We start from the raw sequence: 57,671 nt of genomic DNA, 5'->3' as shown, positions 1-57,671 counted from the left end.
CGTTCCCAGATACATGTGTAGGTACAGACTCACATACACCACATACGGATGCACTTGGTGTGATCTCAGTGGGTGTGGGTGGTTTAGAAGCTGAAAACGTGATGTTGGGTCGTGCATCTTGGATGCGTCTTCCAGACATTATCGGTGTTGAGCTAGTCGGTCAGCGTCAAGCAGGCATCACGGCTACGGATATCGTATTGGCACTCACTGAATTCTTACGTAAAGAACGCGTAGTTGGTGCATATCTTGAGTTCTTCGGTGAAGGCGCAGACACCATGTCGATTGGTGACCGTGCAACCATCTCGAACATGACCCCAGAATACGGTGCAACGGCTGCGATGTTCTACATCGACCAGAACACCATTGATTATTTACGCCTGACGGGTCGTGAAGATGCGCAAGTGGCATTGGTTGAGCAATATGCTAAAGAAATCGGTCTTTGGGCATCGGATATGACTGCGGCGCAATATCCACGTGTACTTCGTTTCGATCTTTCAACAGTGACTCGTAACATTGCAGGGCCATCGAACCCACATGCACGTGTTTCAACCAGCGACTTAAAAGCCAAAGGCATTGCAGGGAATTTAGATCTTGCGAAAGCACAAGAAGCAGAAGGTTTAATTCCTGATGGCGCAGTGATTATTGCTGCGATCACCTCATGTACCAATACTTCAAACCCACGTAACACTGTGGCCGCAGGTCTATTGGCACGTAAAGCCAATGAACTGGGCTTAGTACGTAAGCCTTGGGTGAAATCATCATTTGCACCAGGTTCTAAAGCGGCGGCATTGTATCTTGAAGAAGCTGGCGTACTCAAAGACCTAGAGAAACTTGGTTTTGGTATCGTAGCCTATGCATGTACTACGTGTAATGGTATGTCAGGCGCACTTGATCCAGTGATTCAACAAGAAATCATTGACCGTGATTTGTATGCGACAGCGGTACTTTCGGGTAACCGTAACTTCGATGGTCGTATCCATCCATATGCAAAACAAGCGTTCTTGGCATCGCCTCCACTGGTAGTGGCGTATGCGATTGCAGGAACGATCCGTTTTGACATCGAAAAAGATGCACTCGGTATAGACAAAGACGGTAATCCAATTTACCTCAAAGATATTTGGCCATCTGATGCTGAAATCGATGCACTGGTAAAAGAAGCTGTGAAGCCTGAACAATTCCGTAAAGTCTACATTCCTATGTTTGACCTCGGTGAAGTTGAGCAAGCGGAAAGCCCACTTTACGACTGGCGTCCAATGAGTACTTACATTCGTCGTCCGCCGTATTGGGAAGGGGCGTTGGCTGCACCACGTACTTTGACCAACATGCGTCCGCTTGCAATTTTGGGGGATAACATCACGACTGACCATTTGTCGCCTTCAAATGCGATCATGATGGATTCGGCTGCGGGTGAATACCTACACAAAATGGGCGTACCTGAAGAAGACTTCAACTCATATGCGACACACCGTGGTGACCATTTGACTGCACAACGTGCAACATTTGCCAACCCGAAATTGTTTAATGAAATGGTGGTTCGTTCTGACGGCACGATTAAACAAGGTTCAAAAGCGCGTGTAGAGCCTGAAGGCGAAGTGATGCGTATGTGGGAAGCGATTGAAACTTACATGAACCGTAAGCAACCGTTGATTATTGTTGCAGGTGCGGATTATGGTCAGGGTTCAAGCCGTGACTGGGCTGCCAAAGGTGTTCGTCTTGCAGGTGTGGAAGCGATTGTGGCGGAAGGTTTCGAGCGTATTCACCGTACTAACTTAGTCGGTATGGGTGTTTTACCGCTTGAGTTTAAAGCAGGCATTAACCGTAAAACTTTGGGTTTAGATGGTACTGAGCTGTATAGCGTAATTGGTAATATTGCACCGCGTTCGACTTTAACTTTGGTGATTGAACGTGCGACAGCAGATGGTAAAGAAGAGATTGTGGAAGTGCCTGTGACCTGTCGCCTAGATACGCTTGAGGAAGTTTCTGTGTATGAAGCGGGTGGTGTATTGCAGCGTTTCGCACAAGACTTTTTAGAAGGTCAAGTGGCTTAATACTTTAGCTAAAAGTGATTGATATTTTTGTAAAAAAACCCTATCTTGATGATGGGGTTTTTTATTAAATAAGAATATAGGGTTAGAATATGCCTGATAGATTAGAATTGACAAAAAATGTTCTATTTTTTAAATCTAATGTTTCGCCTAATGACATTGTAATTCATGAAATACTCAAATTAGCAACTGATAATAAAGAAGATAATACGCAATTTATAATAGATAAATTTAGAACTAAGAAGCAGACACAAACAAATATTGATTACACTTTATCAATTAAAGTCTTTTCAACAGTCAGACCAGTTCATTTCTTAGATGATGATAATTATGAAGACCGTATTTATGCCTATATAATTTTAATGGAGATAGATGATTATTTAGTTTTACTAAGTAAAAGCTGTTCGACATATTTACAGTTTGTAAAAGATAGTTTTCAATTAATTGATGTTAGTGAGTTGAGTAAATTAGTTGGAAAAAATGCTGATTTCCAAAAAATATCATTACGCAATATGACTGTTTCAGAAAAAGCTATTAGAAATAGATCATTTGAAGCAAGTGATCTGGAGGGATCTTTTTCAAGTCATTCAGCAGGACGTTCAGTCCCATCGTACTTTAAAGTAAGGGAGCAAGGGCAAACGAAGTCTATTTCAGCGAGTGGTAGATTTGTTGAATCATCGTCTAGACAGTCTGTTGAGAGCATAGTTGAATGGGCACATAGTCAAATTCAATTAATTAAAAATGCTAAAGAGAATGAGTTTCTTCAAATATTTGCAAAAAAAGTTTTATTAAATGATGTGCTTTCTTCTTGTAATCCAGCAGCTTTATTAATTGATGTTTCTGCAATTGAGGAAAGGATAGAGGATGGTATAATTTCATTAAAATATGAACGAAAAAGAAAAGAAAAAATAAATGGTAAAACTAAGCGTGTTAAAAAAGTTATAGATGTACCTAATGTAATATCTGATAAATTATTTCTTCGACTTGGGGCTGTGTATGAAATAGATTCTAATCTAGACATAGTTAGCTTAGAAGAATCCACAAAAATAAATAGAAATAAAAAAACATTGTCTATTTATTCGAAATTATTGAGAAATTTTAAAATCGAAGAAAATGGTAAGTTAGAAAGCCTTTTAAATTACATTAATAAAAATGGGCTATTCTGTTTAACTTTTGATAACCCTCGATATATGTACTGCATGGAGAGTTGCTTCGAGGATGTATCTGGGGTGTCTGAAATAGATTCGATTTTAGCTATGCTTTATCCTCAAAATAACATCAAACAAGTTACATCAGAAAAAGGAGAATTTAGTACTGTACAAGAAGCTTTTACACCAAATTCAATGTTTAATTTTGTAGAAATGATACATTCAAATAACGATTATATTTTTTGTGATGATTTAGGTGATGAATGGGCAGATCATTTAACTATTGATTTAAAAGACTTTAGTATTAATTTTATTCATTCAAAATATTCGAATGATGAAACTAACTCAGCAAGTAGATTACAGGATGTAGTGGGGCAAGGTATCAAAAATTTAGGAAATATGCATTTTTCAAGACAACAAATATTAAATAAATACTCCACGACTTTTGCAGATTCATATAAGAGTGGAAAGGGTGCTAATGGTAAAGGTAAGGGAGTACAAACTAAAATTTCTAGGATTCGCAAGGATGCTGGTAATTTTAAACAAGATATTGATTTAATTTTAAAAAACCCAAAATTACATAGGAAGTGTATCCTGAGTTGTAATTTTATTTCAAAATCCAACATAGAAAAAGAACTGAGAAAATTACAACAAGGACATAAAGTTGGAGGGCATATTATTCAATGGCTATGGATTTTATCTTCATTTTCTCATGCGGCTAAAGATGCAGGTGTTTTTCCAATGATATATTGTGCCCCTTGAGAGATAGTGGGGAGATAATGCTTGGGAGGAAAAAAAATCTAAGCTCTTTCTTAACCTTTCCGCCATCACCATTCGTCAGAAAGGTCAATAAATAATCAAGGTTATCACGCTATAGTATATGAACCATTTCTAAAATCTATGGAGAACAAAGATGGTTACTGCTGGCGAAAGACCTGGAACTGGCTTCTATTTTTGTGTTCAATGCGGACACCGCACCTATTTAGAAATTGGTACTGATCGTTTACCTCCGTGTACCAAATGCCTTGGCAATCAATTCAACAGTAAGAATGCCTAAGCCGCAAAACACCAAACAGTTACCCACTGTTTTGATGAAAGCCCTGTCACTCGATAGGGCTTTTTTGTTACTGTAAAATATGAAATAACAAGATAACGATATCTGACAAAAATAAGGAAAACCCAGATGGAAACAATTTTAGGACTTTGTATCGGCGTAGGATTAAGCGCAGCCAGTGGTTTTCGGGTTTTTATGCCTTTGCTGGTCATGAGTGTTGCGGCGCTCATGGGTTGGTTTGAACCCTTGAAAGGTTTTGAATGGTTGGCGATGCCTGCCGTTTGTCTGGCTTTGACCGTGGCAACAATCAGTGAAATTGCTGCGTATTATGTACCGTGGGTTGATAACTTACTCGATACCGTTGCAACGCCTGCCGCCATGATTGCAGGTACACTCACCACAATGGCTGTAAGCAGTGGCGAAATGTCGCAATTTGCCAGTTGGGCTTCGGCCATTATTGTCGGTGGTGGAACAGCAGGTGTGGTGCAAATGAGTACGGTCGCTGCACGAGGTGTTTCAACAGCAACCACTGGTGGACTGGGGAATTTTGTAGTGGCAACGGGGGAGTTGATTGGCTCAATTGTGTTGTCGATTTTGGCATTTGTGATGCCTGTTGTGATTACGGTATTTGTGATTATTCTCGTGATTGTGCTCGCATGTTGGATACAGAAAAAAAGACAAAATAATGCTGATCAGTCAGCTTACTAAATACAAGGATAGAATATGGACTTGATCAGTTTAAAAAACATCATAAGTCAAACATATTTTAGGACTCAATAACATGAATGGATATATTGACCATCGAAAAACTGTTTAAAACAGAGTAAATTACCATCACTTTTTGATTTTGCGTTTCAATCTATGGCAATCACCTGGATTCTATTCACTCTCATGGCCGCTTTTATGCAGGCGTGGCGTAATGCATTTCAAAAACAACTCAGTACCACCGTTGATGTCTATGGAACGACATTGGCTCGATTTTTATTTTCCCCCATCTTTGCCTTTAGCTATCTGGCATTTCTCTATCTGCACCAACCTGTTACAGCGCAGGTTCATTTCTCCCATAAATTCTGGGTCTATGTGGTGATTGCGGGCATTAGCCAGATTTATGCCACAGCATTAATGGTCAAATTATTCCAGCAGAAGAACTATGCCATTGGTGTCGGGCTGGCCAAAAGTGAAGCCATTTTGGCGGCTTTGGTCGGTGTTTTATTCCTACAGGAACATTTGACTGCATGGGGTTGGGTGGGTGTATTGATTGGTGCAGTGGCAGTCTTTCTACTGAGTAAAGGTCGTCAACACACTGAATTATCATTTAAAACCTTAATGATTGGTTTGGGAAGTGGATTATGCTTTGCCATCACTTCATTACTGGTCCGCGAAGCCAGTCTGGAACTGAGCATGTTGCCGTTCCTGCATCGTGCAGGATGGGTACTTTGCAGCCTGATCAGCTTTCAGTGTATTATACTTTTACTCTACCTAGGGATTTTTAGCCGAACAACACTTTATAAAATGTGGCAGCGTCTTGGCCTAACCCTGCGCGTGAGCATCTGTAGTTTTCTCGCCTCAGTCGGTTGGTTTAGTGCCATGAGTATGCAAACGGTGGCAATAGTCAAAACCCTGGGGCAGGTCGAAATATTATTTAGCCTACTGATCTCAGCATTTTTCTTTAAAGAGAAGCTCGCCAAAACCGATCATTTGGGTTTGTGGTTGGTGATTGTGGCCGCAATTATGGTGATTTGGGCTTAAATCTGTTTTTTAAGTAAAAAAATACACAGATAAAACAGGATATATCGGAAGATAATAGGTAAATCTATGCTTTATTTGGAAAATAATTCCAATTATAAAACTGGATATGCAAAATTATTTCATGGATGGCTAGAAATAGTAATTTTTAGGAAAACAATCCCACAGCAATCTGCCTAAACTATGTCTCAAGGGTTGAGGAACGATTAAAGTTCCGTAAGGGGATCGAAAAGAGTAGCATGCACCGAAGCTTATCAAGCAAGTGTGTACTTATCCAAAAGGTCTCGATTCGGCTTAGGACGCTATAGATCAAAAGTTTATAGGCAGAGGTTATAACTTACAAAGTTATAGGTGTTGAAGTAAACAACATGTTTTCCCTTGATACCCTGAAAAATTTAATGAAATAGAATATGACCAATCAGACTTAAATAATAAAAACCACATCAATAAAATCTAATATAAATGTGAAGTTCATCGATAAAGCTTTGCTATTTTGAATAGAAGTCGATATTTTTATATTAAAAAACAAAATGATATAATTGAAACAATAGGTAAAACCAAAGAATGATCACAGGAAATAGGTCAGAACAATCGTAATCATTCCCAAAAAAGATGTATTTGGACTGGTAACACGCAAAACCAAGGATATGGTTTCATTCAGGCAACTGGGTCTGGCACGGGCAAAAGACTACCTGATTGCTTTTCTTAATCGTGAAATTGCGACACTGGAAGAGATGTATAAAGAGAATTTAGCCAAGAGCAATAAAAATTCCTAATTGTTCTTAAACCATCGAGCTTAAGGACTCTTGCTAAACCCCTTGGCAGAACTATAATCGTTGCCAATTTGCGTTTATCCAGGTTGTCTGTTGCCTATGCCCTTAAATAACGACTTTATGTATATGCCACCACAGGAACCGCTTGAAATCATATATGAAGATGAAGATCTGATGGTGGTCAATAAGCCTGCTGGATTATTGTCAGTAATGGGGCGTTTACCTGAACATCAGGACAGTGCCTATTTGCGGATTTTGGAAAAATTTCCAACAGCTAAAGTCACTCATCGGCTAGATATGGCCACCTCTGGCTTATTGATGTTTGCTAAACACCGCGATGCTGAAGTTGCGGTCAGCAAGATGTTTCAGGCACGTACAATAAAAAAATACTATATTGCGTTGATACAAGGAAAAATTCAGGCTGAGGGAAGTGTTGAAGTTCCCTTGATCACTGACTGGGAAAATCGTCCACGTCAAATGGTGCATTTTGAACTCGGCAAACAGGCCAAGACTATATTTCAGTTGATGAAATATGATGCGGAAACAGATCAAAGTCGAGTCCGTTTGGAACCTGTTACAGGACGGTCACATCAACTCCGCGTCCATATGATGCATATTGGTCATCCGATTATGGGAGATAAACTCTATCATCCTGATTCAGCCAGGTTTCATTTAAAACGCATGGCTTTACATGCGGCATATTTGGCATTCCAGCATCCCTTGAAAATGCATGATATTGAACTATATTCAGATGTTGAATTCTAAGAATATGAATATAAAAGAAATATATTCGATCCCGCAAGTAAAATGGATGGCATTAGAAAAACCACAACAAGACTAGCTAAAGTTAATTTTACTGGAGGCAGATCCAAATTGGGAACAGGTCTCTACTTAACGTGAATTCGGGATAAGGAAGTTGTAAAAGGACAGGCATTTAAATCAAAATTTAATCATGACAAAAAAACAATGATCTCAAAATGCCTATCGACACACAGCTTACAACACTTTTCTGCCTAATTGATGGTTTCTGCACTGATATTTCAGAGCAGGTTGAGCAATACATGCTCACTTGTGGCAAGATTAAACGTGTGCGTCAAAGTCAAATTTGTGCATCTGATGTGATTACATTACTCTATGCCTGAGGTCATGAGAAGAATGAAATAGAATGTTTGGAGAATAGCAGAATGTACCAAGCTAGTTTAGAGCATTGTGACCTCTTGCTGTCGTCCAATGCGTTGCCAGGGCAAACCCTGGATCACTGCCTGTAACTGTTCTGGGCTGAGAGCTACGGTTTCACCCTGGTGAACTTTAGCCCAGTGAAATTTGCCCTGTTCCAGCCGTCGGGCACATAGCCACATGCCCAGTCCATCATGTACCAGCACTTTCATGCGATGGTCACGTTTATTACAGAATAGGTAGGCACAATGCGGTTTGATGTAGCCAAAGGCTCTCAGCACCTGAGCCATGGCCGTATCCATACGTTTAAATTCAGCACAGTATGTTCTTCGTTTTTCGCAAGAGATGCGATGGATGTCTGGTTATTTGTAGTCATAAATTTAAGTCCCCACTTGTTTTTAAGTGGGGACTAAATTAAGGCTTATAGGACGAATTCATAAGGTGTGTTCAGCGGACGCTTACTGAGCATGCGCAACCTTTTGAATGTTGATTATCTCAACATCGGTTGGTTTATCCGAATAGCCGTAAAACCTCGGGGTTTAGCCCGAGGATATAAGGCTGCAATCCGCTAGTCCCCCTTGTGGGGATTAGCTAGGATTGCTAAAAACATTTGAATCTAGTAATCCATGTGCTATGATAATTACGTTGTATATTTTTAGTCAGCAGACTGATACAACACGAAAAAAACAGTTTTCCCCATTGTAATCCGTGCACTCTTTGCAATCCGAAAGGTAGGACTACATTGGAATAAGAAGCAGAGAACTATAGTATCTGTTTCGTGGCAGGACATTGCCATCTAGCAGTAGGAATCCCCGTCCTTTAGGTCGGGGAGGATGTCAAAGCGATGTGTATCTACCAAGTGAGGGGTAACAGTGCGGCAGGCACGCCCATTGATTCCATATATTGAGCGGTTGCGGCATAACCTTAACCTGTTAACTTGCCCCAACCTGTAATGACAAAAATATAGGCCATAAGGATACGGGCAATCAGCGTCACAATATTCTCAACGCATGGCTGCGTGACGATATTTTTTACAACGACATTCGGATTAAACATGATCAGCTCCACACTGTAAAGTTACCAATAATTTTGCTTTTTATACTGACTTTCCCTAAAGGCACTGCTAGGATTTAGCTCAAATTTATTGTATTTACATTTTATGGAACTCATTGATTTTATTCTGCACGTTGACGAACATCTTTTAGAGTTCATTACCAATTATGGCATATGGATTTATGCCATTCTATTTTTAATCATCTTTGTTGAAACTGGTTTGGTGGTGATGCCATTTTTACCAGGCGACAGCCTGCTGTTCGCTGCGGGTGCGCTGGCTGCGTCAACGGGTGCCATGGACCCATGGGCACTCGGTATTTTGCTGTTTATCGCAGCGGTATTGGGTGATACCGTCAATTACCATATTGGCCGCCACATTGGCCCGCGCGTATTTGAAATCAACTCACGTTTTATCAATCAGCAGCACTTGATCAACACCCAGCTGTTTTTTCAGCGTCATGGGGGAAAAACCATTATCTTTGCTCGTTTTGTGCCGTTTGCACGTACCTTTGCGCCTTTTGTTGCGGGTGCAGGCAGCATGAATTATAAGTTTTTCCTGACCTATAATGTGGTTGGCGCTTTCTGTTGGGTTGCCTCTTTTATTACCCTCGGCTATTTATTCGGAAATATGCCAATTGTGAAAGACAACTTCACCCACCTCATTTTTGGCATCATCATTATCAGTATCCTGCCAGGTGTGATTGGTTTTATTCGCCAGAAACTGGATAACCGTAAAGCACAATAATTCAATGTCTGCCTAGAAGAAACGAAAGATCATTGGCAACATACACATCAGCAGCAGCATGGCCGATCCTTTATATAAATGGTCGGCCTTGATTCCAACCAAGCTACCTGCCAGTAAGGCACGGCCAAACACCATCCAGAAGATTGAAAGAGGGATCAGTACCACACTGAATACCGCAAACACCAGAACTGTATTCTCTACCGAGTCCCATGTTTCACTGGGAAAAATTCCTGCCGCCAGCAGCAAGGTTTTAGGGTTTCGCAAGGCCGAGACAAACAACTCTGGCGTTCGGATATGTGGGTGATGCTGGTCATGTTTTTGCAGGTGTGAACTTTTCCATAAATGAAAGGCCAGCCATAACACATAAGCCACGCTGGCAACATGCAGAATGTGGGTGAGTGCTGGCCAGATGGGATGGAACAGATGGATAAAGAGTGCCCACAACCCGATGCTATAGACATAGCCCAACCATTCCATAGGAATAAACGGCAGGGTTTTCAACACACCTTGTTGATGGGTTGAACTGGCGAGCAGAGCATTGGTCGGCCCAGGAATCAATAACACCGCGATCATCGCAAAAACAAAAAACCAACTCTCAATCATAGACATACCGAATAACCCTACACGCCCGCCACCTTAAACGAATTTGGGACAAGAACACAAATTTTAGGATGTTGTCTGAGAGGAAAAATACGCAGGATCAGTGGTTTAAAATTTACAATATATTGATTCTATTAATTATTTATTGAAACATTTTGCTAAAATTTAGTTATATGTCACCGTGGCAAACCACGGTGATAGAAGATCAACACTTATGATTTTGGACGTTGCTTCACAATAATTGGACAACCCTTGAACCGTGCCGCCTGCACAATGGCATCCTGCTGTCCAAGCACATTGGCAAGCTCGGTATTCTTGGTGTTCATGGACTGCCCCATATTAACCGAGATGGATGGACCAAAACCCCATCCGCCTTTGCCCCAGCCACCACCAAGTCCAACACCCACGCCCACACCTGTACGTTTTGGTGTCTGCACGCCATTATCAATATACTGCTGGATACGGTTGTACTCTGCCTGCAACTGCTGGCAATTGAGCGACTGGTACTGAGTGGGTGACACGTAGGCTGGTTTAACCGTCGATGCACAGGCACCCAACAACATACTCGCTGCCAACACAGGCATCCAATATAAGCGTTTCATAAGATTCTCTTATTTCTTTGACTCAATCTCATTGAACAGCGTGACATAAGCGACGGTCAATTTATGTTCAGATGCCAAATGAATCAAGGGTAAATTCTTCTGATGTGATTCTTTCATCAATACTGACGGCGGCAACATGCTTTCCAGCACAGGCAAACCTTCATCTTTTAATTGCTGAACCACTTCACGGGGAAGTTTTGCCTGAGACTGGAACTGATTGACCACAATCCCTTCAATCTCCAAGCGATTATTATGATCATCTTGGGTTTCGATCACATTTTCAATCAAAGTTTGTAACGCACGCTTTGAGAACACATCGCAGTCAAATGGAATCAGCACACGGTCTGCTGAAATTAATGCTGATAAGGTAAAAAAGTTAAATGCTGGCGGTGTATCAATAAAGATACGGTCATAGCGGGCGCTGAGAGCCTGAATTGAGTCACGTAATTTATAAATCTTGTGCTTGCTCTCCAGCGCATGCTCCAAAGCACCAAGACTTGGGCTTGCAGGAATCACATCTAAGTTTTCAAAAGAGGTTCGATGAACGTAACTTTCTAAACCCTTACCACGTGGTGCTTTCAAAATTGAACCAATTGCGTTACCAATCAAGCCCTTTTGCTGCGTGCTTCCCAAAATATCTTCAAAGAAATTTTCAATGTTTGGCTCTAATGCTGCTTTATCAGCAGAATAGGTGGCATCTTCACCCAAAAGGTACTGGCTTGAATTTGCTTGTGGATCAAGATCAATCACCAAAGTTCTTAAACCTTGCTTAGCACTAATTGCAGCTAAGTTGACTGTAATACTTGATTTCCCTACACCACCTTTTTGGTTAAATACCACACGAGTTAACATGATTTCCCTCTACAAGATTTTTGTAAACTGCACGCAGTTTAACCTAGTGAAAAAACAATTACTAAAACAATGTCAAAAAATTACGCAAAAATTGGTTTAATGATGACCAGCCCCAGAATCCCCACCAGCGCCACCGTACCGATCAATAAACCAGCACGCCGCTGCACCAACAAGATACTGTCATCTTTGTTGTAGGTTTTGATCAGGGAAGACCACAACACAAAAAATAGAATGATCTTGGCATAAAACCATGGCTGTACATCAAAGTTATTCATAAACAGTAGAACCGCACCCGTCACAATAATTAGGGTGAGGGATAGATGCTGTAATGCCACAAAGCCTTTACGTGCATGGTGGTTGGGCTGCTGTTCCCTGACACCCATATATAGGGTTGCCGCACGGGTAAAAAACACCAGAATCAATAGACTTACAGCCGACATATGAACAATTTTAGTGAGTAAATGTGCGTCCATGATTGATCCTTAGTTTTTTGGTGCATGCGCACATTCAGGGCTTGCAGGTGCCTGCCCCTGCCATTCCGTCGGAATATAGGCGTGAATTGCCAGTGCGTGAATCTGCCCAGGACTCATCAACCCTGCCGCAACGGCATAGATCTTTTGATGGCGCTGTACCAGACGCAGCGCCTGAAACTCTTCACTCACCACAATCACCTTAAAGTGGGATTCCTTGCCTGGGAAATATCCCCCATGCCCTGCCGACTCATTGATCACCTCAAGATGGATGGGTGCCAAGGTTTGTAAACGTTCAATCAACTGTTGTTCTAAATTCATCGGTCACTCTGTCAGGTCAGATTGAGATAGCTGCCAAGTATACATGACTGAAAGTGGTGGGTCTGTTGAGATTTCACAGCGACTTCGATGTCTGAATTACCCAATCCTGAGTAAAAGTGCATTTTTCTTGGTTTTTAGGCTGAAAATGCTTTTATTTTATGCAATTAAGCAATTTCTTTGCATAAAGTTATTGACCGTTGTTTTGCTTAATGTATTATAGCTGGCACGCGGGAATAGCTCAGTTGGTAGAGCATAACCTTGCCAAGGTTGGGGTCGCGAGTTCGAGTCTCGTTTCCCGCTCCAGATTGGTTTTTTAAGTGTAAGTTTTAGTAAAAACTGCTCAATATGCGGGAATAGCTCAGTTGGTAGAGCATAACCTTGCCAAGGTTGGGGTCGCGAGTTCGAGTCTCGTTTCCCGCTCCAAATTTAAAAGGCCCTAGTCGAAAGATTAGGGCTTTTTTTTGTTATTGATTTTACTATATTTTTTGAAAGCTCTTCTTCTTTCGCTATTCGATTCAATTAAAAATGGGGGTATTACCAATGGACTGGATCCGTATGTCTATTTAAGTAATGTGCTGAAAAGGTTGCCGAAGCATAAAGTGACCCAGATTGAAGAATTGCTACCACACCGCTGGAAATCCGACCAAAATTAAAAGTAGGCATGGGGTTCAGCGGGCGCTTACGATGCTCATTAACTTTTTAATCATAAAAAACAGGGAGCCAATTGCTCCCTATTTTTAATTGTACGGATTTTAGATTTACAGCATAAAGTGGATCTGCATTTCCCCAACAAGGAAACCCAGCACCGCGCCCACAATGATCAACGACCATTCATCTTCTTTAAATGCAGGGCGGAGCATCCCTTCGAATTCTTCAGGGCTTAAGCGCTGCATTCTTTCGACCAACGTATTGCGGACATTCATCGCATCTTCGGCATAAGACTCTACATAACGCATGGTTTCTGGCAGTTGCTGTAAAATACGTTCAGCCACTTCGCTCTTAAGGTTTTGATATTTTTCACCGCCAATCGCATACACCACCAGTGGACGAACAATACCTGCTTGTAGATCAATTTCTTGTTTCACATGGCGACTGACGAGTTCGATGACTTTATCTGAATTGGTTCCAGAAAAAAGCTCTTCCATCATATTACGGGATGTGAGTAATTGTTTAGAAATGAGCGCTGCATAGTCTGCCGCGACTTCATTTTGACGCTTGATGAACAAACCTTGCCATGTGTAGCCCAAAATCTTCTTTGGGTACAATGGTCTAAACATCATTTGTAAAGCCATCCAGTCACTGAAAAAGCCGACAAAGCCACCAAACATTGGCAGCATCCAAGGATATTTTCCTTGAGTGACCACCCAACACAACATTTGCACTACACCAATAGCGAAACCAAAAATAAAGCCCACATTACTAAAGAATTTAAATTCTTGTTTGCCGACTTTTTTGAAAATTTCGTTGAGAAGACGCTTATCTTTGAGGAGATTGCTAATCACCATGTGTTTGATGTCAAAGTATTTGATCACATCTTTTTGCACTTCGCCCATGATATGTTCAACAATCTCAGGGGCTTTGGCCTGAACCCGTTTAATCAATTTTTGACGGGCAAACTCTGGCATGCCTTCCCATAAACCAGGCTGATATTGCTGTGCAACTTCGCGAGTAATATCCTCAGCAGAGGCCATTAACGGCTTTTCAATTTCCTGGGCGATACGCTTGGGATCAAGTCTGGCGAAAATTTCCTGTGGTTGAATCAACTTTGAGGTCATCAACTCAACAGCAATGGTTGCCATCTTCTCAGCCTTGCGGGGAACAATCCCTTGCCATCCAATTGGAAGACCAAATAACCTTAATCCCTTAAATTCAAGTGGTGCAAACATCATTTGAATTGCAATCACTTTGGTCACATAGCCAATAAAGCCACTAATAAATGGGATCGAAATATATAACCAGAAATTCTGTTGAAAATCCGCAATCATTTCTTGAAACATTATTGTATTGGTCCTTCAAGTCCTAATTGTTGCTCATGATAGGGCAAGCCATAGATGATAGTGAAATATTTTAGAATATTGACTGAGCCAATATCTTTTAGGCTTTTAGTTACCTTTTTATTTTCCTCTTTCCAAGGATAGTGCAGTCGCACAAAAAGGAAACGATGATGCCGACTGCATACCTTTCCGTGGTAATGCATATTTTCGACTCATCATCTTAGCACCAATTTTTGCTTTTTGTTGATCGCAATCAGCAAGAATTGTTGATTTAATTCTCTTTTTCAACACGTGCTTGGGGAATTTTAGTTTAAATATCAGTCGTAATTGATCATACATGCTAAAAAATAAGATAGATGATGAATTGCGGTGCGCCAAAGTGTGAAAAATGTTAGAATATGGCGCTTAATTCATTTGCCTTTAATGTTTAGCCATGACGACCAATACTCAAATTACTGAAGATCGTATCCTTATTTTGGATTTCGGCTCTCAATATAGCCAGCTCATTGCACGTCGTGTACGTGAAGCGGGTGTCTATTCTGAAATGTATGCATTCGATATGTCTGAAGCAGACATTCGTGCGTTTAATCCGAAGGGGATTATTTTATCAGGTGGCCCTGAAAGCGTACATGAAGAAGGAAGCCCACGCGCACCACAAGTTGTATTTGAATTAGGCGTACCAGTGTTGGGTATCTGTTATGGTTTGCAAACCATGTCTGAACAACTTGGCGGTAAAGTAGAGCCAGGTACAGTACATGAGTTTGGTTATGCAGAAGTAGATATTCTAGTACGTGATCAATTGATTGGTAACTTGCAAGATCGTGAAAACCAACTTCATGTTTGGATGAGCCATGGCGATAAAGTCAGTGCCATTCCAGAAGGCTTCCAAGTGACTGCGAGTACACCAAGCTGCCCGTTCGCTGCGGTGAGTGATGAAGCACGTCGTTTCTATGGTGTTCAGTTCCATCCAGAAGTGACTCACACTGCAAAAGGTGCTGAATTACTGTCTAACTTTGTACATCAGATTTGTGGTTGCCGCGGTCTGTGGACGCCTGAACACATTATCGATTTACGTGTAGAACAGTTACGCGCACAAATTGGTGATGAAAAAGTTCTGTTAGGTCTTTCTGGTGGTGTGGATTCTTCGGTTGTTGCCGCATTGTTGCATAAGGCGATTGGTGACCAATTAACGTGTGTGTTTGTGGACAATGGCCTGCTTCGTTTAAACGAAGGTGAACAAGTAATGGACATGTTTGCGAAAAACATGGGTATCCGTGTGATTCGTGCAGATGCTGAACAGCGTTTCTTAACAGCGTTAGCGGGTGAAGTTGATCCTGAGAAAAAACGTAAAATTATTGGTCGTGAATTCATCGAAGTATTTGCTGAAGAAGCACGTAAACTTGATGGCGTGAACTTCCTTGCTCAAGGTACGATTTACCCAGACGTGATTGAATCTGCTGCCACTAAAAATGGTAAAGCACATGTGATTAAATCACATCATAACGTGGGTGGTTTACCTGATGATTTAGCTTTTGAATTGGTTGAACCAATTCGTGATTTGTTTAAAGATGAAGTCCGTCGTTTAGGTACAACTTTAGGTTTACCACATGAAATGCTTTATCGTCATCCATTCCCAGGTCCAGGTTTGGGCGTGCGTATTTTGGGTGAAGTGAAGAAAGAATACGCTGATATTCTTCGTCTTGCAGATGACATCTTTATGCAAGAACTTCGTGACAGCGGCTGGTACGATAAAACTGCTCAAGCATTTGCGGTCTTCCAACCGGTGAAATCAGTCGGTGTTGTCGGTGATGGTCGTCGTTATGCTTGGGTGATTGCACTTCGTGCGGTTGAAACTGTTGACTTTATGACAGCCCGTTTTGCGCACTTGCCATATGAACTGGTTGATAAAATCTCAACCCGTATCATGAACGAAATTAAAGATGTTTCACGTGTTGTGTACGACGTGTCATCTAAACCACCAGCAACGATTGAGTGGGAATAAGACCAAGGGCAGGATGAAAATCCTGCCTTTTTTATGCGATTAGCAAAGAGGTAAAGCATGTCCGAAACCTTGCAACTGGAACAGTTAACAGGATATTTACAGCAGCTTTTGGGTGAATCTCTCTTTGCCATTTATCTATATGGATCAGCTGTTGATGGCGGGCTAGGTCCAGAAAGTGATCTGGATATTTTGGTTGTGGTGAGTCAAGCACTGACACTTCCGCAACGACAGCAACTGGCAGAAACCTTATTACAAATTTCGCATCCGATTGGTGCTGCGCAACGTGCACTTGAAGTCACCATCGTACGCAAAGACCATATTCTTTCGGGAAGTTATCCACTCAGCTATGAACTACAGTTTGGGGAATGGTTGCGGGATGAGTTAAGCCAAGGCGATATGCTTAGCGAACATGCAGACCCAGATCTGAGTATTTTACTGAAGAAAGCACAACTACATCATCGTAGCTTGTTTGGACCAAGTTTGACGCAGTGGTCAGTTGAAATTCCGGATCAGCAACTCTGGCAGGCGATGGCAGATACCTATCCATCGATAGTGGCACATTGGGATGAAGATGCGGATGAGCGTAACCAGATTCTGGCCTTATGCCGTATTTATTTTAGTTTGGTGACGAATGAGATTGCGCCTAAAGATCAGGCTGCGCAATGGGTGATTGCTCAGTTACAACCGCAACATCAGCCTGTTTTGCAGCGAATGGTGCAAGAATATAAAGGTGAGATTGAAAAGCAAAACTGGCAACAACAGCATCATGCTTTACAGCCTGTTGTTGATTTCCTGTCTTCAAAAATTGATGAACGGTTTAAACAGAAAAAAGTTTGATCAAATAATAAGATTTGAAAAAATGAATCTTATTGGAAGTAAAGTCTATTGTTAAAGAGTGCTGATGCACTCTTTTTTATTACTTAATCTTTCTGAAGATCTATTTAAAAAAATAAATAAATTATTCAGTATCAAAAGCTTAAAAATTAAAGATATATCTTAACTTGCTATAAGACTATTTAAGATATATCTTAATATGCATAAATTGTGCAATATGAGAAAAATAAAGATGAGACATCAATCAAATCATCATGAAAGCGAACGTGATACACATCATCGAGAGCATCACCGTTCAGGTCGTCGCGGTCGCTTATTTGAATCAGGACGTATGAAGCTGTTAGTACTGCATTTAATTCAGCAAAGTCCCAAACATGGCTATGAAATTATTAAAGAAATTAGTGATTTAGTGGGTGATGGCTATATACCAAGTGCAGGAACAATTTACCCAACTCTCACCAGTTTAGAAGAAATGAACTGTATTTCTTTACTCGATGCCGAGCGTAAACAATACCAAGTCACTGAATATGGCGAAACGTACCTGAAAGATCAGCAAGAAATGTTGACAGCTTTATTGGAAAAACTACGGATTAGACGTGAAATCCACAACAACGATCAACTGATAGAGATCCATCGAGCAATGGAAAATCTAAAAACAGCATTACGATTAAAACTCAATATCGCCGATCTACAGCAAGAACAAATTTATCAAATTGCTGAAAAGATTGATCAAGCCGCCATTGCGATTGGACGTTTATAAACACCTTATCCAATATTAATTTAGAGAAAACTTATGAAACAACATCAATACCATGTCACCGTACAACATTTAAAAGATGCGAAAGGACAAGCGTCAACTTATACCGAACGTTTAGAGTTTTATACTGGAAATCATGATGATATTTTTCAGATCGTTGGGCGTTTGAAAAAAGCTGAGTTGTTCGATGATCAAACCACAAAATCTTTTGCGGTGGGGCTAAAACTTTTTAGTGAAGTGATGCTGGAAAATAAAGATCATCCACTATTCGAAGAATTCTTGCCGCAGTTCGGTCAATTTATGAAGAATCTAAAGCAACATGTAAAGAAACAGGCTGAATGAGTATGGGGACAAATGGCATGCAACAAACAAAGAAGACTTTCTTTACTAAATTACCCGCAAAATATGCTGCTTGGATTATGCCATTATTATGATCGGGGCTGATGAGCGCAACATTATCATTGATGAACTTACTAATGAATGTTGGGCTAATAGATGGATTCGCAACGAAGTGGCTGTCAACATGGCTGTTTTCATGGTTGATTGCCTATCCTGTGGTGCTTGTTTTCTTGCCATTGGTGCGACGCCTAACGAGTCTGATTGTGGAGATGCCACTTCACTGAGCGAAAGAATGCTGCTTATCAGTCCTGAGTCAGGATTGTCCCATGCATAACACTCTGCGTATTACCAAAAGACTATATTGAATACTGTTGATATTGTTAAGATCAATAAAACAACTCATTGCACTAGCATAGGTTAAAGAGAGTAATATCATGACTAATAATAACGATTACGATATTTCTGATTCAAAAGATTATAAAACTTATATCAATCAATTTATTCAAAAATTCACCATTCGCTCAGCTGAGATTGGTAAGGGTACAATCATTAAACGCGCGTTACCTACGGATGTATGCCAAGCATAAGGATATGGATTTGGGCGAGTTTAGCGTTGAGGTTGACTTCCATACCAATCGTGAACAACAGGAACGGATTGAACGTCGGGTAATATTTAAACAACCTATTTCACAATTACTTAAAAGAAAAACTTCTTAATGTGTGTAGTAAAACGCCCATCACTAAAACTTTGTTACGCAGTTTAGACATAGAGACCGTGATTATTTAAGACTAAAATGCTATTGTGCTTGGGCAAATCATAATTCTAAACGTAACTGTGAGAGGGATTCATACAGCAGTTGCGTAGACAAAGCAGGCACAAAAATGATTACCTTACATTACCTACAATGTTCACGTTCGTTCCGTATATTGTGGGCATTAGAAGAACTTGGTATGGATTATCAAGTTGAGTATTATCAAAGAACATCCAGCTATGCAGCCCCAGAAAATTTAAAGAACATCCATCCACTGGGAAAAGCACCTATTCTGGTCGATAATGAAGAGGTTATTGTAGAATCTGCTGTTATTTTGGATTATTTGCAACAGCAGTATGATGGGCAGCAAAAATTTAAACCAGAACAAGCAAAAGACCAGCGCCAGTATTCCTACTGGATGCATTATGCAGAGGGGTCACTGATGCCCTTGCTGGTTATGACACTGGTCATGAATAGTGTGAGTAAGCATGTGCCCTGGGTCATCCGTCCAATTGCACAGAAGATCACGGATGGAGTAAAGTCAGGCTTCGTGCGTCCGCGAGTGAAAGAGCATATTCTCTATCTGGAGCAGTATTTGGGAGAGCATGATTATTTTGCTGGAGCTTTTTCTTTTGCAGATATTCAAATGGCATTTCCATTGATTGCGATTCAAAATCGACTACACGGGAAATATCCCAACATTCAGGCTTTTGTACAACGCGTGCAACAACGTTCAGCATTTCAACGCGCTGAGCAAAAAAGTTTAAATTCTCAGTGTGCATAGCATGCAAGGAAATAAAAAAAGGGGAACCAATCGTTCCCTTTTTTTAGTCGATATGGTTTAGCGCTTGATGACGATTGAATCAATACCACTATGTTGTAGCGTTTGCTGAGCAGCAAGGGCAGCATCTTGACTATCATAAGGACCAGAAAACACGCGATACCATGTTTGGCCATTTTCCACTGTTTTCACGACATCAGCAGATAAACCATTCAAAATAATTTCTGCACGACGCGCATCAGCACTGTCAGGATCAGGATAGCTACGTACTTGTAAAATATAGCTTGCTTGAGCTGGCACTGCTGGCTCAGTCGAAGTAATCGCTGTTGCATCTTCTGTCGTAGTTTCAGGTTTTGGTGATTCAATAATCACGACATTACCTTGTTGTTTGGTTTCAGGTACAGCTTGTTCAGGGATTGGAGTAACTTGTTGTTGTGGCAACAAATCGTAGAAACGATAATCTTTGTTGGTATCTTCTTGATAATGATCGGATGTTACCTGATTTTTTGCTGGAACAGGTTGCCATGGTTGCCATAGCATGAGCATGACACCAACACATAGAATCGCAAGAATCGCCACAAGCATTCCCAACCACTTTGGAATAAGTGGTTTTTTTGGCTTGTTTGGTCGTTCAGATACACCACGTTGCGTTTTTCCAAACACCTGAAATTCCTCTTGATTCTATTGGATTATTTGTAACTTGAATCTGGCTAAAAACAAAGCATTATGTTTGAAAATAATGCTTTGCTTAAGATATCGCCGACCAATGATAGGCTAAGTTTAAAAGTAGATCCGTATAGTGTTGTTAACAACAATATTTCAGATTCAAACTTTTTATTGCAACTGTGTGTATTGATTACATCGCTTCAGGAGCAGATACACCAAGTAACTCTAAGCCATTACGTAAAACTTGCTGTACATTAATTGAAAGCAATAAACGCGCTTGTGATAAAGGAATATTTGTTTCATCAACAAATTTAACGCCATCTTGCGCATACCATCCATGAAATAGCGCAGCTAAGTCTTTTAGATAATTACCAATTTGATGTGGTTCGTAGACATTTGCAGCACGAATCAAAATTTCAGGATAAGCTGCTAATTTAGCGAGAATCTCTGTTTCAGTCTCTAAAACTAAGAGATTAGCAACTTGGCGAGCAGATGCGACATCAAATGTAATGCCTTTCTCTTTCGCACGATTCAAAATACTATTTACACGTGCATGAGCATACTGAATGTAGTACACCGCATTGTCTTTGCTTTGAGAAACGGCAAGGTCTAAATCAAAGTCGATATGTTGTTCAGATTTACGCATCACGTAGTAGAAGCGTGCCGCATCATTACCCACTTCTTTACGTAGATCACGTAAAGTCACGAATTGACCTGAACGAGATGACATTTGTACCATCTCGCCACCACGCCATAAACTCACGAATTGAACTAAAAGAACAGTCAGTTTCTTAGAGTCGTAACCCATTGCATCAATCGCAGCTTTTACACGTGAAATATAACCGTGGTGATCTGAACCCCAAATATCAATCAGGTCAGTATAACCACGTTGTAGTTTATTCAAATGGTAAGCAATGTCAGATGCAAAATAAGTGGTTTGACCATTACGACGTTTGACCACACGGTCTTTCTCATCGCCAAATTCAGTTGATTTAAACCAAATATTGCCATCTTTTTCATAGAGAAAGCCACGTTGATCAAGCGTCGCAAGTGCTTCATCAATTTTTTCGGTTAGCGAAGCTTCGCTAAACCATTCATCAAAAGTCACCCCAAAGTCAGCAAGGTCATCTTTGATATCATCCAAAATGGCATGTAAAGCCGCTTGGTGAAATACGCGATAACCCGCACCTAACTGTTGTTGTGAATTGGCGATTAAGCCATCAATATGTTTTTCTTTATCACCAGACAAAATAACTTTATTGCCTTCGGCATCGAGTTCTTCAGCATACTGCACATCTTCTGGTACATCTTTATAGACATCGGCCACTGGGCGAACGTGTGCATCGCCATCTTTATCAATAATGCTTTGTGCGATTTCTTTAACATAGTCGCCTTGATAGGCATTTTTAGGGAAAACAAGCGTTTGCCCAGTCAATTCTAAATAACGTAAATAAGTTGAGGTTGCCAAAATATCCATTTGGCGACCTGCATCATTGACATAGTACTCACGGTCAACTTGTGCACCTGTTGCTTCCAAAAGATTCGCAACAGTCATGCCGTAAGCTGCACCACGACCATGTCCCACATGCAGACTAGATGTTGGGTTTGCAGAAACAAATTCGACTTGGATTTTTTTAGCTGCATTGGCTTGGCTGCGGCCATATTGGTCTTTCTGTACCTGAATCTGGTCAAGCACAGCAAAGCGCTGGTCTGCGTTTAAAAAGAAGTTGATAAAACCAGGACCTGCGATTTCTGCTTTTGTAATGTCAGCGACTTCAGGCAGTGCTGATAAGATTTTTTCAGCTAGGTCACGTGGTTTCATACCAGCAGCTTTAGAGCCGATCATGGCAATATTGGAGGCGAAGTCACCGTGACTTCGGTCTTTGGTACGGGTTAAATGGCTCGTATTGGTCCAATCGGAAGGAAGTACCCCTTGTTGTTGAAGGGATTGTACCGCATGATCAAGCGCTGATTGTATTGCCGTATTCATAGTTACCGAAATAAGTGTCGCGGAAAAACGCTAAATATAGCAAATTTTGTCGCGTTAACCAAATTGGCAAGAGATTCATTCAAACTGCAATCGGTTAAATGTTATGAGGAACGTGAACTCAGTTTCTGTCCAATAAAAATAATGGCAAAACAAAGCGCCATACACAATACAATACTTAAACCTGTGGCAATGTTGAGCGCCGCACTTGACCACAGCCCAACTGTAACGCCAAATTGTGCCAGTATGAATGCCCAGATCACCATCTGTTTAGGAGAGTGTGCCAGCAAACGAGCACTAAGCGCAGGAATCACCAGTAGCGCACCCATCAGTAGTGAACCCACGGCACGTAATGCCAGTACAGTAAACAAGGCCAGCAACAGCATGAAAACCAGGCGTTGCCAGTTGGCATTGACTCCCTCGCTCATGGCAATGTCGGGATCAATGGCAATCTGGATTTGTGCCGACCATGAACGGTAAAGCACCACAAGGGCGCTGATGATCACGATTGCAAAGATAGGTAAATCGGCCCATTCAATACTGAGCAGGTCACCAAACAGATAACTTAACAGTTCTGGACGTAAGCTCGGTACTTGCTGGATTAATAACAGGCCTGAGCAAAGCAGGGTTGCTGAACACAAGGCGAGCAGGGCATCGTTCGGTAAACGTGAGTCGTGCAAAACCCATAGAATGGCAACCAGCAATGCCGCCAGACAGCCAACACCCAGCCAGAAAGGTAAATGCAGAATACCTGCAACCGCGACACCGAGCAGTGTGCCATGCGCCATGGTGTCTGCAAAAAAGGACATTCTACGCCATAGCATTAAACAACCCAGTGGCGCAGTTAAAAATACCAACAATGTGCCCATGATCCAAGCGGGTAACAGTAGTTGTAACCATTCCATCATGGCTTAGACCTTTGGTTCAGGGTGAATGTGTGGGCGTGGATCATGAGAACAGGGTTCCGCATGATCGCTATGTCCACAATGATTGTGATGGTGCTGATAGAACATCCGTTGCGTACCAAAAATCGCTTGGTATTCAGGATGCTGCTGAATGCTTTCAGGTAAACCACTACAACAAATATGTTTATTTAAACAGACCACACGGTGTGTACCCTGCATCACCCATTGTAAATCATGTGAAACCATCAATACCGCACAACCATAGCGCTCGGGCAAACTACGCACATAGTCATACAGCTCTGCCTCAGATTGAATATCCAGACCCTGCATCGGTTCGTCCAGCACCAGAATGTCTGGCTGGCGTAACAGGGCGCGTGCCAGTAATACCCGCTGCCGTTCACCGCCTGAAAGTTGTTGTACTTTTGAAGAATGTAATTTTTGAATGCCCGTATCCCGGACAATTTCTTCGCGTAAATCTGCGGCACAAATTTCTAAATCCAGTAAATCTTGAACCCGTAATGGAAGACTGGCGGATGGATTAAACTTTTGTGGGACGTAGGCCATTTTAAGCTTTTTGGAAAAATGAACCTTGCCTTTATTGGGTGGCATGATGCCAAGCAAGACCTTGATCAGGGTGGACTTGCCAGCACCATTTGGACCAATCAACGTCACAATCTCTTTTGCCTGTAAGGCAAAATCAACATTGCGTAAAATATCCCGTTCATCACGCCGAATCGAGATGTTCTCCAACTGGATCAGTGGAGGAGTTATTGGGGCAGAGTGCACTGGTGACATTTTCCAGAAATTTCAATAATGCTGTGTTGAGCAGAAAATTGGTCAGAGGTGGCAAGCTGATCCAGTTGCTGAATCAAGCCCTGTGCCGATGCCTCCTTAACCGAGTGGCATTCGGTACAAATCAGGAATGCGGCCTGATGCCCCTCACGTGGATGACAGCAGGGAATATAGGCATTAATTGAGGTTAGTCGATGGATTAAGCCTTTCTCCAGTAAGAAGTCTAAAGTTCGATAAACTGTAGGTGGGGCAGCAGGGCGGTCTGCCTGCCCCTTGATTTTTGCCAGGAGGTCATAGGCGCCCATTGGGGCAGAGGCATTTAAGATGAGTTCAAGCACTTCTTTACGCAAAGGTGTCAGGCGAGCGCCCGCGGCAGTGCATAAAATCTCTGCTTCGGCAAGTCGCGCCTTAATATCGTGATGACCGTGAACACCGTGTAAAGCATTGTCATGTTCGTGTGAACAAGAACTCATAAATTGACCTCATTGTTTTTGTAGGGCCTATTGATATTTCGACTATATATAACCTGTGTCGCAGGTGTACCAACAGACGCACTATCATATCATGCAATTCATCTATAACGATCTATATTAAATGGACTGGGTAATAGATAGTGTGATGAATCCTGAAAATAGACATAGGTATTTTTTAACTTTTGTTATATTATAACATGATTCGCTTTCTTGAGTAATCCTGTGATGTTGCGCCTTTCTCTTCTGGTCTTGTTGTCAATGTTGAGCACATGGGGCTGGACACAAAGTTTAGTGGTTTCAACACATCCCATTTACCTGATTGCAAAAGAAGTCACCGATGGTGTGGAAGAACCAGTACTGTTGCTGGGTGACCAGACAGGCCATGATGTACAGCTTACTCCAGCCCATCGCAAGGCAATACAGGATGCTTCATTGGTGTTATGGCTTGGTAAAGTGCATGAAGCACCTCTGGACAAGCTGCTCAGTCAGAACCGCAAGGCAATTGCACTGCTGGATTCGGGTATTCTGACCACATTGCCACAACGCAACTTGCGTGGGGCTGCACTGTCGAACACTGTGGACAGTCATGTATGGCTCGATCCCAACAATGCAGTGCGGATCGCTTTCTTTATTGCGACCTTGCGTTCACAGCAATATCCAGAAAACAAGGCGAAATATCTGGCCAATGCCAAGGACTTTGCCCAGCAGATGCTACAGGCATCCCAGCAATATGAAAGTTCGAGTAAATCCAAACCCTACTGGTCTTATCATGATGCCTATCAGTATCTGGAGCGGGCGCTGAACCTGAAGTTTGCAGGGGCATTAACCGATGATCCACATATTGCACCGACTGCTGCCCAGATTAAATATCTCATGGACAATCGGCCTAAAGCACAAATGTGCCTATTGGCTGAAACATCTGCCAGCAGCAGCCAGTATCGAAAATTGAACCCAGTGGTTTTCCAGCCCGTGGATGAAAGCATGCGTGGTGAGGACAATTTTGTAACAGCTTGGAAAAAATTGGCTTCAAAAACCGATAAATGCGTATTAAGTACACAAAATTGATGAAAAAAATAAAAACCAATTGACTCTATCGTCAAAAAATGGGCTAACGAAAAAAACAGACTTAAGTCGAGAAAAGATTGCATGTTCAGGGGTGTAACTCTATAATGCCTGCGATTCAAAACAATCATGATTAAAACTTGTCAAGCAGTTATGCTGTAAGTGGGTAAAAAATGAGCCGAACTAGTCGCTTGATTGACCGACGATTAGCAAAAGCTTTGGTCTTCTTACAGGCGTGCATGATTCCTGTGGCAGCGTTGCTGGCATGGTTGATAAAAGACACCACTGCGGCCCTGAGTGCTGCGCTTGGGGCACTGGTTTGTTGGTTGGCGCATTGTTATTTTGCCTGGCAGTCGTTTAGGACAGCTGGGGCACGGGCGTCAAGACAGGTCATGCTGAATATGTATCGGGGAATGCTCGGTAAGTTTGCAATTGTGATTGTGGGTTTTATTTTAATTTTGAGCAATGTCAAACCGTTGTCAGCGGTAGCATTGTTTTGTGGGTTTATCCTCGTTCAGGCTATGTCGTGGGTTGCACCATTCTGGGTGTCACGTCTTCAGCAACGAGAATGAAACACATTTTTGAGATTTTTGGAAGAGGGTACGAGATTTTTGCAGTTCGCAGGATTCGTTCCGCTTCTTTTTAATGATTGACATTGACCAGGTGTGATTTATGGCTGCTGAAGAACATGCCCTGACTTCGACCGAGTATATCAAGCATCACTTGACCAATATGACCTATGGCAAAATGCCTGATGGTACATGGAAATTGGCTGAGACTGCTGAAGAAGCTCAATCGATGGGGTTCACTGCAATTCACTTGGATTCAATGGGTTGGTCTATCGGACTTGGTGTTATTTTCTGTTTGTTGTTCTGGATAGTTGCGAAAGCTGCAAATGCTGGCGTTCCAACTAAATTCCAATCTGCAATCGAAATGATTATCGAGTTTGTGGACTCAAGTGTTCGTGATACTTTCCACGGCAAATCGCGTTTAATTGCTCCTTTATCATTGACCATCTTCGTGTGGATTTTCCTCATGAACGCAATGGACTTGATTCCTGTAGACTGGATTCCTTATCTAGCTCAACAGATTGGTGCAAGCGTGTTTGGTATGGACCCTCACCACGTGTATTTCAAGGTTGTTCCATCTACAGATCCTAACATTACCCTTGGTATGTCATTGTCTGTATTTGCACTAATCTTGTTCTATAGTATTCGTGAAAAAGGGATCGGCGGTTTCGTCGGTGAATTGGCACTTAACCCATTTAACCCAAGTAACCCAGTTGCAAAAGCGTTATTGATTCCAGTGAACTTGATTTTGGAATTAGTAACTTTTCTTGCTCGACCAGTTTCGTTGGCTCTACGACTGTTCGGTAACATGTATGCGGGTGAGTTAATCTTCATCTTAATCGCGTTATTACCGTTCTGGATTCAATGGGCGTTATCTGTGCCTTGGGCTATTTTCCACATTCTTGTAATCACGTTGCAAGCATTCATCTTTATGATGCTGACCATCGTTTACTTGAGCATGGCAAGCGAAAAGCATTAATGGTATTGCCTAATTATCAATCGATGGTTAGGCTTAAATTTTAGTTTAATTTGGTAATAACCTAACCTCTGAGGAATTTTTCATGGAACTCACTTTAGGTCTAGTTGCAATTGCATCTGCTATCTTGATCGCTTTCGGTGCTTTAGGTACTGCGATTGGTTTTGGTCTTTTAGGTGGCCGCTTCTTAGAAGCTGTTGCTCGTCAACCAGAATTGGCTCCACAACTTCAAACTCGTATGTTCTTAATTGCGGGTCTTCTTGATGCTGTGCCTATGATCGGTGTTGGTATTGGCTTGTTCTTCATCTTCGCTAATCCATTTGTAGGTTAATAGCTTAATTCCTAAATCCACATATTGAGGAATAGCGAAATGAATATCAACCTCACATTGATTGGTCAAGCGATTGCATTTGCGTTCTTTGTCGCATTCTGCATGAAGTTTGTTTGGCCACCACTAATCAATGCGATTAGTGAGCGTCAGCGTAAAATCGCTGATGGCTTAAATGCTGCTGAAAAAGCAAAAGCTGACCTTGCTGATGCGCAAGCACAAGTTAAGGCAGAATTAGACGCAGCAAAAGCACAAGCGGCTCAATTGATCGAACAAGCGAACCGTCGTGCAGCGCAATTGGTCGAAGAAGCGCGTACCCAAGCATCTGCTGAAGGTGAGCGTATTCGTCAACAGGCGAAAGAAACTGTTGATCAAGACATCAATGCTGCTCGCGAAGAATTACGTCAACAAGTTGCTGCCTTGGCAGTTGCTGGTGCAGAAAAAATTCTGAACCAACAAGTTGACGCAGAAGCTCATAATGCCATGCTGAATCAGCTGGCTGCTAAACTTTAAGCGAGGGAAATATGGCTGAACTCTTGACGTTGGCACGCCCATACGCTAAAGCAGCGTTTGCTTATGCATCTGAGCAGAATGCAACTGACACTTGGTCAAATGCATTACAATTGCTCAGTGCTGCGGTGCAAGATGAAGCATTTTCCGCTTATTTAAATCGTCCTGAATTGACTCCTGCGGAGCAAGTTGGTCTGTTTACAAAAGTTTTAGGTGAAGATCAATCAGCAGCGCTGTCTAATTTTCTGACACTGCTTGCTGAAAATGATCGTATTATCTTATTGCCTGAAATTGCAACAGAATACGAACAACTTAAATCGCAGAATAACAACTCATTGGAAGTAGAAATTGAATCTGCTTTTCCAATGGATGCGAGACAAGAGCATATTTTAGCTCATGCGCTTGAAAAACGTTTTAACAGAACTGTACATGTGACTGTTAACGTTAATCCAGCGTTAATCGCAGGGGTTGTGATTCGTGCAGGCGACCAAGTGATAGATGACTCTGCGCTTAACAAGCTTGAAAAAATGCGGACTCGTCTTCTTGCCTAACAGCAAAAAGACTGAACTTAAAAAAGATTGAGGAATAGCGCAATGCAACAACTGAATCCATCCGAGATCAGTGCGCTCATTAAACAGCGTATCGGCGATCTGGACACCAGCGCGACCGCGAAGAACGAAGGTACCATCGTCATGGTATCTGACGGTATCGTGCGTATTCACGGTCTTGCGGATGCAATGTACGGTGAAATGATCGAATTCGACGGCGGCTTATTTGGTATGGCACTGAACCTAGAACAGGATTCAGTGGGTGCCGTTGTTTTAGGTAACTACCTAAGCCTGCAAGAAGGTCAAAAAGCTCGCTGTACTGGTCGCGTATTAGAAGTTCCAGTTGGTCCTGAACTTCTTGGCCGTGTCGTAGATGCTTTAGGTAACCCAATTGATGGCAAAGGCCCAATTGATGCAAAATTAACTGATGCTGTTGAAAAAGTGGCACCAGGTGTAATTTGGCGTCAATCAGTGGACGAACCCGTTCAAACTGGTTATAAGTCAGTTGATACCATGATCCCTGTAGGTCGTGGTCAACGTGAGTTGATCATTGGTGACCGCCAAACTGGTAAAACAGCAATGGCGATCGATGCGATCATCGCTCAGAAAAACTCTGGCATTAAATGTGTATATGTTGCGATTGGTCAAAAACAATCAACAATTGCAAACGTGGTACGTAAGCTAGAAGAAACTGGTGCTATGGCGTATACAACTGTTGTCGCAGCTGCGGCAGCTGATCCTGCAGCTATGCAGTATTTAGCTCCGTACTCAGGTTGTACAATGGGTGAATACTTCCGTGACCGCGGTGAAGATGCGTTAATTATTTATGATGATTTGTCTAAGCAAGCTGTTGCTTACCGTCAAATTTCATTGTTATTACGTCGTCCACCAGGTCGTGAAGCGTATCCAGGTGACGTATTCTATCTTCACTCACGTCTTCTTGAGCGTGCTTCGCGCGTTTCAGCTGACTATGTTGAGAAGTTCACGAACGGTGCAGTAACTGGCCAAACTGGTTCTTTAACTGCGTTGCCGATCATTGAAACTCAAGCGGGTGACGTATCTGCATTCGTACCAACCAACGTAATTTCGATTACTGACGGTCAGATCTTCTTAGAAACATCATTATTCAACGCAGGTATTCGTCCTGCAGTGAACGCGGGTATCTCTGTATCGCGTGTTGGTGGTTCTGCTCAAACTAAGATCATCAAAAAATTGTCTGGTGGTATCCGTACTGCTTTAGCACAATACCGTGAATTGGCTGCGTTTGCTCAGTTTGCTTCTGATCTTGATGAAGCAACGCGTAAGCAACTTGAGCATGGTCAACGTGTAACTGAGTTAATGAAGCAAAAACAATATGCTCCATACTCAATTGCTGACCAAGCTGTTTCTGTATATGCATCTAACGAAGGCTACATGGCTGACGTAGAAGTGAAGAAAATCGTAGACTTTGATGCTGCGTTAATCTCTTACTTCCGTTCTGAACATGCTGCGTTAATGCAACAGATCGATGAAACTGGTGATTACAACAAAGACATCGAAGCAGCATTCAAAGCAGGTATTGAGAGCTTCAAAGCGACTCAAACTTACTAATTTTAGCAATAGCTAAAACTTTAGTTAAGTTTGGTTCACGGATCAACCTTCGGAAGCTCGAAAGGGCTTTCGAATACTAGGTTAAGCGTATGGCAAATTTAAAAGAAATTCGCGCCAAAGTAGCTAGTATCAAGAGCACGCAAAAGATTACTCGCGCGATGCAAATGGTAGCTGCTTCTAAAATGCGTCGTGCGCAAGAGCGCATGGCTCAAGGCCGTCCGTATGCCGATAATATGCGCCGTGTAATTGCTCACTTAGTTCAAGCAAACCCTGAATACAAACACCGTTATATGGTTGACCGCCCAGTTAAGCGTGTTGGCTATATCGTAGTGTCTTCAGATCGTGGCTTGGCGGGTGGCTTGAACATTAACTTGTTCAAGAAAGTTGTGCAGCATGTCAAAGCACAACAACAGCAGTCAATTGAAGTTGAATTTGCTTTGATTGGTCAAAAAGCGGTTTCGTTTTTTAAGAATTACGGCGGTAAAGTGCTTGGTGCAACGACCCAACTTGGCGACGCGCCGAGTTTGGAGCAGTTAACTGGCTCTGTACAAGTTATGCTTGATGCATTTGATAAAGGTGAATTAGATCGTATCTACCTCGTTTCAAATGGTTTCGTCAATGCAATGACTCAACAGCCTAAAGTAGAACAACTTGTTCCTTTAGCACCAGCGCAAGCAGGCGATGATCTCAACCGTACTTATGGTTGGGACTATATCTACGAACCAGAAGCAGAAGTATTGTTGAATGGTTTGTTGGTTCGCTATATCGAGTCTATGGTTTATCAAGGTGTGATTGAAAACGTTGCATGTGAGCAGTCAGCTCGTATGGTCGCGATGAAAGCGGCGACAGACAACGCAGGACAATTGATTAAAGACCTACAGCTCATTTACAACAAGCTGCGTCAAGCCGCGATTACTCAGGAAATTTCCGAGATCGTTGGCGGTGCCGCTGCCGTTTAACATTATTAGTTTGAATTGAGGAGACAGCAATGAGTAGCGGTCGTATCATTCAGATCATCGGCGCGGTTATCGACGTCGAGTTTGAGCGCAATAGCGTTCCTAAGATCTATGACGCTCTCCAAGTTGATGGTACTGAAACTACACTAGAAGTTCAGCAACAGCTTGGCGATGGTGTTGTTCGTACCATCGCAATGGGTTCTACAGAAGGTCTTAAACGTGGTCTTAATGTAACCAGTACAAATGCACCGATTTCTGTTCCAGTTGGACCAGCTACGCTTGGTCGTATCATGGACGTTTTAGGTCGCCCTATTGATGAAGCAGGTCCTGTAGCGACTGAAGCGCGTTTGCCAATTCACCGTCAAGCGCCTTCTTATGCTGAACAAGCAGCTTCTACTGATCTTTTAGAAACAGGTATTAAAGTCATCGACTTGCTTTGCCCGTTCGCAAAAGGTGGTAAAGTTGGTTTATTCGGTGGTGCGGGTGTTGGTAAAACCGTTAACATGATGGAGTTGATCAACAACATCGCGAAAGCACACTCAGGTTTATCTGTGTTTGCTGGTGTTGGTGAGCGTACTCGTGAAGGTAACGACTTCTATCACGAAATGAAAGATTCTAACGTTCTTGACAAAGTAGCAATGGTCTACGGTCAGATGAACGAGCCACCAGGTAACCGTTTACGCGTAGCGTTAACTGGTTTGACGATGGCTGAATACTTCCGTGATGAAAAAGACGAAAATGGTAAAGGTCGTGACGTATTATTATTCGTCGACAACATCTACCGTTATACACTTGCAGGTACTGAAGTATCAGCATTGTTAGGTCGTATGCCATCTGCGGTAGGTTACCAACCGACACTTGCAGAAGAAATGGGTGTTCTTCAAGAGCGTATTACGTCTACTAAGTCTGGTTCGATCACATCGATCCAAGCTGTATACGTACCTGCGGATGACTTGACTGACCCATCACCTGCAACAACGTTTGCTCACTTAGATGCAACAGTAGTATTGAGCCGTGATATCGCATCTTCTGGTATTTACCCAGCGATCGATCCACTTGACTCAACTTCACGTCAGTTAGACCCATTGGTTGTTGGTCAAGAGCATTATGAAATTGCACGTTCTGTACAGAACGTATTGCAACGTTATAAAGAGCTTAAAGACATCATCGCAATCTTGGGTATGGACGAGTTAGCAGAAGAAGATAAATTGGTTGTTTACCGTGCGCGTAAAATCCAACGTTTCTTCTCTCAACCATTCCACGTAGCTGAAGTGTTTACTGGTGCTCCTGGTAAATTAGTACCACTTAAAGAAACGATTCGTGGCTTTAAAGGTCTATTAGCTGGTGAATACGATCACATTCCAGAACAAGCGTTCTATATGGTTGGTGGTATTGACGAAGTGATTGCTAAAGCCGAGAAACTTTAATTAGCAACTCTAATTTAAGGAGATTCTCATGGCGATTATGCAATGCGATGTTGTAAGTGTTAAAGAGTCGATTTACTCTGGACAAGTTACGATGTTAATCGCAAAAGGTGCGGGTGGTGAGTTAGGTATTTTACCTGGACATGCACCACTTGTAACTTTACTCCAACCTGGACCGATTCGTGTTCAGTTGGAAAATGGTACGGAAGAAATTGTTTACGTATCTGGCGGTGTGTTAGAAGTTCAACCTCATGTTGTTACGGTACTTGCAGATAGTGCAATCCGTGCAGACAACTTGGATGAAGCTGCAATTATGGAAGCTCGTAAACAAGCTGAACAATTGCTAGCCAATCAAAAGAGTGATTTGGACTCGGCTGCTGCTCTTGCTGCGCTTGCAGAAACGGCGGCTCAGCTTGAAACCATCCGCAAAATCAAGAATCGCGCGCTCTAATCAGTGCTGATTTCAGATTGAGAAAGCCACCGAAAGGTGGCTTTTTTTATGCTGCATCGAAAATTAAAATAAATATAGTTTAAGCGTTTGAATCATCTTTATTGCCGAGTACTAAGGTTGCCAGTTTGACCATATCCATTTGAATGGTGTTGAACTGCTTTTCAATTTTTGCAAAATCTAGCTGGGCAATGTCCAGTTGACCATGTAGCAAGGGCATGCTCAGAAGCTGCTGGTTGGCTGTAAGTAGACTCTGGCGAATCTGGTCAACCTCATTACTTTTCAGGTTTAGTGAAAGTAAAATGTCATGTAGTCCGTGTAATTCCTGCTTAAGTTCACCTGTGATATTTTGCAGTTGCTGAACATTTTGATCCTGAATTGCCTGTTCAAGGCTGCTTTGTGACTGTTTTAACAAGGTCACATAATCATCGGTCTCAAGCTGCAACTTTGCAATATCGCGTGCGATGTTGAGCATATCGCCATGACTCAGGTTTTGGGTGTCCTGTGCCTTGATCATTTCGATGCTGTTATCCTGATTCGCTGTTGTAGCAGGCTGTTCAAATTCAGACTCTTGTTCCACCTGCTCATTGTCATGGGGAACTTGATCACAGCCTGTCAGTGTAAATGCAGCAACAAGTGTCATGGCTGAAAGGATGGCTTTGATCGACTGGTTTTCCATCATGGCTGAACTGCACCAAAATATGTGAATAACGTCACTATAATGAAAAAATATGAATAAAAAAGTGATTTTTGTAATTCATTAAGATTGCTTATGTAAAGAAGAGGGGCTACTAAGATTATAGCCCAAAATCTTTTGATGATTTAGGTAAATGATGTTGTTCAGATATTCATATCTCCAAGCCAAAGGAAGTAGCCACCATAGCTATTGAACTTGAATTCTCCTCCAATATTTTTGCCTTGCTCGGTTAATTGGTGTTTACCTTTATCATTAACTACTAAAAAACCTTTTTGGACAAATTGTTCAAGAAGCTCATTGGTTTTGAGCTTATGTTTTGCCGCAAGTTTAGAGGTGGTTAATTTGCTGAAATCCTCTTGTTCATTATTGTCTTGAACAGTCTCGAACTCTTTAACTTCATCAAGAGAAATACGAACTTCATCGCTGATCCGAATAATGCGTTGAGCTTCTTCGTAGGCGTCTTTAAATACGGTTGCATCTTGATCTTTTTCTATCAGGATACCCATTTCATTATTGTTGACTTGGCTAAATTCATAAAGATTTAGACTAGAGATAATGCAAGTTGATTCGTTTATATAACACTTGGCATGTAGATTTTTGCAGAAGCTGACTCGTACATAATCGAGTTTTTGCATCCATTTAATTTCATCAGGATGCAAATCACTTTTTCCATAAATGATACGAATATCTATTTTTAAACGATTTTTGTCTTCTAAAAGTTCTTTGATACGATCATTCAGTTTTAAGAAAGGACTAATTAAAATCAATCTTTCTTTAGCATTCTTGATCAGTTCCTCTAAATAAAAATTAGTTGCGCTGGTATTAAGAAACTTTGCCATAAAATTCCATCTTTATTTTATATATATAAATTAAAGTAAAATTATAATAGTTATTCAAAAGAAAAGAAGAGGTAAACTATTCTTTTCTTTAAATATATAAGAATTATTTGGCTAGCTCAGCTTCAATCGCACTGACAATACGTTCGTCATCGGCTGTGATGTCTGGTGCAAAACGTGCAACGATCTCGCCATTTTTATTGATGAGGAATTTTTCAAAGTTCCACAACACTTCAGGCGGATTGTTTGGGGTTAAACCATAGTCAACAAGGTCTTTCCACCAAGGACCCTCACCCGTACGTTCAGGAATCGCCTGAGTCAGTGTCTGGTAAAGTGGGTGCTTATCATCACCTGCAACAGAGATTTTGGCGAAAAGTGGGAAATGCACGTCATAGTTGAGAGAGCAGAATTGTTCAATCTCATCGTTTGTGCCTGGCTCTTGCTCTAAGAAGTTATTGGCAGGGAAACCTAAAATTTCCAGCCCCTGATCTTTTTTGGCCTGATAAAGTTTTTCCAAACCCTCATATTGTGGTGTCAAACCACATTTTGACGCAACGTTGACGATCAATAGGACTTTACCCTGATATTGATCAAGGTCAACATCCTGACCCTTAATGTCCTTAACTGGAATGTGGTAAACCGATTGGCTCATGTGATTATCCTAATCTGTTGTTGTGCAAGACCTGTTTGTTTTAACTGCTATTCAGCCAGAGTGCAATGCTGTTGAGATGAATCCATACAAATAATCCATGAAAACAGGGCGTTCTTTAAATGGAGGCGTTTTTAAGCTGGATGGGGTCTGGCCTGTATAGCGTTTAAAGAACTCTATAAAGCTGGAACTGTGGTGGTAGTCTATCTTTCCATCGTTGATCGCACCATTATTATGGATGTTGGCAGTACAGGCGATTGGCCCAAACCGTACCAGTATTTTTATCAACCTGATGCCTGTGTTTACCGCAATTATTGCCAGCCTCTGGTTGTCTGAACAATGGACGATCCACCATAGCATTGGTGGTGTGATGATTCTGGTGGGTATTGTGATGGCACAGAAGAAAACGGTGAAAGCACCAGCCACACGGGTGAAATCAGCCTAATTCAGGTTCGATAAAGGTGTGTTTGTTGAAAATAAAAACAAACACACCAAAAAATTTATCTAATGAGCATTCTTTCTATATGATTTACAAATATATTTTAAAGTGTGACTAAATTTGTCATCTAAAAAAAGCTGAATAAAAATAGAAATATAATTTTATTAAAATAATGAAAGTGACAAAAATGGTACGTTTTTCACATTTTTTGTTAGAGAAATAATATATTTGTATAAGTTGAACAATTGTTCTATAATACCGCCCGCAGCAGGCTGATTCGTTATGAGAATGAAGAAGTTGCTTACCAAATTTGTGAACCCTCTGGATGTGATTATCCACATCCTTTTTATGCTCAGTTATCCCTATATAACTGAGCTTTTTTTTGTCTGCTCTTCACCGAATTATATGATTAATGTACTAAGCACGAATCACTTCACCTGTAAGTGCATTTAAGATTCGGCTCGGTTGCTGGCTCAGTCCCAGATCACCCTTTAGGTAATGCAGCGATGAGGCAAAGTAATCCTGTGCCTGTTGCAGGCTATGTGCAGGTGTTAAACCCGCAGGATTGGCACTGGTTGAAACAATAAAGCCACCAAAGCTGTTGCACAGCCCAACACACAGGGGATGGGTGGTCACACGTACCGCGACAAGGGGATGCTGTCCCTTAATCCAGTCTGGAATGTGCTGATCGGCAGGGAGTAGCCAGGTGGTGGCACGCTCTGTCGGCAAACGGTCGGACCAGCTTGCAATGACTTGCTGGCGAATATCGGCTGTTAAGCTTTGTAGTAAGTGTTCAACCTGATCAAGGTGCCCAGCCAGTAAAATCACCCCTTTTTCCATTGGACGATGTTTCAGTTCCAAAATGTGCTGAAACGCCTGTTCATTGAATGGATCACAGCCCAACCCCCAGACGGCTTCAGTGGGATAGGCAAGCACTTCACCCTGTTTTAATAGTTGTGCCGCTTCAGAAATGGAGGATGTGATCATGCGAAAACTGAGAATCAAGGGATAGATGTTGCTAGTTTAATGCATTGGGCGGCAACGTAAATAGCGTCCACCTTGCTGGATACATAAACCGAGCAATTCCAGTTCCATTAACTGGGCGGTGAGGTCAGCAATCGATGCTGAATAGCGCTGGGCAAGTTGGTCGAGGTCTTGTCCAACCCAGTCCAGTATCTGGTAGAGTTCGATCAGGTGCGTAGGCAGGCTGGGTGGTGGAGGTACTGTTTCTTTGGGTTCTTCAACACGTTGTTGCTGGGCTTGCCATTGGGTTGGTAAAGCCAGATCTTCAATGATCTGTTCAGGATGGTCAACCAGGGTTGCACCCTCCCGAATCAGTTGATGGCAACCTTGATGATGCTCGCTGTAAATATGTCCAGGAATGGCGAAGACCATTTTGCCCTGATTTGCCGCTGCATTTGCCGTGGTGATGGAACCGCTTTTTAATGCCGCCTCCACCACCAACACGCCAAGGCTCAAGCCGCTGACAATACGGTTACGCCGTGGAAAAAACGCGGCTAAAGGCAGGGTGGCAGGCAAGAACTCAGTCACAATTGCGCCCGATTGACGAATTTCTTCGGCTAATTGTTTATGCTGGGCAGGATAAATGGTATCCAGTCCTGTGCCCATCACTGCAATGGTTCGCTGATGCGCCAGTCCACCACGATGTGCTGCCTCATCAATACCATGTGCCAGACCACTGCTGATATAAAAGCCTTTTTCACTTAAATAATAGCCAAAGTCATAGGCCATTTGCCGTCCATGAGGGCTGGGCTTGCGGCTGCCCACTACAGCGATTTGGGGTTGTAACAGTGCCGATGCCTGTCCCTGCCCAAATAAAATCGGTGGGTGGTCTGAATAGGGCAATAGCTGGGTTGGATAGCCGATATCGTCAGGCGTTAAGATGAAGTCACTGTGTTTTTGAATGAGTTGAACGGTCTGTGCAAATTGTTGCTGCCCCTGCGCAGTCTGGAATTCCTGCAAACGTTTTAAATGACTGGCATGTAGGCCAAGTTGCTGCCATTCTGCAAAGCGGTTGGGTTGAGTTGCCTGTTCACAACTGCCAAAGTGATGAAGAATTTTTGGAAAACTGGAGAGCGAATGTTGAACCAAATACCACACCAAAACAGTGGCGTAGTGCTGAGGTGATAATTGATCCAACATGGGTCTTTAGGACTTAGTCATCAAGACGAGGTGGCTTGATGTTTGAACCAATCTTTATTGGCAGTTCACTTTCCAGCACGTATGCATAGCTGATACGGTCAAAACTCTTAAAGATCATGACACTGCCCACATATTGTCCAGGAAGTTTAACGGCTTCCTTGGTTTTAGGGTCACGAACAGTTTCACCATCCTGATAGGTGCTGAAAACCTGTCCGATCTCAATACCGTCAGCCGTACCACGGTCTACGGTCACCACGCCGTTTTTCGCAGCAGTTCCAATTGAACCCATGACACGAATGATCTTGCCGCCATCTTTGACCTGACCTGCATCAGTTGGGTAGAACAGGGTAGGCAGCATGGCATCCTGTTCAGCCATGACGCGGTCGCCACGGCGGACTTCACCATTGTAGCTGTCGGTCAGTTCAACCGTAGTGATGTCATTTTCGTTGCGAATGGCAACACCCGAAGCGACTTGGGTTAACTCAATGCCAAGCACCTGTTTTTTGCCTTTCTCATCCAGCACCACATATGGTTCGCCCTCACGGAACACACCATAGCGTTGACCATTTTCAAGACCCTTACCACGGACATAAACGCTCTGGCCCTTGCCTGCAAGAACGCGGTTGTCTGCGGTGCCCAGAATATACGGTGTATTGGCAATCGCATCGGCTGGAAGTACCGAGGTGCGTTCCAGCCATTGTTGAATATGAGCTAATGGAATAACCGGGACGCTATTATTCAAAGCTTCAATGCGAACCTTTGGACGTAAAGTAGAAGTATTGCCAGAGTAACGACGAATGATACCGTCACAACCATCACCTTCATCTTTACCGATCAGTGGTTTACCGTTCAAACTACAAAGTAGTAGTTTGTCCCCTGGATAAATCCAGTGTGGGTTTTTAACATGTTTGTTGCTTGCCCAGATTTCAGGCCAGCGCCACGGCTTGCTTAAAAACTTGCCCGAAATGTCCCAGAGGGTATCGCCTTTTTTCACCACATAAACATGCGGTGCGCCTGCTTTCACTGACGGTGGGCTGACATTCGGACTGGCTGCATGGGTCAGGTTTACCGTCATGCCCAATCCAGCACAAATTGCAGCAGCAATTAGTTGTTTTTTTAACCCCAAGGCATGAAATGATTGTATGCCGTTTAAAACCTTTTTCATTATCATAATTCCTAAAAATTATCTGTGTAGTTGCGCTATAATAACGACTTTACACACAATTTTTTGATCAAGCATTCCCTTCAGTTGGTTTTTTGATCAATGGCATAAGTGAGGAACAGTATGGCCTTATTACCTATTTTAAGTTTTCCTGATCCCCGTCTTCGTACCATTGCCAAGCCAGTCGAAGAAGTCACTGATGATATTCGTCAGCTTGCAGCAGATATGTTAGAAACCATGTACGAGGCACCGGGTATAGGTTTAGCGGCAACTCAGGTTGATCATCATATTCAGCTTATTGTCATGGACCTTTCTGAAGAGAAAAATCAACCGATGGTGTTCATCAACCCCAAAGTCACTCCACTGACTCAAGAGACTCAGCCCTACGAAGAAGGCTGTCTCTCTGTGCCTCAAATATACGATAAAGTTGCGCGTCCGTCACGTGTAAAAATTGAAGCAATTAACCTTGATGGTCAAGCATTTGAATTAGAAGCTGACGAACTTCTCGCAGTTTGTATCCAACATGAAATGGATCACTTAAATGGAAAACTGTTTGTAGACTATTTATCGCCATTGAAACGTCAACGTGCACGTGAAAAAGTTGAAAAAGTTGTACGTCAACGCGATAAGGAAAAAGTTGCGGTTAAACGTTAACACATGTTTTTCGGTTATTAAAAGTGCCCTTATTGTTTCGTAGTGGTTTAATGCTTGCATTTACCGCAGTCTGTTTACAGATTGCGGTGTTTTTGCAGCCTCTACTGCCGAAGCAATATCAGATTGCACCCGTCTGTGAAACGATTACCCAAGCGTTATTGTTGCCTAAATTAAAAGCTGAACAGCAGTCTGTATCGCACAATATGCATCATCATTCACATCAGCTTGAACAACATCAAAGCTTGATGTCGAAACATGACCACCACGATCCAAACCATCAATGCCAGTACTGTACTGTCTATGCCAATCTGGTATTACCACCAGAATTCGGCGTGAAAGAAGTTTTAGTCCGAATCCAAATCCGTTTAGTCGCGTATCAACAGGCATTTAAGCATATTTATTTTGCACTGCAACGGCTATTCTTATTACCTCAAGGGCGAGCACCGCCACTCTTTGCATAAATTAAAACGTCAATTTCATTAGGGTTTTTAAAACTCTAGCCTCGTTTTACTTATGTTTTAAGAGAGACTAATCATGGCTCAACCTAAATTTTTATTACAACCGCTGACGGTTGCGATTCTTGCTGCTTCAAATTCTGCGGTGCTATGGGCAAATACTGAAACTCAGTCACAAACTCAAATGGCTCAAGTCACACTTGCACCGATTGTTGTCACTGCACAGCTCGCAAATGATGCGAATGGTTTGATTGTACACAGTGACCCTAAACAACCGATTCAACCTGTTCCTGCTTCGGATGGTGCTGCATATTTGAAAACTATTCCTGGTTTTAGCAGTATAGGCAGTGGGGGAACCAATGGTGATATCAGTTTTAGAGGAATGTTTGGTTCACGAATTAAAGTATTGAATGATGGTTCTGAGGAACTGGGTGCTTGTCCAGCACGTATGGATAATCCAACTTCATATATTTCACCTGAGAGTTTTGATCGTATTACCGTGATTAAAGGACCTCAAACCGTTCGCTATCCAACACCTGGTTCGGCAGCAACTGTTTTATTTGAAAGAGATCCAGTGAAATTCGATCAAAATCAAAACTATAAAGGTCAAGCGAGTGTGGTTGCAGGCTCATACGGTCGATTAGATCATAATGTAGATGCGGCGATTGGCAATGACACTGCTTATGCACGTATTAATGCGAACCGTTCTGTCGCCAATGACTATCAAGATGGTGATGGTAAGGACGTTCATTCAAATTGGGAGCGTTGGGGTGCTGATCTTGCCTTAGGATGGACACCAACTGAAAACACGTGGATTGAATTGCAGGGTGGAAAAGGCGATGGTGAGTCGGCTTACGCGGGACGTTCGCTTGATGGATCGCAATTTAAACGTGAAAGTCTGGGACTACATCTAGAACAACGCAATATTAGTGAGGTGATTAAAAAAATCGAAGCACAAGTTGATTATAGTTTTAATGATCACATTATGGATAATTTCAGTTTGAGAGATGTGCCAGTAGGTGGTATGCCTATGGCAATGGACGTCACTCGCCGTACGCTTAATGCAAGAGCAGCGATCACGACAGATTGGGATAAAATCAGTCTCGTTTCAGGACTTGATTCTCAGCATAATAAGCAAGCGGGTAATATGTACATGCGTGGTCAGTTGCCGCCAGCAATGGATGAGACTCTCAGCTTTCAAAGTTATGGTGCATTTACTGAAGCTACCATTCCTGTAAATGATAATAATAAAGTGATTACAGGCGCTCGTATTGACCATGTGGAAATTGAAAATCTAGCGAGCAATAAATCGCGTAAAAATACTGTACCTAGTGGTTTTATTCGCCTAGAAAATCTCATGCCGCAACATGATTTGAAAAGCTATATTGGTTTAGGTTATGTAGAACGTACGCCTGATTTCTGGGAAATTTATCGGACAGTATTACCATCGACAAACATGGGTATGGATGACATGAATGGTCATGGCGGTCATGGCGGTCATGGCGGTCATGGCAATATGCCAATGCCGAGTGCAACCAGAACGATGGATGACTTGGAATATCTAGACAATGAAAAAACGCTCCAACTTGATTTGGGTTATCAACTTGATCATGGGAAATATAATAGCTGGGCATCTGCTTATGTTGGTGTGATTAAAGACTTTATGTTGATCAGCTATGATGATCCTGATAATGAGATGCTTACCCCGAAAATTCGTAATGTAGATGCCACGATTGCAGGCGCAGAATTAGGTGTAGGCTATAAATTTACAGATCAAATCCAAACCGATTTGAGTGCAATGTATGCGTGGGGAGAAAATACCACGGACAATAAGCCATTACCGCAAATCGCACCTTTGGAAGCACGCTTGAACTTGCGTTATATCGCTGATAATTATTCTTTAGGTCTGTTATGGCGTGTTGTTGCGAAACAAGATCGTATTAGCAAGAACGAAGGAAATATAGTTGGCTATGACATGGGTGAAAGTAAGGCTTTTAACACGCTGTCTTTAAATGGTGCCTATAAACTGACTCAAAATGTTGAGTTATCGGTCGGGATTGATAATATCCTTGATGAGACATATGCCGAACACTTAAATAAAGGTGGTGCTGCAACAGGTTTTTATCCTGCTGATACGCAATATAACAATATTGGTCGAAACTATTGGACTCGAATCAGTATGAAATTCTAAGCTATAAAAAAACAAGGTGGGTTTGCCACCTTGTTTTATTTTTAAGTTAAGCCAAACAGTCTTGTTTTGGCATTAAGCTATCGCAGTACAACGGATTAAGTGCACATTGCAAATCATCAATTTGTTCTTGAGTGACATAGCCTTTGGCTGTGAGATATTCAGCCACACGATCATCGCGCAAGCTTAAAAATGCCGCATCATAAACACCTAAATCTACAAATAAAGCTGCTGTTTCAAGGCTATTAAAATGATCAAGAAAAACATCATTTTCGTGCATCAAAAAAATGTGTGTCAGTTCTGCATTGGCATCTACGTTTAAACGTTGTGCTAATTGCTCTGGGCGAGTGTTAATAAATAATAAATCTGATAGTTCATCGAACTGACTTTTATCCAGTTGATTTTCGCCATCTTTGACATGAGCTAACCATGCTTTAAAGACCAGCACGGCACCACCACGAAGTAGCATACTCCACATTTGATGACGAGTTTCATGATCCAAATGAGCGGATTCTGTTTCTAATACATCCAAGAATTTTTGTTCTTGTAACGCTAGCTTTTCAAATAGCCCTAGACCCTGTGGCTGATAAGCTGCTGGTGCAAATACATCAAAATTCAGCTCATGGAATACATTGAGGGCAAGGGGGGCGGCTGCTTGATAAAGTGTATTCAATGCTTTTAGATGAGTATCATTTAAGTTGCTCTGTACAAAAATATTCTGCCAGTTGAGCTCTGGTAATAAGGCGTTGGCACTGTATTGGCGGTAAAATTGTTGTGAGGTATGCTCAGAGGTGAGGTGACTACTATTCATGATCAATGTCCTTTGTGATAGTTTTGCTAGAAACCTAAACGCATGAAAAATGGCTTCTATCAAGTTGATCAATTTTTGCCTGTTTATGGATGCAAGTAGAATACGGCTAAAGTTGTATACGTGGTTTTTATGGGAATATTTATTAATAAAAACAATATTTTAATTAATTGTAAGTAAGTGTACAAACGTTCACTATTGTAAGTGAACGTTTTTGCCATAGCCAATAATTTTTTGAGCACTTTGGTCAATTTTTTGTCATTTTAGTACTCTTTTTTTGATAATTTTTGCCTATGTTTCAAAATATTTTGCCATTTAGCCCATCGGCATGATTTTTAAGCCTGATAACCATGCGCGTAATCCAGCAGGTTTCAGTGGTTTTCTCAGCAAAACAATATTCTGTCGCTTTAGGCACTGAGGAAGTTCTGGATCGGAATCTGCAGTAATCAGGGCAACAGGAATATGTGCAGGGCGATATTGTTCAATAAAATCTAAGCCGCGTTGATCATGATTTAAATGCTGATCTATTAACCAGACCTGAATATCTTCCTGTTCAATCAGCCTGAGCGCCTCCGCAGGTTCAGTCGCGGTAAAAATCTGGTAGCCCCACTTACTTAATAAGGTCCGCATGCCTTGCAGAATGGTTTCATCATTGTCCAGACACAGCACTTTATAAGCAGTGTGTTGCAGTGCGGTCACATGCGGTGTAGTCGCTTCAATTTTTGGTGCTTCGGCGAGCGGTACTTCGATCATAAAGCAAGAGCCTTTACCTAATTCTGAATAGACATGCACTGGGAAATCCAGCAGGCTGGTCATACGCTGCACGATTGCAAGTCCTAATCCCAGACCTTGCTCACCCCAGGGCGAGGTATGACCGCAACGCTCAAATTCCTGAAACAGTTTCACGCGTTGCTGTTCATTGATGCCAGGTCCTGTATCCCAAACACCGATTCGAATATGTTTTGGACGTTGTGCTGAACGCAGTACACCCACTACCACACGACCCTGTGCGGTATAGCGCAGAGCATTGCTGACAAAGTTCTGTATAATGCGGCGCATCCATTGCGGGTCGGTATCCACCCAGAACCTGGTGTCGTGAACAGAGAACTGGATATTGCGCTGTGCGGCAATCGACTTAAATTGTAGTTCGAGGTCATTTAACAGGTCATGCAGTGAATAGGCCTGACGTTTTGGCTGAATGGTTCCGCCCTCCAGACGTGCGATGTCCAGTAGGGCAGAGAGCATGCTTTCCGCACCATACAGGGCACGGTCCAGTTGCTGTAAGGTTTGTTGATCTTCAGTTGAGCTGACACTCTGTTCCAGCGCGGTGCTGAACAGGCGTGCTGCATGCATCGGTTGCAGCAGGTCGTGGCTGGCCGCTGCCAAAAATCGACTTTTCGACTGGTTGGCCTTGTCGGCTTGTTCCAGTGCCAATTTCTGTTCGGTCAGGGCATTGGCAAGCTGCTGGGTACGGTCATTGACCCGTTCTTCCAGCACCGCCTCATTTTCACGGAACGCGGTAATATCGGCAAAGGTAGTGACAAAGCCGCCGCCCTCAATAGGGGTGCCGCGCATCTGGATCACCAGACCATCCTTGCGAATCCGTTCAAATTCATGCGCACTGCCGACTTTCATCCAGTGAATCCGTTTATTTACATGCTCCTCAACCGAACCTGGTCCACATTCACCCTGTTCCGCGTTATAACGGATTAAATCAGCAATCGGGCATCCCACATAAACCAGATCTTTGGGATAATCAAACAGTTTCAGGTACTGGTTGTTCCATGCCACCAGACACATATTTTTATCCACCACACTGACCCCCTGTGTCATGTGGTCAATCATGGTCATCAACAGGTTTTGGTTAAAACGCTGCCACTGGGAGGCCTGATCCAGAATATTCGCTACCTGCCCCAAAGCCAGTCCGTTATTGATCATGGCAGTAGTGAGTAAGGTACGGGCAGAGGCCGCGCCAATAATTCCCGCCAGATACTGTTCAGTAAAACGCCACCACATGCCATTGGCGACATGGTTTTCATTGAGGATGGTATGGTTTTGCTCACAGAATTGCTGGAACGCCTGTATGGTTAGTCGGTCCCCTGTAATCCGTTTTGCCAAAGCCAGCAGATCACCCACTTTAAGCCGTGACCCATTTTGGTGTAGGTCGGTCAGGTCGGTATTTGACTGAGCGGATGGCAAAGGCTTGCTTTCATAGTAAAAAAAGCTTTCAGCCTGAATCTGTTCAGCAACGCTTGGGCGATACAGGCGCGAGACCCAGATATATGAAACCACGTTCAACCCCAAAGACCACAGCACCCCGTGAGTCAAAGGCGCAAAGGACTTAAAGCCGAGCAGCGCTTCTGGACGCAGGGCGTTGATGTCAAATGGGCCAAACAGCAACAAATGCTGGGCAAAAGCCTGATAATGCTCAGGCAGGCTGCGCAACACCGTTGGGAAAAGCAAGGTGTAGCTCCACATGGCAAAGCCGATCAACAGGCCTGCATACACGCCCTGACGGCTTGCGCCACGCCAGTAAAGACCACCAATCAGGGCTGGCGAGAACTGTGCGACGGCACTAAACGCCAGTAGACCAAAAACCGAGAGCTGGTTAATGTCATTGAAGAAATGGAAGAATAAAAAACCCAATGACATCACGCTGACAATACTGAAGCGCCGTGTCAGTTTCAGCACTCGGGGAAGTTGCTGGTCTTGTCGGGAAATAATCTTAAAGCGCCATAGTGCGGGCATGATCAGGTCATTGCTGAGCATGATCGAGAGGGCAACGGATGCCACCAGCAGCATACCTGTGGAGGCGGAGAAACCGCCCAGAAATGCCAGCAGGGTCAACCAGTCCTGTTGGTAGCTGAGCGGCAGGGCCAATACCGCAATATCAGGTGTACCCAGTGACTCAGGCAGCGAGTGTAGCGCCCAACTGGCAATTGGAATAATCGCAATGATGGTCAGGATCAGGTAGGCTGCAAACCAGCGCCGTGCGCCACGAATATGCTTTTCATCCCGTAACTCGACCACCGCCACATGGAACTGGCGTGGCAGGCAAATCATTGCCAGTGCGGCGAGCAGGGTTTGAATCCAGAATGTTTCAGGTACACCAAGCTGCTGGAGGTCATGAAAATGTTGACTGACATCGTTGCTGACTTGTTTAATATTTTCAGGCGATTGCAATAAGAAAAATCCTGCAACACAGAGGAGGGCGAATAATTTCACAAAGGATTCAAAGGCAACCGCCAGCATCAAACCGCCATGCTGTTCGGTATGGGCAATATGACGTGTGCCAAAGATCATCGCCAAAATCGCAAGTACGCCTGTCAGCACCAGCACACTGTTGGTGGTGGTATGGATGTGGGCATTTTGCTCAAGAATCACCGATGCACTCAGCGCAATGGCACGGAGTTGCAGGGCAAGGTAGGGCACAATGGCAATCACGGCAAGGATGGTGACCAGCGCAGCCAGACTGCCACTTTTTCCGTAGCGGGCCGCGACAAAGTCGGCAATCGAGGAAATGGCGTGGTGCTGACGAATACGGCCTAGCCGTCTCCAGATGTCATAACCGAACCAGATAAACAACAGCGGACCCAGATAGATCGGCAGGAAAATCACCCCCTCACGAACCGCAGCGCCTGTGGCACCGTAGAACGTCCATGATGAACAGTACACACCCAGGGTCAGGCTGAACAGCAACATGCGGCCGCGCGGGCTAAGGCGGCTGGCGTGTTTCTCTCCGAAAAACGCGCAGCCGAATAGCACCACAATATACAGGGCAAGTACCCCAATAATCAGCCAACTGTTCATATTGCTCACGTGATCAAGTCCCATTTTTTATCATACTGCGAAGCGCGGAACGTGCGTTAAAACAAGATTACATTTAGAGACCAAAGTCTAAGTTACGAGTCAAGTGGAATCTTGCTAATTTGAATAATGAAAAATCCCATGCGAAATGGGGTCCACGGCTGGACACAAAAATAAGGAGTTAATTATGGATGACTCACAGGTAGAACGTATTCTACAAAATCCAAAGTTTCAAGAAATGGTTAGCAGAAAACGCACTTTAAGTTGGACATTAACAGCAATCATGCTGTTTATCTACGTTGGTTTTATGCTTTTGGTTGGCTATAACAAAGAGTTTCTAGCAAGTTCATTTAGTGGTGGCATTACAACCTGGGGCATGCCCCTCGGTTTAGGCATCATCGTGTTGTCATTTTTATTATGTGGTGTGTATTCATATATCGCCAATACTAAACTCGATCAACTCAATGAAGAAGCACTCAAGGAAGTTGAGGCAATCACACATGAAAAAGGGATGCACTGAGATGAAAGGGACGTCTATTAAAGCGATCATTTTCGCACTTGCAACCTTGTGTAGCTCAGGTATTGCATTTGCTGGTCCTGATTTAGGAGCAGCTGAGCAGCAAGCCACCAACTGGCATGCGATCATTATGTTTATGATCTTTGTTGGTTTCACGCTTTTCATTACCAAATGGGCAGCTAAGCAAACACAATCTACCCAAGATTTCTATACTGCGGGTGGTGGAATCAGTGGTTTCCAAAACGGTTTAGCGATTGCGGGTGACTATATGTCAGCAGCATCGTTCTTGGGTATTTCAGCATTGGTGTTTAGTTCAGGCTTCGATGGCTTGCTTTATTCACTTGGTTTTATGGTCGGTTGGCCGATTGTTCTATTCCTTGTTGCTGAGCGCTTACGTAACTTAGGAAAATATAACCTTTCTGATGTAGTGTCGTTCCGTCTTGAAGAAAAGCCAGTGCGTACTTTAGCGGCAGTGAGTTCATTGGTTGTTGTTGCTTTCTATTTGATTGCTCAAATGGTGGGTGCAGGTCAGTTAATCAAACTACTATTTGGTTTGAACTATAATATCGCGGTTGTGATTGTCGGTTTATTGATGATGGCATACGTGATGTTTGGTGGTATGTTGGCAACAACTTGGGTTCAAATCATCAAAGCGGTGATGCTACTCAGTGGTGCAACATTCATGGCATTCATGGTGATGAAAGCTGTGGGCTTTAGCTTTAGCAATATGTTTAACCAAGCGATTGGTGTATACAGCCAAGCGCATAATATGAGCTTGGATGAAGCTGCAAAAATCATGGGGCCAGGCAAGCTTGCTGCGAATCCAATTGATGCACTTTCTCTTGGTCTTGCCTTGATGTTTGGTACAGCAGGTTTGCCGCACATCTTAATGCGCTTCTTCACAGTAAAAGATGCGAAAGAAGCACGTAAATCAGTTGTTGTTGCAACAGGCTTTATTGGTTATTTCTATCTTTTAACGTTCATTATTGGTTTCGGTGCGATCTTATTCGTTGCAAACAATCCTCAGTTCCTTGATGTTGCGAAAGCGGCTATGACAGGAAAATTAGAGTTGATTGGTGGTAATAATATGGCGGCAGTTCACCTCAGTGATGCTGTTGGTGGTGACCTGTTCATGGGTTTCATTTCAGCAGTTGCATTTGCAACCATCCTTGCTGTAGTTGCTGGCTTAACACTTTCAGGTGCTTCTGCGATTTCACATGACTTATATGCAAACGTATTCAAAAAAGGTAAAACTACGCCTCAATCTGAATTACGTATGTCAAAAATTGCGACTTTAGGTTTAGCAATCTTTGCCATGGTCCTAGGGATTTTGTTCGAAAAACAAAACGTTGCTTTCATGGTTGGTTTGGCATTCTCAGTTGCATGTTGTGCAAACTTCCCAGTACTTGTATTGTCTATGTTCTGGAAAGGTTTAACGACTCGTGGTGCAGTAATTGGTGGTGTGGTTGGCTTGGTGGGTGCGGCAAGTTTAATTATCTTGTCAAAAGCAGTTTGGGTTGATACTTTGGGTATTTCTGAAACTGCGCCAAACCCATTCAATGGTCCAGCATTATTTGCAATGCCATTATCATTCCTTTGCTGTTGGTTCTTCTCTGTAACAGATAAAACTGCGCGTGCAGAGAAAGAGCGTAAAGCGTTCGATGCTCAGTTTGTTCGTTCGCAAACAGGTATTGGTATCTCTGGTGCATCAGATCACTAATTAAATTCGATATCTAAATCAAAGCCCTCATCAATTGAGGGCTTTTTTATGGTTTATTGATGCATACTGGCCAGTTGCTGTGATTGATTGCGATACAATGACAGACCAATTTTCTGTAAATGCCGTCCTTTCTGTTCAAGGAAATGATTTAATTTTGGAATATGTTTGGCGCCTGTATAGAGTGCTAGATTGCGACCAATCAAATAATAGGCAAACCATGAGGCTGACTGTGGTGCCAAACCCAATTTCTGCATTTTTTTACGACCAATAAAGAATTGGGTAATTTCGAGGTGTTGTTTGTAGGCTAGTTTTTGCTGAAAAGAGCGTAGGTAACGATATTTCCGTTCAAAGGGTTCTTTGGAAAGACTAGATCCCAGAGAAATACTGCTCTCATCAGATTGAGGATGTGCAAACTGCATCCAGTAAATCATTTTCCAGCCGTCAGCTTCATTATTCACTAACCATTTTTCTTCAATGCCCATCAACCAGCCCGCATATTTCCAAAAATGCAAAAAGCTATCAACTTCTTGTTTACTCGGAAAAATACCTAAAGCCCGAATACCCAGCAATACCACACCGCTAAAGGCAATATTGGTCATGGCCTGATCATATTGGTTGATGGGCAAACCCCAGGTCTCAGCATCCCATTTTTCAGATTTTTGCAGTTGATGACTCACCAGCGAATGAATAAAACGTACAAAAATGGTTGAGGTAAAACCTTTGCTAAAGCGTTCAAAACCACCTTGTTCAGTGATATCCACCCACCATTTGGTGGTTTCAGCCAGACGGGTGCCCGCCTGTTTCTTTAATGCGCCTGTCAATACCAATGGCTGGTTAAAGCCAGGATACAGATAACCTGTCATGAGGGAAACATCTCTCAGGATGAAGCCATTATTTACACCCAAACGATAGGTAAATTTCAGGGCTTCATCAATCTTGCCTTGATCGTACCAAACGGGTTTTTGTTCAATGAGCTGAAAAAACTCAGTGAGTTCAGGAATCTCATGCGGCAGCTTGTCCAAACCCTCATACAGCGCCGTTTCAAAATACTTACGGTGCTGTTTTGGGTTTTGCAATACCCAGCGCAACACCTGATCCATCGGCTCATCACCACTTTGCAGGGCGTTATTCAATGCCAGATAGTCCTCATAACTTGGCTGGACCTCCTGACGAGTCATATAGCTTAATATTTTGGATTTCACATTCGACTGAATCATGTCTTCAAAAGAAGCCAGACGTTTAGGTTTAACGATGCTTTGCATTGCATAAAGCCCCTGATTGTTATTTAATCAAAGCTTAATATGAATAAATATTCGTATTCAATTCGCATTTCCCTTGAGGCTGAGCATGAGAAAAAGACCCCAGCAGCAACGTGCCAAAATGATCGTGGAAAGCATTTTACAGGGTACACAAAAATGCATTTCTGAATATGGCGTGTTGCATGTCACCACACCTAAAATCTCTGAAAAATCAGGAGTAAGTGTCGGATCAATTTATCAATATTTTGAAAATAAAGAACAGATTGTGGCGGAACTGCTGCTACGTAAAAGTGAGGATCTGGGGCAGGCATTGAAACAGTTGGTGATGCTGCAACAGCAAACCAGTATTCAGGACGTCATCACATTAAGCATTGCCTTTGGCTTTGAATCGTTGAAGTCTGATCAGGGCTTTTTTATTGAAATCTTAAAGAACTGGCATGCCTACAGTGACTCAGATGCGGCACAGGTGCTGGAAAGACATTTTTTGGAAATTGGGATGTACCTGTTTGGGCGTTACTATCCACACTGGGACTTTGAAACACTCAAGCATAAATCATTCGTGATCATTAACAGCACTCTGTTTACCATGATGCGGTATGCCAGTAAAAACACCTTTTTAATTGAAGAGCAGCGTTTGCAACAAGAACTCTCTAAAATGATCATTTCCTTTCTGGATGCAGTATGATGCTATAAACATAATGAAAACCATAACAAGACTTGGGGAAACCACATGCAAACCTTGAGGGAATTTTGGAAAACGTTTCGTTTACTCCCATCCGCATGGCTGTTACTGGTGCAACTGGCCCTGTTGATTTTATATATGCTGACTTCTGGTGACAGTGAATATCGTGCCCTGACTTGGTCGCTGGGTGTATTGGCACTACTGATTATTGCCAAGGTCATTCGCCAAACTCCAGTGTTTACCTTTTGGGGACTGGTTTTTGTGAGTGGCGCTTTCCTGTTTTCCATCCTGATTTTTATTGGCTATGGCACACCAGTCGTTCAGGTCACAGCCTATAGCTTTGAGGCGCTTGCCTATTTTTATGCCGCCTATGGGCTGCTGCGTTATATGTTTGCCGACCGTTACCTCACTAAGGACGAGCTATTTGCTGCGGGTGCAGTTTTTACTCTCATCGCTTGGGCATTCGCCTTTTTATATAGTATTTGCCAGTTGCTTTTACCTAATAGTTTTCAAAACCCAAATCAGCCACAAGATTTACAAGTTTGGCTCGATTTATTATTTCTGAGTTTTAGTCTGCAATCAGCAACGGGTTTATCTGATTTGATGCCAATTAGTCCAGCAGCTAGAGTATTAACCATGCTACAAATGTTTGGTGGGGTGATGTACCTTGCGGTGGTGGTGTCACGCTTGATCGCACTGCAATATATTGCCCATTTACCCAAGCAATCCAGCCATAAGGAATAACCCTGTTACAGCATTACAACTGCGTTATTTTTCACATTATTTAATTTTAAATTATATAAATCAGTATATTAGATAAGTTAAAGTTTAAAAATACAACAACCGAATAATTAAATTTTTAAAAGTTCTTGCAAGCGCCCTGAAATGCTGTAGAATGCCCACTCATCGGCGGTGATACAGATAAAAACTTGTTGATAAACAATGGTTTGATTAAGATAGTCTAGGTTGTAGGCTGGATTGGTCAGGTCTGTTTAGGTTAAGATAAGTTTTAAAAATATCGAAATTGCCTGTTGACTTTAAAGAGATTTAGGCTAACATAGCCGACCTAGCTTGATGATGACGAATCATCGAGAAGATCATTAAGAGAATAGAAGAACAACTTGTGTGGATTTTTACTGATTGATCGATCGAAATTATTTTCATTGATTGAATGGTAGAAATTACTCGAAGTTTATTTGAGCGAATTTTTAGTCAGAAAATTGATGAGCCAGATTTGGTGCTTAGAATAAAGCACAAATGATATTAAACTGAAGAGTTTGATCATGGCTCAGATTGAACGCTGGCGGCAGGCTTAACACATGCAAGTCGAGCGGGGATTGGGTGCTTGCACCTAATCTTAGCGGCGGACGGGTGAGTAATGCTTAGGAATCTGCCATTTAGTGGGGGACAACATTCCGAAAGGGATGCTAATACCGCATACGCCCTACGGGGGAAAGCAGGGGATCATTAGACCTTGCGCTAAATGATGAGCCTAAGTCGGATTAGCTAGTTGGTGGGGTAAAGGCCTACCAAGGCGACGATCTGTAGCGGGTCTGAGAGGATGATCCGCCACACTGGGACTGAGACACGGCCCAGACTCCTACGGGAGGCAGCAGTGGGGAATATTGGACAATGGGCGGAAGCCTGATCCAGCCATGCCGCGTGTGTGAAGAAGGCCTTTTGGTTGTAAAGCACTTTAAGCGAGGAGGAGGCTACCTGGATTAATACTCTAGGATAGTGGACGTTACTCGCAGAATAAGCACCGGCTAACTCTGTGCCAGCAGCCGCGGTAATACAGAGGGTGCGAGCGTTAATCGGATTTACTGGGCGTAAAGCGTGCGTAGGCGGCTGATTAAGTCGGATGTGAAATCCCTGAGCTTAACTTAGGAATTGCATTCGATACTGGTCAGCTAGAGTATGGGAGAGGATGGTAGAATTCCAGGTGTAGCGGTGAAATGCGTAGAGATCTGGAGGAATACCGATGGCGAAGGCAGCCATCTGGCCTAATACTGACGCTGAGGTACGAAAGCATGGGGAGCAAACAGGATTAGATACCCTGGTAGTCCATGCCGTAAACGATGTCTACTAGCCGTTGGGGCCTTTGAGGCTTTAGTGGCGCAGCTAACGCGATAAGTAGACCGCCTGGGGAGTACGGTCGCAAGACTAAAACTCAAATGAATTGACGGGGGCCCGCACAAGCGGTGGAGCATGTGGTTTAATTCGATGCAACGCGAAGAACCTTACCTGGCCTTGACATAGTAGAAACTTTCCAGAGATGGATTGGTGCCTTCGGGAATCTACATACAGGTGCTGCATGGCTGTCGTCAGCTCGTGTCGTGAGATGTTGGGTTAAGTCCCGCAACGAGCGCAACCCTTTTCCTTACTTGCCAGCATTTCGGATGGGAACTTTAAGGATACTGCCAGTGACAAACTGGAGGAAGGCGGGGACGACGTCAAGTCATCATGGCCCTTACGGCCAGGGCTACACACGTGCTACAATGGTCGGTACAAAGGGTTGCTACCTAGCGATAGGATGCTAATCTCAAAAAGCCGATCGTAGTCCGGATTGGAGTCTGCAACTCGACTCCATGAAGTCGGAATCGCTAGTAATCGCGGATCAGAATGCCGCGGTGAATACGTTCCCGGGCCTTGTACACACCGCCCGTCACACCATGGGAGTTTGTTGCACCAGAAGTAGGTAGTCTAACCTTAGGGGGGACGCTTACCACGGTGTGGCCGATGACTGGGGTGAAGTCGTAACAAGGTAGCCGTAGGGGAACCTGCGGCTGGATCACCTCCTTAACGAAAGATTGACGATCGGTAAGAATCCACAACAAGTTGTTCTTCGAGATATATCGAATGAAAGATAGAAAAAGTATTGTTTCTCTTTTTTAATTTTAGAGATAAGTCGTGCACTACGCGCTGCGCTTGTCTTGCGAAATAAAAGAAGAGATCAACGATCTCTTCTTTTATTTCTCAGGGTCTGTAGCTCAGTTGGTTAGAGCACACGCTTGATAAGCGTGGGGTCACAAGTTCAAGTCTTGTCAGACCCACCACTACTGACGAAGTGATGAATAATCACAAGCTACTAGATGAGAAGATATATCGTTCATTATGATTGTAAGCTGGGGACTTAGCTTAGTTGGTAGAGCGCCTGCTTTGCACGCAGGAGGTCAGGAGTTCGACTCTCCTAGTCTCCACCAGAGCTTCGATCAGCAAAGCAACGCTTTGCCGAAGCGCAAGACAAGCAGCTATGCTGCGCGTAGTATCTGATCTAATATGGTAGTGAAAGATATTTTTAAATTATAGAACTTAATAAATAAGGTGAATCAAGAGATTGATTTAGATTTATTAACTTCTGTGATTTATTACAGTTTACTGCAAGCTGACGAGGCTGTAGTTAATCATTAACAGATTAGAATTTGAGTCTGAAATAAATTGTTCACTCATTCAATAACAAAGCAAGAAGAATTAATTCTTTAAGCTGAGTTGTTAGAAATGAGAACTAGCAAAAACACTGAATCAAGCGTTTTGGTATATGAATTTAGATTGAAGCTGTACGGTGCTTAAGTGCACGGGACTTCGAACTGTAGATTAAATAGATCATTAATTATTTATTTAATTGTCTTAATCCTACTTGTAGGGATTAACGACTGTTTGGGGTTGTATAGTCAAGTAATTAAGTGCATGTGGTGGATGCCTTGGCAGTCAGAGGCGAAGAAAGACGTGATAGCCTGCGAAAAGCTCCGGGGAGGCGGCAAATATCCTGTGATCCGGAGATATCTGAATGGGGGAACCCACTTACCATAAGGTAGGTATTGCAACATGAATACATAGTGTTGCAAGGCGAACGAGGGGAAGTGAAACATCTCAGTACCCTTAGGAAAAGAAATCAATTGAGATTCCCTTAGTAGCGGCGAGCGAACGGGGAGTAGCCCATTAAGTTATGTGTGTTTTAGTGGAACGCTCTGGGAAGTGCGAACGTAGAGGGTGATATTCCCGTACACGAAAGGGCACACATAATGATGACGAGTAGGGCGAGGCACGTGAAACCTTGTCTGAATATGGGGGGACCATCCTCCAAGGCTAAATACTCCTGACTGACCGATAGTGAACCAGTACCGTGAGGGAAAGGCGAAAAGAACCCCTGTGAGGGGAGTGAAATAGATCCTGAAACCGCATGCATACAAGCAGTGGGAGCCGACATGTTCGGTGACTGCGTACCTTTTGTATAATGGGTCAGCGACTTATATTCAGTAGCGAGGTTAACCGAATAGGGGAGCCGTAGAGAAATCGAGTCTTAATAGGGCGTTTAGTTGCTGGGTATAGACCCGAAACCAGGCGATCTATCCATGAGCAGGTTGAAGGTTGGGTAACACTAACTGGAGGACCGAACCCACTGTCGTTGAAAAGCCAGGGGATGACTTGTGGATAGGGGTGAAAGGCTAATCAAGCCTGGTGATAGCTGGTTCTCCCCGAAAGCTATTTAGGTAGCGCCTCGGACGAATACCATTGGGGGTAGAGCACTGTTTCGGCTAGGGGGTCATCCCGACTTACCAAACCGATGCAAACTCCGAATACCAATGAGTACTATCCGGGAGACAGACTGCGGGTGCTAACGTCCGTAGTCAAGAGGAAAACAATCCAGACCGCCAGCTAAGGCCCCAAAATCATAGTTAAGTGGGAAACGATGTGGGAAGGCATAGACAGCTAGGAGGTTGGCTTAGAAGCAGCCACCCTTTAAAGAAAGCGTAATAGCTCACTAGTCGAGTCGGCCTGCGCGGAAGATGTAACGGGGCTAAAACTATGTGCCGAAGCTGCGGATGTAACTTTTAAGTTACGTGGTAGGGGAGCGTTCTGTAAGCCGAAGAAGGTGTATTGAGAAGTATGCTGGAGGTATCAGAAGTGCGAATGCTGACGTGAGTAACGACAAAACGGGTGAAAAACCCGTTCGCTGAAAGACCAAGGGTTCCAGTCCAACGTTAATCGGGGCTGGGTGAGTCGACCCCTAAGGCGAGGCCGAGAGGCGTAGTCGATGGGAAATTGGTTAATATTCCAATACTTCTGTGTAATGCGATGAGAGGACGGAGAAGGTTAAGTCAGCCTGGCGTTGGTTGTCCAGGTGGAAGACAGTAGGCATGCATCTTAGGCAAATCCGGGGTGCTCTATGCTGAGAGTCGATAGCAAGCTGTACTTGTACAGTGAAGTGGCTGATACCATGCTTCCAGGAAAAGTCTCTAAGCTTCAGTTACACAGGAATCGTACCCGAAACCGACACAGGTGGTCAGGTCGAGTAGACCAAAGCGCTTGAGAGAACTCTGCTGAAGGAACTAGGCAAAATGGTACCGTAACTTCGGGAGAAGGTACGCTGCTGACGGTGATGGGACTTGCTCCCTGAGCGGTTGGCAGCCGCAGAAACCAGGCCGCTGCAACTGTTTATTAAAAACATAGCACTCTGCAAACACGAAAGTGGACGTATAGGGTGTGATGCCTGCCCGGTGCTGGAAGGTTAATTGATGGGGTTAGCGTAAGCGAAGCTCTTGATCGAAGCCCCAGTAAACGGCGGCCGTAACTATAACGGTCCTAAGGTAGCGAAATTCCTTGTCGGGTAAGTTCCGACCTGCACGAATGGCATAATGATGGCGGCGCTGTCTCCAGCAGAGGCTCAGTGAAATCGAAATCGCTGTGAAGATGCAGTGTACCCGCGGCTAGACGGAAAGACCCCGTGAACCTTTACTGCAGCTTGACATTGAACTTTGACCTTACTTGTGTAGGATAGGTGGGAGGCTTTGAAGTTGGAACGCTAGTTCCAATGGAGCCGTCCTTGAAATACCACCCTGGTAATGTTGAGGTTCTAACTCTGCCCCGTAATCCGGGGCGAGGACCATGTCTGGTGGGTAGTTTGACTGGGGCGGTCTCCTCCTAAAGAGTAACGGAGGAGTACGAAGGTGCGCTCAGCGTGGTCGGAAATCACGCGTAGAGTATAAAGGCAAAAGCGCGCTTAACTGCGAGACCCACAAGTCGAGCAGGTACGAAAGTAGGTCTTAGTGATCCGGTGGTTCTGTATGGAAGGGCCATCGCTCAACGGATAAAAGGTACTCTGGGGATAACAGGCTGATACCGCCCAAGAGTTCATATCGACGGCGGTGTTTGGCACCTCGATGTCGGCTCATCTCATCCTGGGGCTGAAGCAGGTCCCAAGGGTATGGCTGTTCGCCATTTAAAGAGGTACGCGAGCTGGGTTTAGAACGTCGTGAGACAGTTCGGTCCCTATCTACCGTGGGCGCTGGAAATTTGAGAGGATCTGCTCCTAGTACGAGAGGACCAGAGTGGACGAACCTCTGGTGTACCGGTTGT

The 57,671-nt window shown here is 43.1% G+C and carries 50 protein-coding genes, 4 tRNA genes, 2 rRNA genes and 9 pseudogenes (1 of these 65 running past the window's edge); 42 read left to right on the top strand and 23 right to left on the bottom strand.

Annotated elements, in window-relative coordinates; all coding sequences use genetic code 11:
- The 8 genes and pseudogenes from acnD to F988_RS14180 form a co-directional block, all read left to right on the top strand.
- Nucleotides 1-2,048 carry the 3' portion of a Fe/S-dependent 2-methylisocitrate dehydratase AcnD gene (gene acnD / locus F988_RS00295; protein ID WP_004680103.1) on the top strand. Its footprint begins 583 nt before the window's first position, so 2,048 of the gene's 2,631 nt are visible here — the last part of the coding sequence; its start codon lies beyond the left edge, outside the window; its stop codon occupies nucleotides 2,046-2,048.
- Between the two features lie 89 nt (nucleotides 2,049-2,137).
- Entirely contained in the window at nucleotides 2,138-3,955 is a 1,818-nt protein-coding gene (locus F988_RS00290) for a hypothetical protein (protein ID WP_004680101.1), read from the top strand.
- Nucleotides 3,956-4,106: 151 nt separating this feature from the next.
- Nucleotides 4,107-4,250, top strand: coding sequence for a zinc ribbon-containing protein (locus F988_RS14185; RefSeq protein ID WP_004665293.1), 144 nt, complete (start codon nucleotides 4,107-4,109; stop codon nucleotides 4,248-4,250).
- Between the two features lie 126 nt (nucleotides 4,251-4,376).
- On the top strand, nucleotides 4,377-4,955 hold the full coding sequence (locus F988_RS00285; protein ID WP_004680099.1) for a DUF4126 domain-containing protein: 579 nt from the start codon (nucleotides 4,377-4,379) through the stop codon (nucleotides 4,953-4,955).
- Between the two features lie 153 nt (nucleotides 4,956-5,108).
- Nucleotides 5,109-5,996, top strand: a complete 888-nt coding sequence (locus tag F988_RS00280) for a DMT family transporter (protein ID WP_004680096.1) — start codon at nucleotides 5,109-5,111, stop codon at nucleotides 5,994-5,996.
- A gap of 590 nt (nucleotides 5,997-6,586) precedes the next feature.
- Nucleotides 6,587-6,769, top strand: a pseudogene (locus F988_RS00275) (hypothetical protein); the annotation flags it as partial.
- Between the two features lie 96 nt (nucleotides 6,770-6,865).
- Nucleotides 6,866-7,531: a pseudouridine synthase gene (locus tag F988_RS00270; RefSeq protein WP_004680094.1), complete on the top strand. Its 666-nt coding sequence runs from the start codon at nucleotides 6,866-6,868 to the stop codon at nucleotides 7,529-7,531.
- A gap of 212 nt (nucleotides 7,532-7,743) precedes the next feature.
- Nucleotides 7,744-7,899 (top strand): annotated as a pseudogene (locus F988_RS14180) (IS982 family transposase); the annotation flags it as partial.
- A 66-nt stretch (nucleotides 7,900-7,965) separates the two neighbouring features.
- Here the strand turns inward: F988_RS14180 and tnpB are convergent.
- On the bottom strand, nucleotides 7,966-8,232 hold the full coding sequence (gene tnpB / locus F988_RS00265) for an IS66 family insertion sequence element accessory protein TnpB (RefSeq protein ID WP_004675270.1): 267 nt from the start codon (nucleotides 8,230-8,232) through the stop codon (nucleotides 7,966-7,968).
- Between the two features lie 571 nt (nucleotides 8,233-8,803).
- Nucleotides 8,804-8,998 (bottom strand): annotated as a pseudogene (locus tag F988_RS15305) (DoxX family protein); the annotation flags it as partial.
- 103 nt (nucleotides 8,999-9,101) lie between these two features.
- Here F988_RS15305 and F988_RS00260 point away from each other — a divergent pair.
- Complete coding sequence (locus tag F988_RS00260) at nucleotides 9,102-9,740, top strand: DedA family protein (protein ID WP_004675267.1); 639 nt, start codon at nucleotides 9,102-9,104, stop codon at nucleotides 9,738-9,740.
- 12 nt (nucleotides 9,741-9,752) lie between these two features.
- On the opposite strand, the gene F988_RS00255 is transcribed toward F988_RS00260, so the two are convergent.
- The 5 genes from F988_RS00255 to F988_RS00235 all read right to left on the bottom strand — a co-directional run bounded on the left by F988_RS00255 (nucleotide 9,753) and on the right by F988_RS00235 (nucleotide 12,585).
- Nucleotides 9,753-10,343, bottom strand: a complete 591-nt coding sequence (locus F988_RS00255) for a LysE family translocator (protein ID WP_010589290.1) — start codon at nucleotides 10,341-10,343, stop codon at nucleotides 9,753-9,755.
- A 209-nt stretch (nucleotides 10,344-10,552) separates the two neighbouring features.
- The gene (locus F988_RS00250; RefSeq protein ID WP_004680087.1) at nucleotides 10,553-10,942 is read right to left on the bottom strand and encodes a hypothetical protein; all 390 of its coding nucleotides are present in this window, start codon (nucleotides 10,940-10,942) and stop codon (nucleotides 10,553-10,555) included.
- 9 nt (nucleotides 10,943-10,951) lie between these two features.
- The gene (locus tag F988_RS00245) at nucleotides 10,952-11,794 is read right to left on the bottom strand and encodes a ParA family protein (RefSeq protein WP_004680085.1); all 843 of its coding nucleotides are present in this window, start codon (nucleotides 11,792-11,794) and stop codon (nucleotides 10,952-10,954) included.
- Between the two features lie 80 nt (nucleotides 11,795-11,874).
- Complete coding sequence (locus F988_RS00240) at nucleotides 11,875-12,267, bottom strand: SirB2 family protein (protein ID WP_004680084.1); 393 nt, start codon at nucleotides 12,265-12,267, stop codon at nucleotides 11,875-11,877.
- Between the two features lie 9 nt (nucleotides 12,268-12,276).
- The gene (locus tag F988_RS00235) at nucleotides 12,277-12,585 is read right to left on the bottom strand and encodes a BolA family protein (RefSeq protein WP_004680083.1); all 309 of its coding nucleotides are present in this window, start codon (nucleotides 12,583-12,585) and stop codon (nucleotides 12,277-12,279) included.
- Nucleotides 12,586-12,812: 227 nt separating this feature from the next.
- Between F988_RS00235 and F988_RS00230 the strand changes: the two genes are divergently transcribed.
- The 3 genes and pseudogenes from F988_RS00230 to F988_RS14175 form a co-directional block, all read left to right on the top strand.
- Nucleotides 12,813-12,888, top strand: a tRNA-Gly gene (locus F988_RS00230).
- Nucleotides 12,889-12,932: 44 nt separating this feature from the next.
- Nucleotides 12,933-13,008, top strand: a tRNA-Gly gene (locus tag F988_RS00225).
- Nucleotides 13,009-13,121: 113 nt separating this feature from the next.
- A pseudogene (locus F988_RS14175) lies at nucleotides 13,122-13,238 on the top strand (transposase domain-containing protein); the annotation flags it as partial.
- A 105-nt stretch (nucleotides 13,239-13,343) separates the two neighbouring features.
- Here the strand turns inward: F988_RS14175 and F988_RS00220 are convergent.
- Nucleotides 13,344-14,570, bottom strand: coding sequence for a DUF445 domain-containing protein (locus F988_RS00220; RefSeq protein WP_171055697.1), 1,227 nt, complete (start codon nucleotides 14,568-14,570; stop codon nucleotides 13,344-13,346).
- 442 nt (nucleotides 14,571-15,012) lie between these two features.
- Here F988_RS00220 and guaA point away from each other — a divergent pair, with 442 nt between their 5' ends.
- The 8 genes and pseudogenes from guaA to F988_RS00185 all read left to right on the top strand — a co-directional run bounded on the left by guaA (nucleotide 15,013) and on the right by F988_RS00185 (nucleotide 20,047).
- The gene (guaA, locus tag F988_RS00210; RefSeq protein ID WP_004680080.1) at nucleotides 15,013-16,581 is read left to right on the top strand and encodes a glutamine-hydrolyzing GMP synthase; all 1,569 of its coding nucleotides are present in this window, start codon (nucleotides 15,013-15,015) and stop codon (nucleotides 16,579-16,581) included.
- A 57-nt stretch (nucleotides 16,582-16,638) separates the two neighbouring features.
- Nucleotides 16,639-17,418, top strand: coding sequence for an aminoglycoside nucleotidyltransferase ANT(3'')-IIc (locus F988_RS00205; protein WP_004680079.1), 780 nt, complete (start codon nucleotides 16,639-16,641; stop codon nucleotides 17,416-17,418).
- A gap of 229 nt (nucleotides 17,419-17,647) precedes the next feature.
- Nucleotides 17,648-18,175, top strand: coding sequence for a PadR family transcriptional regulator (locus F988_RS00200; RefSeq protein ID WP_004680078.1), 528 nt, complete (start codon nucleotides 17,648-17,650; stop codon nucleotides 18,173-18,175).
- A 33-nt stretch (nucleotides 18,176-18,208) separates the two neighbouring features.
- Nucleotides 18,209-18,514, top strand: coding sequence for a DUF3861 domain-containing protein (locus tag F988_RS00195; protein ID WP_004680077.1), 306 nt, complete (start codon nucleotides 18,209-18,211; stop codon nucleotides 18,512-18,514).
- A 2-nt stretch (nucleotides 18,515-18,516) separates the two neighbouring features.
- Nucleotides 18,517-18,795: pseudogene (locus F988_RS00190) on the top strand (DUF2798 domain-containing protein).
- Nucleotides 18,796-18,945: 150 nt separating this feature from the next.
- A pseudogene (locus tag F988_RS15150) lies at nucleotides 18,946-19,080 on the top strand (hypothetical protein); the annotation flags it as partial.
- A pseudogene (locus F988_RS14165) lies at nucleotides 19,076-19,298 on the top strand (OsmC family protein); the annotation flags it as partial. The pseudogenes F988_RS15150 and F988_RS14165, both read left to right, overlap by 5 nt.
- A gap of 95 nt (nucleotides 19,299-19,393) precedes the next feature.
- Complete coding sequence (locus tag F988_RS00185; RefSeq protein ID WP_004680070.1) at nucleotides 19,394-20,047, top strand: glutathione S-transferase family protein; 654 nt, start codon at nucleotides 19,394-19,396, stop codon at nucleotides 20,045-20,047.
- Between the two features lie 57 nt (nucleotides 20,048-20,104).
- On the opposite strand, the gene F988_RS00180 is transcribed toward F988_RS00185, so the two are convergent.
- The 5 genes from F988_RS00180 to F988_RS00160 all read right to left on the bottom strand — a co-directional run bounded on the left by F988_RS00180 (nucleotide 20,105) and on the right by F988_RS00160 (nucleotide 24,867).
- Nucleotides 20,105-20,707 (bottom strand): SPOR domain-containing protein, encoded by a 603-nt coding sequence (locus F988_RS00180; RefSeq protein WP_004680067.1) that lies wholly within the window; start codon nucleotides 20,705-20,707, stop codon nucleotides 20,105-20,107.
- Nucleotides 20,708-20,900: 193 nt separating this feature from the next.
- Nucleotides 20,901-22,700: an arginine--tRNA ligase gene (gene argS / locus F988_RS00175; RefSeq protein ID WP_004680065.1), complete on the bottom strand. Its 1,800-nt coding sequence runs from the start codon at nucleotides 22,698-22,700 to the stop codon at nucleotides 20,901-20,903.
- A 101-nt stretch (nucleotides 22,701-22,801) separates the two neighbouring features.
- Nucleotides 22,802-23,605, bottom strand: coding sequence for a zinc ABC transporter permease subunit ZnuB (gene znuB, locus F988_RS00170; RefSeq protein WP_004674090.1), 804 nt, complete (start codon nucleotides 23,603-23,605; stop codon nucleotides 22,802-22,804).
- Between the two features lie 3 nt (nucleotides 23,606-23,608).
- Nucleotides 23,609-24,397, bottom strand: a complete 789-nt coding sequence (gene znuC / locus F988_RS00165) for a zinc ABC transporter ATP-binding protein ZnuC (protein ID WP_004680063.1) — start codon at nucleotides 24,395-24,397, stop codon at nucleotides 23,609-23,611.
- On the bottom strand, nucleotides 24,370-24,867 hold the full coding sequence (locus F988_RS00160; RefSeq protein WP_004680061.1) for a transcriptional repressor: 498 nt from the start codon (nucleotides 24,865-24,867) through the stop codon (nucleotides 24,370-24,372). The genes znuC and F988_RS00160 overlap by 28 nt, the downstream gene beginning before the upstream one ends.
- Nucleotides 24,868-25,092: 225 nt before the next feature.
- Here F988_RS00160 and F988_RS00155 point away from each other — a divergent pair, with 225 nt between their 5' ends.
- The 10 genes from F988_RS00155 to F988_RS00110 all read left to right on the top strand — a co-directional run bounded on the left by F988_RS00155 (nucleotide 25,093) and on the right by F988_RS00110 (nucleotide 33,281).
- Nucleotides 25,093-25,932, top strand: coding sequence for a metal ABC transporter solute-binding protein, Zn/Mn family (locus tag F988_RS00155; RefSeq protein ID WP_004674087.1), 840 nt, complete (start codon nucleotides 25,093-25,095; stop codon nucleotides 25,930-25,932).
- 170 nt (nucleotides 25,933-26,102) lie between these two features.
- Nucleotides 26,103-26,501: an ATP synthase subunit I gene (locus tag F988_RS00150; RefSeq protein WP_010589287.1), complete on the top strand. Its 399-nt coding sequence runs from the start codon at nucleotides 26,103-26,105 to the stop codon at nucleotides 26,499-26,501.
- A 100-nt stretch (nucleotides 26,502-26,601) separates the two neighbouring features.
- The gene (gene atpB / locus F988_RS00145) at nucleotides 26,602-27,477 is read left to right on the top strand and encodes a F0F1 ATP synthase subunit A (protein ID WP_004680059.1); all 876 of its coding nucleotides are present in this window, start codon (nucleotides 26,602-26,604) and stop codon (nucleotides 27,475-27,477) included.
- Nucleotides 27,478-27,559: 82 nt separating this feature from the next.
- Nucleotides 27,560-27,805 carry a F0F1 ATP synthase subunit C gene (atpE, locus tag F988_RS00140; RefSeq protein ID WP_000424060.1) on the top strand — a complete coding sequence of 82 codons (246 nt, stop codon included), beginning with the start codon at nucleotides 27,560-27,562 and terminating at the stop codon, nucleotides 27,803-27,805.
- A 39-nt stretch (nucleotides 27,806-27,844) separates the two neighbouring features.
- A complete protein-coding gene (locus F988_RS00135; protein WP_004680057.1) occupies nucleotides 27,845-28,315 on the top strand; it encodes a F0F1 ATP synthase subunit B in 471 nt (156 codons plus the stop codon).
- Nucleotides 28,316-28,326: 11 nt separating this feature from the next.
- Nucleotides 28,327-28,863, top strand: coding sequence for a F0F1 ATP synthase subunit delta (locus F988_RS00130; protein ID WP_004680055.1), 537 nt, complete (start codon nucleotides 28,327-28,329; stop codon nucleotides 28,861-28,863).
- Nucleotides 28,864-28,905: 42 nt separating this feature from the next.
- A complete protein-coding gene (gene atpA / locus F988_RS00125; RefSeq protein ID WP_004656522.1) occupies nucleotides 28,906-30,450 on the top strand; it encodes a F0F1 ATP synthase subunit alpha in 1,545 nt (514 codons plus the stop codon).
- An 89-nt stretch (nucleotides 30,451-30,539) separates the two neighbouring features.
- Complete coding sequence (atpG, locus tag F988_RS00120) at nucleotides 30,540-31,409, top strand: F0F1 ATP synthase subunit gamma (protein WP_004674080.1); 870 nt, start codon at nucleotides 30,540-30,542, stop codon at nucleotides 31,407-31,409.
- 29 nt (nucleotides 31,410-31,438) lie between these two features.
- On the top strand, nucleotides 31,439-32,833 hold the full coding sequence (gene atpD, locus F988_RS00115; RefSeq protein ID WP_004680053.1) for a F0F1 ATP synthase subunit beta: 1,395 nt from the start codon (nucleotides 31,439-31,441) through the stop codon (nucleotides 32,831-32,833).
- A gap of 28 nt (nucleotides 32,834-32,861) precedes the next feature.
- A complete protein-coding gene (locus tag F988_RS00110) occupies nucleotides 32,862-33,281 on the top strand; it encodes a F0F1 ATP synthase subunit epsilon (RefSeq protein WP_004680052.1) in 420 nt (139 codons plus the stop codon).
- Nucleotides 33,282-33,360: 79 nt separating this feature from the next.
- On the opposite strand, the gene F988_RS00105 is transcribed toward F988_RS00110, so the two are convergent.
- From F988_RS00105 to F988_RS15635, 4 genes and pseudogenes are all read right to left on the bottom strand, one after another.
- Complete coding sequence (locus F988_RS00105; RefSeq protein ID WP_004680049.1) at nucleotides 33,361-33,960, bottom strand: hypothetical protein; 600 nt, start codon at nucleotides 33,958-33,960, stop codon at nucleotides 33,361-33,363.
- A gap of 158 nt (nucleotides 33,961-34,118) precedes the next feature.
- Entirely contained in the window at nucleotides 34,119-34,814 is a 696-nt protein-coding gene (locus F988_RS00100) for a phospholipase D family protein (RefSeq protein WP_004680047.1), read from the bottom strand.
- 103 nt (nucleotides 34,815-34,917) lie between these two features.
- A complete protein-coding gene (locus F988_RS00095; RefSeq protein ID WP_004674074.1) occupies nucleotides 34,918-35,463 on the bottom strand; it encodes a glutathione peroxidase in 546 nt (181 codons plus the stop codon).
- Nucleotides 35,464-35,578: 115 nt separating this feature from the next.
- Nucleotides 35,579-35,667 (bottom strand): annotated as a pseudogene (locus F988_RS15635) (AraC family transcriptional regulator); the annotation flags it as partial.
- Between F988_RS15635 and F988_RS00090 the strand changes: the two are divergent.
- Nucleotides 35,666-35,905: pseudogene (locus tag F988_RS00090) on the top strand (EamA family transporter); the annotation flags it as partial. The pseudogenes F988_RS15635 and F988_RS00090 overlap by 2 nt on opposite strands.
- A 411-nt stretch (nucleotides 35,906-36,316) precedes the next feature.
- On the opposite strand, the gene F988_RS00085 reads toward F988_RS00090, so the two are convergent.
- The 3 genes from F988_RS00085 to F988_RS00075 are packed head-to-tail and all read right to left on the bottom strand — an operon-like array spanning nucleotide 36,317 to nucleotide 39,227.
- On the bottom strand, nucleotides 36,317-36,886 hold the full coding sequence (locus F988_RS00085) for an L-threonylcarbamoyladenylate synthase type 1 TsaC (protein ID WP_004680043.1): 570 nt from the start codon (nucleotides 36,884-36,886) through the stop codon (nucleotides 36,317-36,319).
- 36 nt (nucleotides 36,887-36,922) lie between these two features.
- Complete coding sequence (dprA, locus tag F988_RS00080; RefSeq protein ID WP_004680041.1) at nucleotides 36,923-38,062, bottom strand: DNA-processing protein DprA; 1,140 nt, start codon at nucleotides 38,060-38,062, stop codon at nucleotides 36,923-36,925.
- Between the two features lie 13 nt (nucleotides 38,063-38,075).
- Complete coding sequence (locus tag F988_RS00075) at nucleotides 38,076-39,227, bottom strand: LysM peptidoglycan-binding domain-containing protein (protein WP_004680040.1); 1,152 nt, start codon at nucleotides 39,225-39,227, stop codon at nucleotides 38,076-38,078.
- 120 nt (nucleotides 39,228-39,347) lie between these two features.
- On the opposite strand from F988_RS00075, the gene def reads away from it, so the two are divergent.
- From def to F988_RS00060, 3 genes are all read left to right on the top strand, one after another.
- Nucleotides 39,348-39,878, top strand: coding sequence for a peptide deformylase (def, locus tag F988_RS00070; RefSeq protein WP_004680037.1), 531 nt, complete (start codon nucleotides 39,348-39,350; stop codon nucleotides 39,876-39,878).
- A gap of 50 nt (nucleotides 39,879-39,928) precedes the next feature.
- A complete protein-coding gene (locus F988_RS00065) occupies nucleotides 39,929-40,339 on the top strand; it encodes a DUF2946 family protein (protein WP_004680035.1) in 411 nt (136 codons plus the stop codon).
- Nucleotides 40,340-40,412: 73 nt separating this feature from the next.
- Nucleotides 40,413-42,524, top strand: a complete 2,112-nt coding sequence (locus tag F988_RS00060; protein WP_004680034.1) for a TonB-dependent receptor domain-containing protein — start codon at nucleotides 40,413-40,415, stop codon at nucleotides 42,522-42,524.
- A gap of 46 nt (nucleotides 42,525-42,570) precedes the next feature.
- Here the strand turns inward: F988_RS00060 and F988_RS00055 are convergent, their stop codons facing one another.
- Both F988_RS00055 and F988_RS00050 read right to left on the bottom strand, forming a co-directional pair.
- On the bottom strand, nucleotides 42,571-43,332 hold the full coding sequence (locus F988_RS00055; RefSeq protein ID WP_004680033.1) for a hypothetical protein: 762 nt from the start codon (nucleotides 43,330-43,332) through the stop codon (nucleotides 42,571-42,573).
- Nucleotides 43,333-43,644: 312 nt separating this feature from the next.
- Nucleotides 43,645-47,139, bottom strand: coding sequence for a hybrid sensor histidine kinase/response regulator (locus F988_RS00050; protein WP_167539028.1), 3,495 nt, complete (start codon nucleotides 47,137-47,139; stop codon nucleotides 43,645-43,647).
- 184 nt (nucleotides 47,140-47,323) lie between these two features.
- Between F988_RS00050 and F988_RS00045 the strand changes: the two genes are divergently transcribed.
- Nucleotides 47,324-47,656 (top strand): DUF485 domain-containing protein, encoded by a 333-nt coding sequence (locus F988_RS00045; protein ID WP_004680029.1) that lies wholly within the window; start codon nucleotides 47,324-47,326, stop codon nucleotides 47,654-47,656.
- Between the two features lies 1 nt (nucleotide 47,657).
- The gene (locus tag F988_RS00040; protein WP_035329786.1) at nucleotides 47,658-49,373 is read left to right on the top strand and encodes a cation acetate symporter; all 1,716 of its coding nucleotides are present in this window, start codon (nucleotides 47,658-47,660) and stop codon (nucleotides 49,371-49,373) included.
- 53 nt (nucleotides 49,374-49,426) lie between these two features.
- On the opposite strand, the gene F988_RS00035 is transcribed toward F988_RS00040, so the two are convergent.
- The gene (locus tag F988_RS00035; protein ID WP_004680025.1) at nucleotides 49,427-50,635 is read right to left on the bottom strand and encodes an oxygenase MpaB family protein; all 1,209 of its coding nucleotides are present in this window, start codon (nucleotides 50,633-50,635) and stop codon (nucleotides 49,427-49,429) included.
- An 85-nt stretch (nucleotides 50,636-50,720) separates the two neighbouring features.
- Between F988_RS00035 and F988_RS00030 the strand changes: the two genes are divergently transcribed.
- The 6 genes from F988_RS00030 to F988_RS00005 form a co-directional block, all read left to right on the top strand.
- The gene (locus F988_RS00030) at nucleotides 50,721-51,317 is read left to right on the top strand and encodes a TetR/AcrR family transcriptional regulator (protein ID WP_004674047.1); all 597 of its coding nucleotides are present in this window, start codon (nucleotides 50,721-50,723) and stop codon (nucleotides 51,315-51,317) included.
- A 45-nt stretch (nucleotides 51,318-51,362) separates the two neighbouring features.
- Nucleotides 51,363-52,058 (top strand): ion channel, encoded by a 696-nt coding sequence (locus F988_RS00025; RefSeq protein WP_004674044.1) that lies wholly within the window; start codon nucleotides 51,363-51,365, stop codon nucleotides 52,056-52,058.
- 521 nt (nucleotides 52,059-52,579) lie between these two features.
- Nucleotides 52,580-54,116, top strand: a 16S ribosomal RNA gene (locus F988_RS00020).
- Between the two features lie 177 nt (nucleotides 54,117-54,293).
- Nucleotides 54,294-54,370 (top strand) — tRNA-Ile (locus tag F988_RS00015).
- Between the two features lie 71 nt (nucleotides 54,371-54,441).
- A tRNA-Ala gene (locus F988_RS00010) sits at nucleotides 54,442-54,517 on the top strand.
- A gap of 466 nt (nucleotides 54,518-54,983) precedes the next feature.
- Nucleotides 54,984-57,671: ribosomal RNA gene (locus F988_RS00005) — 23S ribosomal RNA — on the top strand; the annotation flags it as partial.

Origin of the sequence: Acinetobacter parvus DSM 16617 = CIP 108168 (genome assembly GCF_000368025.1) — a bacterium.
Classification (GTDB): Bacteria; Pseudomonadota; Gammaproteobacteria; order Pseudomonadales; family Moraxellaceae; genus Acinetobacter; species Acinetobacter parvus.
The sequence above is the reverse complement of the archived record's forward strand: the minus strand, read 5'-3'. Positions and strand labels throughout refer to the sequence as shown.

Coding starts and splice junctions, on each gene's coding strand:
- atpD (WP_004680053.1), top strand. CDS start 31,439: ATGAGTAGCGGTCGTATCATTCAGATCATCGGCGCGGTTATCGACGTC.
- guaA (WP_004680080.1), top strand. CDS start 15,013: ATGACGACCAATACTCAAATTACTGAAGATCGTATCCTTATTTTGGAT.
- F988_RS00035 (WP_004680025.1), bottom strand. CDS start 50,635: ATGCAAAGCATCGTTAAACCTAAACGTCTGGCTTCTTTTGAAGACATG.
- F988_RS14185 (WP_004665293.1), top strand. CDS start 4,107: ATGGTTACTGCTGGCGAAAGACCTGGAACTGGCTTCTATTTTTGTGTT.
- F988_RS00095 (WP_004674074.1), bottom strand. CDS start 35,463: ATGAGCCAATCGGTTTACCACATTCCAGTTAAGGACATTAAGGGTCAG.
- F988_RS00195 (WP_004680077.1), top strand. CDS start 18,209: ATGAAACAACATCAATACCATGTCACCGTACAACATTTAAAAGATGCG.
- F988_RS00245 (WP_004680085.1), bottom strand. CDS start 11,794: ATGTTAACTCGTGTGGTATTTAACCAAAAAGGTGGTGTAGGGAAATCA.
- F988_RS00185 (WP_004680070.1), top strand. CDS start 19,394: ATGATTACCTTACATTACCTACAATGTTCACGTTCGTTCCGTATATTG.
- F988_RS00255 (WP_010589290.1), bottom strand. CDS start 10,343: ATGATTGAGAGTTGGTTTTTTGTTTTTGCGATGATCGCGGTGTTATTG.
- F988_RS00045 (WP_004680029.1), top strand. CDS start 47,324: ATGGATGACTCACAGGTAGAACGTATTCTACAAAATCCAAAGTTTCAA.
- F988_RS00135 (WP_004680057.1), top strand. CDS start 27,845: ATGAATATCAACCTCACATTGATTGGTCAAGCGATTGCATTTGCGTTC.
- F988_RS00040 (WP_035329786.1), top strand. CDS start 47,658: ATGAAAGGGACGTCTATTAAAGCGATCATTTTCGCACTTGCAACCTTG.
- F988_RS00260 (WP_004675267.1), top strand. CDS start 9,102: ATGGAACTCATTGATTTTATTCTGCACGTTGACGAACATCTTTTAGAG.
- F988_RS00205 (WP_004680079.1), top strand. CDS start 16,639: ATGTCCGAAACCTTGCAACTGGAACAGTTAACAGGATATTTACAGCAG.
- F988_RS00110 (WP_004680052.1), top strand. CDS start 32,862: ATGGCGATTATGCAATGCGATGTTGTAAGTGTTAAAGAGTCGATTTAC.
- atpA (WP_004656522.1), top strand. CDS start 28,906: ATGCAACAACTGAATCCATCCGAGATCAGTGCGCTCATTAAACAGCGT.
- F988_RS00270 (WP_004680094.1), top strand. CDS start 6,866: ATGCCCTTAAATAACGACTTTATGTATATGCCACCACAGGAACCGCTT.
- argS (WP_004680065.1), bottom strand. CDS start 22,700: ATGAATACGGCAATACAATCAGCGCTTGATCATGCGGTACAATCCCTT.
- F988_RS00280 (WP_004680096.1), top strand. CDS start 5,109: ATGGCAATCACCTGGATTCTATTCACTCTCATGGCCGCTTTTATGCAG.
- atpB (WP_004680059.1), top strand. CDS start 26,602: ATGGCTGCTGAAGAACATGCCCTGACTTCGACCGAGTATATCAAGCAT.
- tnpB (WP_004675270.1), bottom strand. CDS start 8,232: ATGGCTCAGGTGCTGAGAGCCTTTGGCTACATCAAACCGCATTGTGCC.
- F988_RS00150 (WP_010589287.1), top strand. CDS start 26,103: ATGAGCCGAACTAGTCGCTTGATTGACCGACGATTAGCAAAAGCTTTG.
- atpE (WP_000424060.1), top strand. CDS start 27,560: ATGGAACTCACTTTAGGTCTAGTTGCAATTGCATCTGCTATCTTGATC.
- F988_RS00160 (WP_004680061.1), bottom strand. CDS start 24,867: ATGAGTTCTTGTTCACACGAACATGACAATGCTTTACACGGTGTTCAC.
- F988_RS00220 (WP_171055697.1), bottom strand. CDS start 14,570: ATGATTGCGGATTTTCAACAGAATTTCTGGTTATATATTTCGATCCCA.
- F988_RS00250 (WP_004680087.1), bottom strand. CDS start 10,942: ATGAAACGCTTATATTGGATGCCTGTGTTGGCAGCGAGTATGTTGTTG.
- F988_RS00105 (WP_004680049.1), bottom strand. CDS start 33,960: ATGATGGAAAACCAGTCGATCAAAGCCATCCTTTCAGCCATGACACTT.
- F988_RS00285 (WP_004680099.1), top strand. CDS start 4,377: ATGGAAACAATTTTAGGACTTTGTATCGGCGTAGGATTAAGCGCAGCC.
- F988_RS00050 (WP_167539028.1), bottom strand. CDS start 47,139: ATGAACAGTTGGCTGATTATTGGGGTACTTGCCCTGTATATTGTGGTG.
- def (WP_004680037.1), top strand. CDS start 39,348: ATGGCCTTATTACCTATTTTAAGTTTTCCTGATCCCCGTCTTCGTACC.
- znuC (WP_004680063.1), bottom strand. CDS start 24,397: ATGTCACCAGTGCACTCTGCCCCAATAACTCCTCCACTGATCCAGTTG.
- znuB (WP_004674090.1), bottom strand. CDS start 23,605: ATGATGGAATGGTTACAACTACTGTTACCCGCTTGGATCATGGGCACA.
- dprA (WP_004680041.1), bottom strand. CDS start 38,062: ATGTTGGATCAATTATCACCTCAGCACTACGCCACTGTTTTGGTGTGG.
- F988_RS00055 (WP_004680033.1), bottom strand. CDS start 43,332: ATGAATAGTAGTCACCTCACCTCTGAGCATACCTCACAACAATTTTAC.
- F988_RS00155 (WP_004674087.1), top strand. CDS start 25,093: ATGTTGCGCCTTTCTCTTCTGGTCTTGTTGTCAATGTTGAGCACATGG.
- F988_RS00085 (WP_004680043.1), bottom strand. CDS start 36,886: ATGATCACATCCTCCATTTCTGAAGCGGCACAACTATTAAAACAGGGT.
- F988_RS00240 (WP_004680084.1), bottom strand. CDS start 12,267: ATGGACGCACATTTACTCACTAAAATTGTTCATATGTCGGCTGTAAGT.
- atpG (WP_004674080.1), top strand. CDS start 30,540: ATGGCAAATTTAAAAGAAATTCGCGCCAAAGTAGCTAGTATCAAGAGC.
- F988_RS00025 (WP_004674044.1), top strand. CDS start 51,363: ATGCAAACCTTGAGGGAATTTTGGAAAACGTTTCGTTTACTCCCATCC.
- F988_RS00030 (WP_004674047.1), top strand. CDS start 50,721: ATGAGAAAAAGACCCCAGCAGCAACGTGCCAAAATGATCGTGGAAAGC.
- F988_RS00075 (WP_004680040.1), bottom strand. CDS start 39,227: ATGAAAAAGGTTTTAAACGGCATACAATCATTTCATGCCTTGGGGTTA.
- F988_RS00060 (WP_004680034.1), top strand. CDS start 40,413: ATGGCTCAACCTAAATTTTTATTACAACCGCTGACGGTTGCGATTCTT.
- F988_RS00065 (WP_004680035.1), top strand. CDS start 39,929: ATGCTTGCATTTACCGCAGTCTGTTTACAGATTGCGGTGTTTTTGCAG.
- F988_RS00200 (WP_004680078.1), top strand. CDS start 17,648: ATGAGACATCAATCAAATCATCATGAAAGCGAACGTGATACACATCAT.
- F988_RS00235 (WP_004680083.1), bottom strand. CDS start 12,585: ATGAATTTAGAACAACAGTTGATTGAACGTTTACAAACCTTGGCACCC.
- F988_RS00100 (WP_004680047.1), bottom strand. CDS start 34,814: ATGGCAAAGTTTCTTAATACCAGCGCAACTAATTTTTATTTAGAGGAA.
- F988_RS00130 (WP_004680055.1), top strand. CDS start 28,327: ATGGCTGAACTCTTGACGTTGGCACGCCCATACGCTAAAGCAGCGTTT.
- F988_RS00290 (WP_004680101.1), top strand. CDS start 2,138: ATGCCTGATAGATTAGAATTGACAAAAAATGTTCTATTTTTTAAATCT.